The sequence below is a fragment of the Psychrobacter sp. SWN149 genome (assembly GCF_015864565.1).
Classification (GTDB): Bacteria; Pseudomonadota; Gammaproteobacteria; order Pseudomonadales; family Moraxellaceae; genus Psychrobacter.
Map to the genome: position 1 here is coordinate 115,343 of NZ_JADYWX010000007.1, position 48,179 is coordinate 163,521.

Annotated in this window: 32 protein-coding genes and 1 pseudogene (1 of these 33 cut by a window edge); 17 read left to right on the plus strand and 16 right to left on the minus strand. The window is 44.6% G+C overall.

All coding sequences use genetic code 11. The features are described from left to right. Positions 1-229, plus strand: partial view of an alanine/glycine:cation symporter family protein gene (locus tag I6E86_RS12140; RefSeq protein WP_197177664.1) — the final stretch only. It extends 1,319 nt beyond the left edge of the window; only the last 229 of its 1,548 coding nucleotides appear in the window; the start codon falls outside the window, past its left edge; the stop codon is at positions 227-229. A 364-nt stretch (positions 230-593) separates the two neighbouring features. Here the strand turns inward: I6E86_RS12140 and I6E86_RS12145 are convergent, their stop codons facing one another. Together I6E86_RS12145 and I6E86_RS12150 are read right to left on the minus strand one after the other, a co-directional pair. After that, entirely contained in the window at positions 594-1,208 is a 615-nt protein-coding gene (locus I6E86_RS12145; RefSeq protein WP_197177665.1) for a fasciclin domain-containing protein, read from the minus strand. A gap of 511 nt (positions 1,209-1,719) precedes the next feature. Further along, positions 1,720-2,274, minus strand: a complete 555-nt coding sequence (locus I6E86_RS12150) for a fasciclin domain-containing protein (RefSeq protein ID WP_197177666.1) — start codon at positions 2,272-2,274, stop codon at positions 1,720-1,722. Between the two features lie 735 nt (positions 2,275-3,009). On the opposite strand from I6E86_RS12150, the gene metH reads away from it, so the two are divergent. From metH to I6E86_RS12165, 3 genes are all read left to right on the plus strand, one after another. After that, positions 3,010-6,666 (plus strand): methionine synthase, encoded by a 3,657-nt coding sequence (gene metH, locus I6E86_RS12155; protein ID WP_413787006.1) that lies wholly within the window; start codon positions 3,010-3,012, stop codon positions 6,664-6,666. A gap of 208 nt (positions 6,667-6,874) precedes the next feature. Beyond that, on the plus strand, positions 6,875-7,804 hold the full coding sequence (locus tag I6E86_RS12160) for a bile acid:sodium symporter family protein (protein WP_197177668.1): 930 nt from the start codon (positions 6,875-6,877) through the stop codon (positions 7,802-7,804). A 577-nt stretch (positions 7,805-8,381) separates the two neighbouring features. Further along, positions 8,382-9,209, plus strand: coding sequence for a hypothetical protein (locus I6E86_RS12165; RefSeq protein ID WP_197177669.1), 828 nt, complete (start codon positions 8,382-8,384; stop codon positions 9,207-9,209). Positions 9,210-9,450: 241 nt separating this feature from the next. Here the strand turns inward: I6E86_RS12165 and I6E86_RS12170 are convergent, their stop codons facing one another. The 9 genes from I6E86_RS12170 to I6E86_RS12210 form a co-directional block, all read right to left on the minus strand. Then, positions 9,451-9,597, minus strand: a complete 147-nt coding sequence (locus I6E86_RS12170) for a DUF2256 domain-containing protein (RefSeq protein ID WP_197177670.1) — start codon at positions 9,595-9,597, stop codon at positions 9,451-9,453. 45 nt (positions 9,598-9,642) lie between these two features. Beyond that, the gene (locus I6E86_RS12175) at positions 9,643-9,894 is read right to left on the minus strand and encodes a DUF2256 domain-containing protein (protein ID WP_320158538.1); all 252 of its coding nucleotides are present in this window, start codon (positions 9,892-9,894) and stop codon (positions 9,643-9,645) included. Between the two features lie 226 nt (positions 9,895-10,120). Then, positions 10,121-16,297, minus strand: coding sequence for a DNA repair ATPase (locus I6E86_RS12180; RefSeq protein ID WP_197177671.1), 6,177 nt, complete (start codon positions 16,295-16,297; stop codon positions 10,121-10,123). Positions 16,298-16,689: 392 nt separating this feature from the next. After that, complete coding sequence (locus tag I6E86_RS12185) at positions 16,690-18,768, minus strand: flotillin family protein (RefSeq protein ID WP_197177672.1); 2,079 nt, start codon at positions 18,766-18,768, stop codon at positions 16,690-16,692. 460 nt (positions 18,769-19,228) lie between these two features. After that, the gene (locus I6E86_RS12190) at positions 19,229-19,879 is read right to left on the minus strand and encodes a hypothetical protein (protein WP_197177673.1); all 651 of its coding nucleotides are present in this window, start codon (positions 19,877-19,879) and stop codon (positions 19,229-19,231) included. Positions 19,880-19,986: 107 nt separating this feature from the next. Continuing rightward, positions 19,987-20,979 carry a PD40 domain-containing protein gene (locus tag I6E86_RS12195; protein ID WP_197177674.1) on the minus strand — a complete coding sequence of 331 codons (993 nt, stop codon included), beginning with the start codon at positions 20,977-20,979 and terminating at the stop codon, positions 19,987-19,989. A gap of 161 nt (positions 20,980-21,140) precedes the next feature. Further along, positions 21,141-21,629: an META domain-containing protein gene (locus I6E86_RS12200; protein WP_197177675.1), complete on the minus strand. Its 489-nt coding sequence runs from the start codon at positions 21,627-21,629 to the stop codon at positions 21,141-21,143. Between the two features lie 346 nt (positions 21,630-21,975). Then, the gene (locus tag I6E86_RS12205; protein WP_197177676.1) at positions 21,976-23,073 is read right to left on the minus strand and encodes a lipase secretion chaperone; all 1,098 of its coding nucleotides are present in this window, start codon (positions 23,071-23,073) and stop codon (positions 21,976-21,978) included. A gap of 106 nt (positions 23,074-23,179) precedes the next feature. Then, positions 23,180-24,256, minus strand: a complete 1,077-nt coding sequence (locus I6E86_RS12210; RefSeq protein WP_197177677.1) for an esterase/lipase family protein — start codon at positions 24,254-24,256, stop codon at positions 23,180-23,182. Between the two features lie 298 nt (positions 24,257-24,554). Here I6E86_RS12210 and map point away from each other — a divergent pair, with 298 nt between their 5' ends. Both map and glnD read left to right on the plus strand, forming a co-directional pair. Beyond that, the gene (map, locus tag I6E86_RS12215) at positions 24,555-25,346 is read left to right on the plus strand and encodes a type I methionyl aminopeptidase (RefSeq protein ID WP_197177678.1); all 792 of its coding nucleotides are present in this window, start codon (positions 24,555-24,557) and stop codon (positions 25,344-25,346) included. Between the two features lie 293 nt (positions 25,347-25,639). Then, positions 25,640-28,396, plus strand: coding sequence for a [protein-PII] uridylyltransferase (gene glnD, locus I6E86_RS12220; RefSeq protein WP_197177679.1), 2,757 nt, complete (start codon positions 25,640-25,642; stop codon positions 28,394-28,396). Between the two features lie 21 nt (positions 28,397-28,417). On the opposite strand, the gene I6E86_RS12225 is transcribed toward glnD, so the two are convergent. Continuing rightward, a complete protein-coding gene (locus I6E86_RS12225) occupies positions 28,418-29,089 on the minus strand; it encodes a hypothetical protein (RefSeq protein ID WP_197177680.1) in 672 nt (223 codons plus the stop codon). Between the two features lie 250 nt (positions 29,090-29,339). Here I6E86_RS12225 and dapC point away from each other — a divergent pair, with 250 nt between their 5' ends. The 8 genes from dapC to I6E86_RS12265 all read left to right on the plus strand — a co-directional run bounded on the left by dapC (position 29,340) and on the right by I6E86_RS12265 (position 38,495). After that, positions 29,340-30,617: a succinyldiaminopimelate transaminase gene (gene dapC / locus I6E86_RS12230; protein WP_197177681.1), complete on the plus strand. Its 1,278-nt coding sequence runs from the start codon at positions 29,340-29,342 to the stop codon at positions 30,615-30,617. Between the two features lie 170 nt (positions 30,618-30,787). Continuing rightward, a complete protein-coding gene (locus tag I6E86_RS12235) occupies positions 30,788-32,737 on the plus strand; it encodes a DUF294 nucleotidyltransferase-like domain-containing protein (protein WP_197177682.1) in 1,950 nt (649 codons plus the stop codon). Positions 32,738-32,839: 102 nt separating this feature from the next. Beyond that, entirely contained in the window at positions 32,840-33,445 is a 606-nt protein-coding gene (locus tag I6E86_RS12240; protein ID WP_197177683.1) for a 3'-5' exonuclease, read from the plus strand. Positions 33,446-33,625: 180 nt separating this feature from the next. After that, entirely contained in the window at positions 33,626-35,686 is a 2,061-nt protein-coding gene (locus I6E86_RS12245) for a D-alanyl-D-alanine carboxypeptidase/D-alanyl-D-alanine-endopeptidase (protein ID WP_197177684.1), read from the plus strand. Positions 35,687-35,796: 110 nt separating this feature from the next. Continuing rightward, on the plus strand, positions 35,797-36,282 hold the full coding sequence (locus I6E86_RS12250; RefSeq protein WP_197177685.1) for an ABZJ_00895 family protein: 486 nt from the start codon (positions 35,797-35,799) through the stop codon (positions 36,280-36,282). Positions 36,283-36,407: 125 nt separating this feature from the next. Then, a complete protein-coding gene (locus tag I6E86_RS12255; RefSeq protein WP_197177686.1) occupies positions 36,408-36,944 on the plus strand; it encodes a DUF421 domain-containing protein in 537 nt (178 codons plus the stop codon). Between the two features lie 74 nt (positions 36,945-37,018). Then, positions 37,019-37,507 carry a 23S rRNA (pseudouridine(1915)-N(3))-methyltransferase RlmH gene (gene rlmH, locus I6E86_RS12260; RefSeq protein ID WP_197177687.1) on the plus strand — a complete coding sequence of 163 codons (489 nt, stop codon included), beginning with the start codon at positions 37,019-37,021 and terminating at the stop codon, positions 37,505-37,507. An 82-nt stretch (positions 37,508-37,589) separates the two neighbouring features. Continuing rightward, entirely contained in the window at positions 37,590-38,495 is a 906-nt protein-coding gene (locus I6E86_RS12265; RefSeq protein ID WP_197177688.1) for a DODA-type extradiol aromatic ring-opening family dioxygenase, read from the plus strand. A gap of 259 nt (positions 38,496-38,754) precedes the next feature. Here I6E86_RS12265 and I6E86_RS12270 read toward each other — a convergent pair whose 3' ends face one another. Continuing rightward, complete coding sequence (locus I6E86_RS12270) at positions 38,755-40,242, minus strand: amidase (protein ID WP_197177689.1); 1,488 nt, start codon at positions 40,240-40,242, stop codon at positions 38,755-38,757. A gap of 234 nt (positions 40,243-40,476) precedes the next feature. Next, entirely contained in the window at positions 40,477-43,917 is a 3,441-nt protein-coding gene (locus tag I6E86_RS13855; protein ID WP_197177690.1) for a DNA translocase FtsK, read from the minus strand. Positions 43,918-45,001: 1,084 nt separating this feature from the next. Between I6E86_RS13855 and trxB the strand changes: the two genes are divergently transcribed. The 3 genes from trxB to I6E86_RS12290 are packed head-to-tail and all read left to right on the plus strand — an operon-like array spanning position 45,002 to position 47,314. After that, positions 45,002-46,024, plus strand: a complete 1,023-nt coding sequence (gene trxB / locus I6E86_RS12280; protein ID WP_197177691.1) for a thioredoxin-disulfide reductase — start codon at positions 45,002-45,004, stop codon at positions 46,022-46,024. Then, complete coding sequence (gene aat, locus I6E86_RS12285; protein ID WP_197177692.1) at positions 46,025-46,831, plus strand: leucyl/phenylalanyl-tRNA--protein transferase; 807 nt, start codon at positions 46,025-46,027, stop codon at positions 46,829-46,831. A gap of 24 nt (positions 46,832-46,855) precedes the next feature. After that, the gene (locus I6E86_RS12290; protein ID WP_197177693.1) at positions 46,856-47,314 is read left to right on the plus strand and encodes a MerR family transcriptional regulator; all 459 of its coding nucleotides are present in this window, start codon (positions 46,856-46,858) and stop codon (positions 47,312-47,314) included. A gap of 98 nt (positions 47,315-47,412) precedes the next feature. On the opposite strand, the gene rimI is transcribed toward I6E86_RS12290, so the two are convergent. Next, entirely contained in the window at positions 47,413-47,910 is a 498-nt protein-coding gene (rimI, locus tag I6E86_RS12295) for a ribosomal protein S18-alanine N-acetyltransferase (RefSeq protein WP_197177694.1), read from the minus strand. Between the two features lie 154 nt (positions 47,911-48,064). After that, positions 48,065-48,179 (minus strand): annotated as a pseudogene (locus I6E86_RS12300) (elongation factor Tu); the annotation flags it as partial.

Genomic DNA, 48,179 nt, shown 5'->3' on the forward strand with positions numbered 1-48,179 from the left:
TGGCCTGATGGCTTGGTTGAACATCGTTGGTATCCTCATCATCTTTGTCGTGGCACGTCCAACGCTTACTATGCTTAAAGACTATGAAGCACAGCGTAAAGCTGGTGTGACACGCTACAGTTTTGATCCTGCCAAGTTTGGTATCAAAAACGCTCCTTATTGGGAAGAGCGTCACTTAGAAGAGCAAAGAAGAATGAATGCAGATCCACTACGTAAAGACAATGTGTAATACTCTTTAATGTAGTACTGCTAAAGTACTAACCACTAAGTAAAAAAAGCCCGAGACCATAGTCTCGGGCTTTTTTATTTATATATTTTTAATAAGTTAGATCCAAACGAAAACAGCCAAAATATAATAAAGTAAATCATCCGCTCAGATAGATACCTACTCTTCTATTTATATAGTCGATTCAATATAATTTGGACATAAGGAAGTCAAGTGATAGTACTACAGACAGTAGACTAAGCAGGACTGACACTATATCGAATTTATAGAGGATTGACGACAAATAGTATTTAGGCACAAAAAAGCCCAGCTAAAAGCTAGGCCTTTTCGATATCATTGATAAAGTATAAACAAATAAGTTAAAAACTTACTCAGGCATTAATACCGCATCGATAGTGTGAACCACACCATTGGTTGCCATGATATCAGTACCTGTGATGTTGGCTGTATTACCAGTTGCATCAGTAATGACATTGGCATCGCTAATGTTGATTGTTTTACCATTAGCTGTTTCGATATCAGTACCATAAGGGATATCAGCTGCTTTCACTTCCATTGGCACGACATGATAAGGAAGTACTTTTTTCAGCAAATCAGTATTTGCTAATAGCTCTTCTTTGGTCACGCCCAATTTTTCTAATACAGGAGCAAATGCATCATCTGTTGGTGCAAAAACAGTGTACTTAGTATCTTCCATTAACATGGTATCTAAACCAGCTGCTTTTAATGCTGCAGTCAGAATGGTTAAGTTTTCGTTGCCTGCAGCAATTTCAGCGATCGTTTGCGTGGCTTCCATGTTCATGTCGTCAGCCATAGGTTCAGCTTCAGTCATCGGCTCTGCTTCAGCTGCTGGTTCTACAGCCATCTCTTCAGTGGTTACTTCAGGCTCAGCGGTCTCTGTAGCTGCTTCTTTGTCACTACAGGCTGCCAATGACATCGCTGCAGTTACTACGGCGATAGATAACAAGTTTTTCTTTAACATAGGTACTTCCTTATGGATAATGAATTAAATTCTGTGATTAACGAACGTTTATCTTTCATTAATGTCTGTTGATAAAGATAACAGTGACTGATATCTCGTAGATATTATCGACTACTGATTATCTAGTCCTGAGATCAAATTCGTCATGTCGATACATACAATACTAACGGTTTAATTTTCAATTGGTATTTACTTAGGTAGCAACACTGTATCAATCACGTATATGCTGTTGTTTACTTTTATTTGCTATATTGTCTATTCAGCAAATAACTGCTGTGCAAATTACAACATTCTCTAACGTTGTCTGATATGGTCTGGCATACCAAAAATAAGTACTACTGGCCTGATATTTATTCTGTGATACAGAACCAAAACAACCACTATCTGCCTATTTATTTATTACAGATAGTGGCTGCTCTATTCAAAACTTTATCTTGTCGTACTTACACTTTCAAAAATTTAAGAAATCAAATCATTGCGTGTAAGACCATTGTGTCTAATATTATTACATTTACTTAGGCATCAATACTTTATCGATGACATGTACCACACCGTTGTTCGCAGCGATGTCAGTCTTTAAGATATTGGCTGTACGGCCGTTCTCATCCATCAATTTACCGTCTTTGGTAACTGTTAATGTATCTTTACTGGCGGTCATCACATTGCCTGGCTTCACATCTTTTGCATACATAGCCATATCGCCAGCTACTACGTGTGAGCCTAGAATTTTGGTCAATAATGGCTTGTTTGCAAATAACTGTGCTTTGGTCATGCCGGTTTCTTTCAATGCTTGCATGAATGCATCATTTGTCGGTGCAAACACAGTATAGTGAGCGTTTGGATCAGACAACATACCTGCTAGACCGGCTGCTTGTACTGCCTCCACCAATACTGAGAACTCAGGATTGCTTTGCGCCACTTGTACCACATTCATTTTTGCCATAGATTGGCTATGCATTGGCGCTTTCATATCTGCGCTTTTGCTTGGCATCATGTTATTACAAGCGCTTAGGCCTGCGATTGACAGAGCAAGTGTACCGATAGTAGCGATTTTGGTAAGTTTCATAACATTTTCCTTAATGATTGATTATTTTTCACTGTACTATTCAATTTAGATTACTCAATTGATCACAGTTTAGAGTGTCTTTCTTTATAAGTGGTTTATGATAAGCAGCTCATCATAATTAGCACGCGGTATAGACATTCATCATATGAAAAACCCATATGACTGAATGACTGAAACATGCATTTATAAGCAGTGCTTACGAAAAACCTATCTTTCTGAAATCAAATTAACATGTCTGAAAACTTTATCAATCTGCCTTTACGCAACTTTTTGTAGTAGCGATGTAAGCTGTGTTTGACTTCTAAGCACAACCGTTTGTCTTAGATTACAGAATCAACACTTTGTGTAATAGTCAAACTAAATGAGAGTCATTTAGCTTTGTTTGTAAGGGGTTTACATTGCCTACTCTTGTCTAAAAGCATTACCGTATTAAGTAAATCTTTTACTTGTCTACTGCCAAAGTAGAATATGCAGTATCCTAATACGACAGATGTTTCATGCTAGAATAATGCGACTTTTACGACGACTTTTATAGACATTTTCACCCTATTTGTTACTCCCTCCTTTTATAATATTGACGATATAAGCAGCGCTCCTATGACCCAAACAATGACTTCAAACACTGATGCCACTTCTCACTCATCACAATCCGCTGATGACTTTATACTGACGCCACCTGCCGTGTTTCCGTACAAAGAGCAGCAGCTAACAGCACGTGCCCGTATCACTGAGCAAATGGCCTCAAGAATTTTGATGTTAGACGGGGCGATGGGTACGCAGATTCAAACCTATAAATTAAAAGAAGCAGATTATCGCGGTGAGCGCTTTGCAGATATAGACCAAGACGTGCGCGGTAATAATGATTTGCTCGTACTCTCGCAACCACAAATGATTATAGACATTCATAACGATCATTTGACTGCTGGCGCGGATATCATCGAGACCAATAGCTTCAACGGTACGCGTCTATCCATGGCCGACTACGATATGCAGTATTTGGTACCTGAGTTAAATAAAACGGCAGCTCAACTTGCCCGCAGTGCAGCAGATGCGTTCACTGCCAAGACACCTGATAAGCCTCGTTTCGTCGCTGGTGTCGTAGGCCCTACCTCACGCACGTGCTCGCTATCACCTGATGTCAATGACCCTGCGTTTCGTAATATCACCTTTGATGAATTGGTACTCAACTACCGTGAAGCGACCTTATGCCTGATAGAAGGTGGTGTTGACCTTATCCTAATCGAAACTATTTTCGATACGCTCAATGCCAAAGCGGCGATATTTGCCATTACTGGCGTGTTTGATGATATTGGTTTTGAATTACCGATTATGATTTCGGGTACGATTACTGATGCGTCAGGTCGTACGTTATCAGGTCAAACGGCTGAAGCATTTTATAACTCAATTCGCCACGCCAAACCATTATCGGTTGGCTTCAACTGTGCGCTTGGTGCCGATGCGCTGCGCCCACACATTCAAACGCTATCTAATATCGCCAATACTTATGTGTCAGCGCATCCAAACGCGGGTCTGCCCAATGAGTTTGGTGAATATGATGAAACGGCTGATGAAACCACTGCACTGCTAGAAGGCTTTGCGAAAGCAGGCATCTTGAATATCGTGGGCGGCTGTTGTGGTACGACACCAGAACATATTCGTCAAATCGCGAATATGGTGAAAAACTATGCACCGCGTGTGATTCCTGAAATCGCCCCTGCCTGCCGCTTGTCTGGACTTGAGCCATTTACCATCACAGCAGACAGCTTGTTCGTCAACGTGGGTGAACGTACCAACGTGACAGGCTCCAAAAAGTTCTTACGTTTGATCAAAACTGAAGCCTACACCGAAGCCCTCGATGTCGCTCGCGATCAGGTAGAAGGCGGCGCGCAAATCGTCGATATCAATATGGATGAGGGCATGCTCGACTCCAAGCAGGCGATGATTCATTTCATCAACTTGGTATCAGGCGAGCCAGACATTAGCCGAGTACCACTCATGATTGACTCCTCTAAATGGGACATCATCGAAGAAGGTCTAAAACGCACGCAAGGCAAATCTGTCGTCAACTCTATCTCCTTAAAAGAAGGTCATGCTGAATTCGTCGAGCGCGCCAAACTGTGTATGCGTTATGGTGCCGCCGTTATCGTCATGGCATTTGATGAAGATGGTCAAGCCGATACTTACGAGCGTAAAATCCAAATCTGTCAGCGCAGCTATGATGTGTTGGTTAATGAAGTCGGTTTCCCTTCTGAAGATATTATCTTTGATCCGAACATTTTTGCCGTTGCCACTGGTATCACTGAGCATAACAACTACGGTGCGGATTTTATCAACGCCACTAAGTGGATTACGGATAACTTACCCAATGCTATGGTGTCGGGCGGCGTGTCTAACGTGTCGTTTAGTTTCCGTGGTAACCCGATTCGTGAAGCCATTAACTCGGTATTCTTATATCACGCGATTACAAACGGCCTGACTATGGGTATCGTCAACCCAGCCATGCTTGAGTTATATGATGATATTCCAAAGGAAGCCCGTGACGCGATCGAAGATGTCATGCTCAACCGCAATCAAGGCGAAACAGGTCAGGACGCAACTGAACGCCTAATGACAGCGGCTGAAAACTATCAAGACGGTGGCAAGAAAAAAGAAAGCACAGTTGACATGAGCTGGCGTGAAGGCACCGTCGAAGCCCGTATTGCCCATGCACTGGTCAAAGGTATTACCACTTTTATCGAAGCCGATACCAAAGAAGCGTGGGAAAAGTATCCCAAACCGCTAGAAGTCATCGAAGGCCCACTCATGGACGGTATGAATATCGTCGGTGATTTATTTGGTGCCGGTAAAATGTTCCTACCGCAAGTCGTCAAATCTGCCCGCGTGATGAAGCAGTCAGTCGCTTGGCTAAACCCGTACATCGAAGCCGAAAAAGTCGAAGGCGAAGTCAAAGGTAAAATCCTGATGGCAACCGTCAAAGGCGACGTGCATGATATCGGCAAAAATATCGTCGGCGTGGTGCTCGGCTGTAATGGTTATGACATTGTCGATTTGGGTGTGATGGTCCCTTGTGAAAAAATCCTCGATACCGCTATCGCCGAAAAAGTCGATATCATCGGTTTGTCTGGCTTGATTACCCCAAGCCTCGATGAAATGGTCTATGTCGCCAAGCAAATGCAAGAGCGCGGCATGACGCTACCACTCATGATTGGCGGTGCAACGACGTCTAAAGCGCATACTGCCGTTAAGGTTGAGCCGCAATATCAAAATGATGGTGTCATCTACGTCACTGATGCCTCACGCTCCGTCGGTGTGGTCACAAAGCTGCTATCAAAAGAGCATCGTCAAGCGCTGATCGATGAGACACGTGAAGAGTACGTTAAAGTACGTGACCGTCTGGCCAAGCGTCAGCCAAAAGCGGCCAAGATCTCTTATGCGAACTCGGTCAAGATTGGCTTTCAGTACGATTGGGAAAACTATGTGCCACCAGTGCCTAATAAGTTAGGACAAGTGATATTGGATGATTACCCTATCACCAACCTACTGCCATATATTGATTGGACGCCGTTCTTTATCTCTTGGGGACTGGTCGGTAAGTATCCGAAAATACTGCAAGACGATGTGGTCGGCGAAGCGGCACGAGATTTATTTGAAAATGCTAATGAACTGATGCAAAAAATGATCGATGAGAAATCACTCGTGGCCAAAGGTGTCTTTAAACTCATGCCAGCGCGCCGTACTGGTGCCGATACCGTCACAGTTTATGACAATGCACCTGCTGATGGCGGCAAACCGACCTATCAGTTTGAACACTTACGTCAACAAAGCGACAAAGCAAGCGGCAAGCCGAACTTTAGCTTGGCGGACTTTATCTCGCCATCAGAGACGCACACTGACCACTTGGGCGGATTTACCGTCTCTATCGTTGGTACAGAAACACTCGCTGAGCAATATAAAGCGGCAGGTGATGACTATAATGCCATCATGGTACAGGCACTGTCTGACCGTTTAGCTGAAGCATTCGCTGAACATCTGCACGAGCTCATCCGTAAAAAGCATTGGGGCTATCAACCGACCGAGTCACTCACCAATGATGAGATGATCAAAGAGAAATACGTCGGTATCCGCCCTGCACCTGGCTACCCTGCTTGCCCTGAGCATACGGAAAAAGGCAAATTGTTTGATTGGCTCGGTACGGTAGATGCGATCGGTACGACTTTGACCGAGAGCTATGCGATGTGGCCTGCGTCATCAGTGAGCGGATTCTATTACTCGCATCCTGATAGTGAATACTTCAACGTCGGCAAAATCAGCCGTGACCAGTTAGAGAGTTATGCTGAGCGTAAAGGCTGGGATATGAAAACTGCTGAGAAGTGGTTAAATCCGAATTTGTAGTCGATTAGCTAATGCAATTATAGAAACCTAATAGTTCTTTTTTGGCTTACTTATTTAATATAAGTAAGCCATTTTTTATGGCATTCTATTCTGCCTGCCATCTGCAAACTTATCGCTACGTTCATAGCAAAATACTTTCATCATTTGCTAACAAGAACCATGCTAGATTATTGTCTATTCTATTATTTTTATCTTTGTGAGATAGGCTATGAATCAGATTGCATTACTTTCTAGTTGGATTGGCAAAACCTTTGCAATCTGGGCATTGGTCAGTGCTGTTTTGGGATTTATTTTTCCTGAATTTTTTGCCTCGTTGGCTTTTTTGATCGTTCCCATACTTGGCATCATTATGTTTGGGATGGGCATGACGCTCAAAACAGAAGATTTCCTAGAAATTGTCAAACGCCCCAAACCTGTACTGGTTGGACTATTGGCACAGTTCACGCTAATGCCTCTCATTGCTTACCTGTTAACGGTAATTTTCAACCTCGATCCTTTGATAGCAGTCGGTGTTATTTTGGTTGGCTGTTGCCCTGGCGGTACGTCTAGTAACGTGATTACGTTCTTGGCCAAAGGTGATGTGGCATTGAGTGTGGCGATTACTTCTATCTCTACCCTACTTGCACCTTTTCTGACCCCTATTCTGCTCAGTGTTTTTGCAGGTCAACTAATTGATATCGATTTGGCCAGTATGATGATAACCATTACGAAAATCGTAATTTTGCCCATATTACTGGGTGTTATCTTTCATAAATTTTTGGGTAAAAAGATCGCGTTCGTCACCGAGGTATTACCGATGGTATCGGTATTGGGTATTTCCATCATTATAGCGGCGGTGGTAGCCGTGTCTAAAGCGACCATCTTAGATAGCGGTGCTATCGTATTTATCGTGGTTGCCTTACACAATATGACGGGTTATACCTTGGGATATGTAATCGCCCGTTTGTCCGGCTTTACGGAGAAACAACGCCGCGCGATTATGATAGAAGTGGGTATGCAAAACTCTGGTTTAGGCGCTGCCCTTGCGGCAACTTATTTCAACCCTGTCGCTGCCTTACCGAGTGCAATATTTAGTGTGTGGCATAACTTTAGTGGTGCGTTGGTTGCGAATATTTTTGCGAAAAGAGATGCTAGGTAGGTGGTGCCTTCTATGACTCGCATCTGAATGGTAAATACTTTAACGTCAGTAAGATCAGTCGTGATCAGTTAAAGAACTATAAAAAATATAAATTATGATGCGTCAAGAGAATACTACTGAGTAATTCTTTCATTTGCAGTAATTGAGTGCTTTATCATGCGGTCAATCACTGCAAATCTATATGTAGCTATACCGTCTGCTCTACTTCATTTAGTAAAAATGCAGTAGAGCAGACGGTATTTCGTTATGTATATCTTCTTATTTTTAAAATAGACACTGTTATTGTTCAATCTCCTCCATCAAAAGTATCCGCAATGAAAAAATCTTCAATAATGTGATTATTTTGCTAATAAACTTACCTTCAATAGACCTCTTCCATTTTCACACTCTTTTATCTGATAACCAACCTTTTCATTTTACTGATTTAGAAAATACTTTTTGGATTGGATTAACTGAAAAATGTTTGATATATTCGTTAATACGTATATATTTTCTTTAATTATTGTATTAAGGAGGTACAAGGTAGTTATCTTTAGCTGAGTAAGATTTTATATTTTTAAATCAAGGAGCGATAAAAATGAAATCATTTAAACTAACACTATTAGCCATTACAACTGCTCTCATTTTACAAGGATGTGGGGACGACTCCGATTCTGATGACTCACCAACATCGCAACCTGATCAACCAGATATCACACAACCTGATCAGCCTAATATAGATACCGAAATCATTGGGATGTGGAGTAGCGATGATACCCCTAATGGAGAACTATCAACAATTATATTCATGGATGATGGGACCTATATACAGACTCAAGTCGATGGTAGCCAGTCAACCAGTGAAGCTGGAAATGGTATGGAATTAGGCAGTTATAGCGTCAGTAGTACAGAAGGCAAACTAACCGCTACGCCTATCTTTGATAAAAACGGTACCTCTGGATTATCAGATTCTGTCATGCGTTATGCTCAAGTATCTAACGGTAAGCTTATCCTGAAAGTAGATGAGAACGAAAATGGCATCATTGATAGTAATGAAAGTTATCGCTTCTCAGAAACTAAGTCTGAAGGTATCTTAGGACCTTGGGATTTTGATGATGCTGATGACAACGAGCTGCTTGGCTTGGCATTCTTAGAAAATGGCACTTATATCCAAGTGCAAGTTGATGAGGATGGTTCAGTCAATAACTCCGAAAACGGTATGGAATGGGGGAACTACACTATTGATGCTGTTACTGGTCAACTATCTACTACAATAATTTATGATGATAACGCGGGTACTGGATTATCAGAACCACGCACGCGTTACGCTCGAGTGATAGGTAATACTACCCTTACTATTGAAGTGGATGATAACCAAGACGATGTCATAGACGATGAAGAGATGTTTAAATTCTCAAGACCTTAATCTAGTAATGTAACAGCCACTGACAGCCAATAAAAACGTTAGAGTTATATTTTAGTGATAACGACTTTAGTATTTTTAGGCAAAAACACTTATACGTAAATGACCTATATCCCATCTTCTATAAATTAGACGATGGTGTCGCATGGAAGAAGTACTCATGAAAGAACATTACTAATAATGAGCCATCAACTTAATAAAGCTTCAGCCAATCTATGATCGGCTGAAGCTTTATTAAGTTGGTCTATTCATCTTTTGCTTTTCCCCGCCGACACCGCTCAGAACAATAAATCACCTGCTCCCAATCCTTCTCCCACTTCTTGCGCCACGTAAACGGACGCTGGCAGACGGGGCAGGTTTTTTGCGGTAAGTTTACCTTTTTATGTGCCATCGTCTGCTCCTTTGTTCCTATATAACTCTACTTCACTACTAAAGACTACTTATCTTCTTTTTGATGATCCAGCCCTTCGTACTTTTTCACCCGTCGGCATTGGTCTGAGCAATAAACCATGCTCTCCCAGTTTTTATCTAACTTTTTAGTCCAACTGAATTCACGCTCGCAGACAGGACAAAGTTTTTTGCGGACGTTCTTCTTTTTGTGCGCCATAATTTTCTCATTGGTTTGATATAGTCGATTCACTACCATCAGATACGGTGTCAGTCTTGCTTGACCTGCTGTTTGTAGCACGCTTACTCGCTGTGATTGTATCCAAAGTAGCTGTTGCCGACTATATTACCACTGTCTCTTAATCATAAGCCCTATTTATACGTGCTATTCATGAGTGATGTTCATAAGTGCAAGTCATCAGCATTGCTCATAAGCGTTAATAATTAAGCATTAACGCTTAATCGTTAGCCATCAATCATAGCTGTTAACCAGTGGTGACTAATCGTCAGCTATTAATCAGTAGTGATTAATCATAATCATAATCATCAAAGATTTTATTAAGTCGATTTAGACTATTAACGATTAACTTACCAGATTGATCAGTACTGGTATCAATCGCCAGCTTCTCATCCATCCGCATCGTCAATGGCTCTAACGCTTGCTTGAGGGCAGTTGCCATCAATGCGGTCTGCTGATGAATATCAGGGATATCACTATCGGCTGTTTGATTATCATTATTGCTAACCAAGCTATCTGCCATTTTTTGCGCCAGTTGTTCCACGGCATTGACCAGCTGCACCATCAGTGCTTTTTGTACGTCTTGGTTTTGCTTGAGATACTCACCTTCCGCCTTTCCAGCATTGTGATCGTGCTTATATATTTGCACCAACTGACTCATGCTTTTCTCAAAGCCATTATCAATACTGTCGCTGACGACTTTGGCGTTATTGATCACGCTATCGGCAAGTATTTTCTGTGCTTCTAATTGGGCGTTTAGCTGGGCATCGAGTTGCGCTTGCTGTCCTGCTTCTCGTAAGCGAGCGATTTGCTCTGGGTCGTTTTTCGTTAAGTATGTCTCAAACTGGCTACTGATGGCATTGAAGCCACTGGCCAAATCGACCAACTGGGCGACGATACGTGCGCCAGTATCACCATCTTCACCGCCCATGGCTTTGTTACGTAAGAAGTCGGCTTTGATTTGCGCCCAACGCTCTGTTTCTGCTTCGGTCAAGACACCACGCATCTCACCAAGCTTGAGCAAGTTGCTCTCTGCGCCTTGGGTCAATAGCTGCGACTCGCCCAGATAGTGATCATCTATCAGCTGGTTCAACTCTTCTTCATTCATGACTGCCGACAGCTTTTCGGTCATCTTATTCATATTGCGATAACTGCCCTGTAGCTTAAATATCGGCTCAACACGATACTTATCGTCTTGCGAGGCGGAGGCAATATAGGCTTGGTTGACGTCCAGAATGACTTCTTGCACCCTAAACATATGGCGCAAGATGGCGATAATTTCGTTAACTTCTGAGGTGCTATACGGATACGTCAGATCGCTGCTTTGTGCTTGGGCAAGATTCGCATTGTCCGTTTTTGCCATTTTAATCAAACGATGCACATCGCTTAAGTCACGGTTGGCCATTGGTGCGAGGACGGTATTAGAGGTCAGCGAGTTTTCGATATAACTGAGTGCAAACACCTCTTCCATGCCGCTCATGATATCGCCTAGGTTATAGATATCGGCACGGTTGGCGAGCATGTCCGGCACTTTGAAGGCCTCGCCGCTTTCGGTGTATGGGTTACCTGCCATGACCACGCAGAACTTTTTGCCACGCATGTCATAGGTCTTGATTTTGCCTTGCCAGACACCATCGATACGGCGTGTGCCATCACCCAATGAGATAAACTTCTGCAAAAACTCTGCGTGCGTATGCTGAATATCATCGAGATAAAGCATGACGTTATTGCCCATCTCAAAGGCTAAGTTGATTTTATTCAGCTCTTCTCGGGCGGTAGCATTGGGGGCTTTTTCAGGATCTAAGGACGTGACGTCATGACCGAGTGACGGACAGTTAATCTTCATAAAGATAAGGCCAAGACGATTTGCCACGTATTCCATCAAGGTGGTTTTACCATACCCTGGTGGCGATATCATCATGAGGATACCCATCAAATCGGTACGCTTATCCTCGCCGACCGTGCCCATCTGTTTGGCGAGGTTGTCACCGATAAGTGGCAGATAGCTCTCGTTAATCAGACGGTTACGCACGAATGAAGACAATGGACGCGGCATAAATTCGTCCAGTCGTAATGTCTCTTTTGAGTCATGCAATATCTCTGAGCGCATGGCCAGATAACGTCTGTAGGCAGGGATGACTTGGGTATCATGATGATGCAAACGATTTAAAAAATCATCGACGGCAAAAGTTAAGGTCTGCTGATGAATACGTATATGTTCACCCAGCAGGTTATTGACTTGTATCTCAAGCGATACCTGACCCGTGCTACGTTCAAAGCTTTGCACTTGATTAAGCGGGTTATTAATACTGGTCAATGATGTAGTCGATGAAACTGGCGACGAGGTGATTGAAGAAAATGACAAGGCCGATGGCGTGGTACTTGCGCCTTGATTGCCTACTCCTTTAGCACTTAGCCCTTTATTAAAAGCCCCTTTATTAAAAGTAGCACCTGAATCAATCAATCGTTGCACCAAAGCTTCACGCTGGGCATCATTTAATTGGGTAAGCAAGACGGCAATGGCTTCAGGCACATAATGACGGCCACTTTCTAATTGCTGCTTGCGTAGCGCGTTTTGTGTTTCAATCTCGGCAAGCTGCTCTTCACTGAGTGCCTCGCCTGCCTCATCCGTGCCATTAGCTGCGACATTAGCCGAATCAGTACCACCATAAGTCTTATCAAGTAGTGCATGAAACCATGTGGCTAATAGCTCATAGGCTGACTTGGGTTGGAAGCCAAGCTTACTGATAGAAGATTGTAGTTGGTCAAAACTGGCCGTATTTTGCGTGCTGCCTGAGGCACTATTTAGCGTTTGGCTTAGTTGCTCACACAACTGCTGCGCTTGTTGACTGGTTTGCCAGTTTATTGTGTTATGTGCGCCTGCATTCGATTCCGCTGACTGCCCCATGACGCTCACCAAATATTCACAGGCAAGCTGAACATAGCTTGATTTGAAGATGTTGGCGTTATGAACATCACTGGTATTTGAATCTGACTCTGGTTTTGATGTTAACTGCTTGCCAGCGCCACTATTAATGCCAATACTGTCATCATTATGAGCCATAACAAAATGACGCATCACTTGGCTCATGTCCTCGACCAGTAAAGATTTAGCCGTATCACTGCCCAATGCACGGCGCAGTTGCTCGGCGGTCGCGGCTCTATCTATCCAGTTATTTGCGCGCGTCAGCACTGATTCATTTAACCAAGCGTCATAACCAAATTGACGCAAGCTATCTAAACCAAGCGCTTGCACGATATTTAGCTGCCAATAGAATAATTGCGCCAACGCACGTACTTGCGGGGTATAAATCAGCAACCCTGCCTCACGCAGTGTCGGCAATATTTGCATCAATAATAGCGTAGCATCATGGTCATGAATGCCTTTGTCATAGCCAAGCTGATAGCGAGGGGTGGCGTAAGCTTTGACCAACTTGGACAATGGACTGTCATTATCAATATCACCATTAACATCTAGGGTAATGATGGTCGCGTCGTATGCTTGATATAAACGTTCTTCGGTTAGTCCGTCTTGACTGTTCTTGGCACTTTCGATAATGCTATAGGCCAAGTACTCGGCGCGGTACACCTTGTCAGACTCGGAGGCGATATTCATGTCCCAATACGGGCGCAAGGCGTTTAGCTCAGCATTATTAAGCACTTCATAATAGTCTGTACCCGTTAGATGCAAGTTCAGCACACGCTTGCCATCTGACTGCTGACGGCTCAATAAGGTCAAATCTAATGGCTGAGTATTAACCGAAAAACGGTGCTTACCCAGTTTGATGATTTGACCACCATCTTCAAACAAGTCCGACTTGTCTTTTAGACTCTTATAGCTCTCGATTTGGATGGCTTTTAGACGTGCATCGATGTCATCGGCTTTTACGCTAAAGCCCATCGCTTGCAGCTCTTTTGCGATGTTGCGGACTTTTTGCACCAGACCATCAGCCGCAAAGTACGTATTCAGCGCTTCTTCTTCTGTAAATCCCGTGACGCCAGTGCTTTGCGTACGCTTTTTTATACTCTCAAGCATCCGCAGCGCGCCATCACCTAAGTTTTGCGCTTTGCGATTGCGAGCATCGAGCAGTTGCTGCTTATGATTTTCAAAAGTCTCGTAAATCTCTTCACGCTTGCTGATGATGTCGGCTAAAAACTGATCGCCACTGTTGGTCTCTGGATCAGCGAATTGGCTTTCCAACTCTTCTAACTGTACCAATAGTTTTGCCATTTGCTCATCTGATTTCTCAGGGGTATCGGCAATGGATAAGGCATTAGCAATGGACTGACCGAACAGCTTAAACTGCGCGCCAAATTGCGCCACGGCCTCAGCAGATCCTAGGTTTTTACGCTTATGGTTGAGCTTGGCTTTACTTTGGTTCAGGCTGGCATAAATGGTCGATATGTCATCGATGATTTGCGTACGCACCGTGGCATCGGCCACATCTAATGTGCCTAGCAACTCCGTTAATAAATCTAACCCTTGCGCTGTCTCATCAATTTTTTCTAGTACGGGTTTTAGCTCGGCATGGGTTTCTGCCGTATTTAAGCGCTCACTGACATCGACCAATATGCCTTCGTAGCTTGATAGCGCCTCTTCACCACTTAAAAACAGCACCGTTTTTTCGGCAAGCTCGCTTTCGGCTTCCTCTAACTGCGTCTGCAATGCTTGTAACTTATCGGCATCTAGATAGCGCAAATCTTCCAAGCTGACCAAACGGCCTTTTTGACGTCTTAACGCTGACAACTGATCGACATAATCACTGGCAGACTCAAAGCTAGTGACACGTATCTGCCGCAAAATCTCACTTTGCTGCGTATCAGCATCGCTCAAAGCCGTTTGGGTTTGCTTTTGAATACTTTGTACTTTAGCGAACTCATCAATGACCAGCTCAGCCGTTGCCGTCACTTCCTTGATACTACTGGCGACTTCGTCAAGCTCAGGTTCAGACAGCCAATAATAGCTGTCAAAGAGTCGGCTGGTATTATTGGTAAGCTCTTCATAGAGTTTTTGTGACACGCTTTGATTATCAATCAGGCGAGTAATGCTATAAAGATCTGAGATACCGCGCACCAGCTCTTTATTGCCAATCTTGCCATAAAAGCTCGTGCTCTCTGGCAGCTCACTCACATACTCATGTGAAGCATAAGGCGTATGCCATATCTGCATCGGATGAATACGAGACGGCTCACTTTGGTCACTGAACAGCACCAAACGGCCATTCTCAGCCAAAGCCATACCGTTACAATAGATAGGATTTGCCAATTGCTTTTTAATCAAGTTATAAGGAAACAGCCCTGTGACGCCCAAGTCTCGGTCGTAAAATAAGAATAAAACATCTTCCCCATTCGGCGATACAATTTTACGCTTAAACCGTAAGTCAGTAGCGCCAACGTTATTGGCCTCAAACAGCTTATACTCACCCGTCTGTAGATAGTAACCACCCGGAAACATGATGCCGTGGTCTTCTGGTAGCTGAACACACGACTGACCAATCGCATCCAATCGCAGCACCGCTTCGGTCAAGGTGTTATAAACAAAATAACGGTAGTCTTCTTCACGATAGGGCAATATTTTGAGCAGTATTAGACTGCCAACTTTGGCATAAGCAATCTCAGCGTCCGTCAGCGACTGGGTGCGGTCATTGACCGGTTCGCTATAAATACCCTGACCGGACTGCGTATTATCCTCAATCTTAATGGTCAAATCACCACCGACCGTTTCTACAAATATCGTGTCTAAGATATTCATATGGGGATATTTACCATTCACCATTTGATCGCGCGTGGTCTCAATCCAGTCAAAATCATAAGCAGGCGGCAGTTCAATGTCACGCTCGCCTCGATTGTCCACATAAGCGACTTGCGCCGACTCTGGTGTCCCTTGGCTAAAATCTAACGCAAAACGGAATACTCGAATATCAGTGATGCGTTCGCCAATCTGAAACGCTAACAGCAACTTGCTGTCTTTCACCGTTATTTGAATCAGGCGCGTTTGCTTGTAATATCGATACAACTCATTAAAGTCTTGGACAAAGGCATCTTGAGCCAAAAAAGTGCCTTTTAGGTCAACCTCTTCGAGCTGATACTCTTCTTCATTACCAGCTGGCTCGTTCAGACGATATAACGACAATACATCCTTAATATTGCTCGCGCGTTTGAGCCCCATAAAAACGTTGTAGCCAAATAGCAAATAATCGCCGACCTGCACCATGTCTTGTGCCACACAGTTGTACTCGGTACGAATACGGGTACGGGCGATGACTTGCATTTGGGTGCTGCCAAACTCTTCGAGACGCGCATTATTTAGCGTCTGCGTCTGCTGCTCTAAACGACCGCCTTGTTCCGTCAGACGTTTTTTGATGAGCTCATAAGCATTGCCCGAGGCAACTGCCTGATCGGTTTGGTTGGCTTGATTAGCCTTGTCGTTGCTGTCTGAATTTGTTGAGTTTTGCGTGTCCGCCATCGTTGCTCGTCCGTTTCTGTTTTTACGTAATATAGTCAATCCTTTATAAAAGAGCTACAGCGTTAACCTCGCTTGAAGTATCACATATACATCTGCACTCGGTTGCCTTGTATCTCTTTTAAACTGAATCCACTATAAGAGAATTTTGGGCAATAAAGAATCATTGAAAGTAAAGAAGCACTTGGCTAATCTAAAAAAACGAGTCGTCACTGCTATTTTTTTAGATTAGCCAACTCATCATGATTCGTCATTCTGAATCACTCTGAGTTAGCCAAAAAAATCTGCCGCCTACACGACAGATTTTTTATTTCAGAGAATATTACTTATTCATACTGTTAGATAAAAACTTGCTCACTAATACTTACCCATTAAGGCTAGGTATTTGGACCCTATTAATAAGTCGTTTTATCATCATTTTTCTGGTTTGATTTCATGGCTTGACTGGCCATCACACCATTGATGATACCGCTCAATGTGTCTGACTTGCCCGCTAGGCCATCGATGGCTTTACCGATAGACAGTGACTTGGCAAAGTTATCAAAGAAATGCGCTTCGCCGCCAACAATATCAATTTTGGCTTTCTGTAACGCGACTGCCAATACTTCAGCATTTTCTTTCGCAATCTCTTTACCAGCGTCAATCGATGCCAATGCTTCTTGTAATGCTGTCTCAAGGCTCATGCGGAACTCTTCGTGCTCACGTGCTTCTTTGCTCATGCTACCCATGGCATTGAATTTCTCGACCAGACCATCTGCTTCGGCTTGGAAGTGTGCGCGAGTAACTTCGGCTTTTGCCAATCCAACTTCGCGTTCTGCTTTGGCATTTGACTCACCGCGAGCCGCGATGACTTGAGCATCTGCCATGCCTTTTTCACGCTCAGCTCTGGCAGTAGATTCACCGCGAGCGGCGATGATTTCTGCATCGACCATACCGATATCACGCTCAGCTTTTGCCTTAGATTCCCCACGAGCAGCGATAACCTCAGCATCTGCCATACCTTTTTCACGATCTGATTGCGCTTCAGCTTGTCCAGTCGCTTTGATAACATTGGCTTTCGCAATGCCTTCTTTTTCCAAAGACGCCGCTTTGACTTCTTGGATAGCCGCTTCAGCGAAGCCATGTGCTGACTCTTCTGCTTTGGTACCTTCGGCCATTTTAATTTTGGCTTCTGAATCTTTAGCAGATGCTTCAAGATTAGCAGCAGCCAATGTGGTGATTTCGACGGCTTTATGCTTAGCAGATAGCTCTTCTGCTTCGGCTTTTTTCACCTGACGTACTTTGATTTCTTCCGCATCGGCTTCTGCTGCTAGGACGCGTGTCTGCTTAGAACGCTCCGCCTCGCTAATCTCGCGGACTTCTTTAATACGCTCTTCTTCTTGCGCAACTGTTTTATCTACCGCGATACGCTCACGGATGACGTTGGCGATTTCTTTTTTCTCAAGCTCAATCGCACGTTCAGCTTCGATACGTTGCAAGTCAACTTCACGCTCACGAGAGACAATTTCTAAATCACGAGCACGCGTCACTTTTTCTTCTTCGATGACGACTGCACGCAGACGATTTTGACCTGCCACTTCGATTTCACGCTGCTGATTCTCACGTTGAATCGCTAAATCCTGCTCAACCGAGATAACGGCTGTTTCAGACTTTTTACGCTCTTCTTCTTCAATCTTGCGAGTTTCAGCCGTTTCGCGGGCAATCACTGACGAGATTTCACGTTGCTGTTTGGCTTCGGCATCGGCTTGCTGACGCTCTAGCTCTAACATCGCCTCTCTAGTTTCGACATTCTTTTTCTTAACGGCCAGCTCTTCATCACGCTCAAGCTCGTTGGTGATGACGTTCTGAAAGGCCGTTAATTGAGTAATCTTTTTGATGCCTTCAGCATCTAAGATATTACTTGAATCTAATGACGCTTTTGGGGTTTGCTCTAAATAATCAATCGCCACATCTTCTAAGACATAGCCATTCAGATCGTTGCCAATTTCTTGAACGATACTGTCACGAAATTCGCTGCGGTTTTCAAACAGTTTGACGAAATCAATCTGCTTACCAACTGTTTTTAAGGCTTCCGAGAACTTGGCATTAAACAGCTCGTTGACAGCGACTTTATCTGAGGCTCTTTCAACCCCAACCGATTTGGCAACTTTTAATACATCCTCTTCGGTTTCATTAACGCGTAAATAAAATGCCACGGTGATATCAGCACGCATGTTGTCTGCGCAAATCAAACCTTCTTTACCGCGTCTGTCCACTTCTAACGTGATAAGCGAGATTCTCATCAACTCTTTTTTGTTGATGACTGGCCAAACAAAACCACCATCAAAACGTACGGCAATTTTACTCACACCGTTGATAATGAGTGCTTTGCCCTGCTCGACCTTAAAGTAAAAGGCCTTGAGCATCAGTAGTGCGACCATCATAAAAACAAACGCCAGCACTACAACCACGCCGACGATAATGAGTGTGTCCATATCCATTCCTTTAATTAAAACATTCCATAATCAATTCTATATAAATCAGATACGCTATCAGGTTTGTTAAATTTACTGTTTATAACACCTTTTATAGCACGTGTGCTTTATAGCCCTGTCACGCACCATTCTTATATCTGCATTATTCTGAACCGACTATAACCAAATTTAAAACCGTTTAAATCATTGCTAAAAATATTATTCATAAACCAGAGATGCTTCTAAAATCTCTGGCTAAATCCTTGTTCATTCTGTGAGCTTGTTCTGTGCTAAAAGCGATAATGATATGCTGAAAATAATGATGGAGAATCATCGTGACTAAATTACTTACTAGTGGCTAAATTATTTATATAGTCGATTCAATTTAAAAGTAGTACAAGGCAACCGAGTGTAGATGTATATCAAATACTTCAAGCGAGGTTAACGCAGTAACACTTTTATAGTGGAGTGACTATAGTGGTTATTTATCTTTTACAGGGGCGACGCGATAGGTATTGGCTGCCTCTAAATACTCCACCAACATCACTTGATCGCCTTGTTTCAGCGAGCCATCATTGATGTCTGAGCGAATTTTGAGTATCAATCCTGCACCGCCATCATTCAGTTCCACTTCGCCGTGTTTGTCCGTGACACTAAGGGTACGCACAACCGCGATTTTGCCGATATTGTTAGCAGCATTGCGTCTAGGTATTTTGGCTATTTTGTTGCGGATGGGAGAAATAATAATGCCTGTCAGCCACATGGAGACGACCAATACAAAGATTAGCGCCCCAGTGCCGAATAGGTAATATAAAATGCCTGAATCAAAATTTTGATGTAAAAAACTGGTATAGAAGTAACTTAACAACCAACCAATTAAGCTGATTAGGCTAAGGATAACGATAAGCGGCACGCCATATAGACCGAACTTAAGTAGCAGACCCGACACAAAACCTGATGAGGTCAAATTGCTACCCTCGCCACTTGCATCGCCAATATCTACTGTATCCATATCTGCCATACCAAGTAGAGAAACCATCCAATACAAGGTCACAAACATCACCAATCCTGTAAAGACTATCGTCGGGTACAAGCTGATTTTGGTGATGAATATCAAAAACGACTCTTGCATTACGTACTTTCTCCTTTTGACGCTCTAAAAATTAGACTTTTAGAATCAACTTATGTTTCTTTATTAATCATATACAGATTTATTGATAGAAGAAATAGATTTCGCGATTAACGCCCCCAAACTGGAGAACGCACCACGCTATTATTCTGACCACTGATGGCATAGCTTGTGTTACCCAAAAGCGAATATATAACCAAACTGCCACTATTTTGGCCGCCCACTTGCGACAATTTTGTCGGATAGACAGCATAGTTACCAGAGGGAGATAAGCGCGCTGGCTCATCGAGTCCCGTCTCTGCCAAATTGGTGACTTGTCCCGTACTCAGGGTCATAACGGCCGCCTTTCGACCATTTAGGTAGGCCATACGCTGACCGTCTGAGCTAAGCTGAGGACTCGCGACATAGCCACTAGTCGGCATAGCCGTCGCATTGCCTGTAGCGAAGTCATAACGATAAATACGTGGACGTCCAGCACGGACTTTATCACTGGTATAAACGAAGCTTTTGCCATCAGATGCATAACTTGGCTGAACCTCCGTACTGGGCAGCGTCGTTAGTTGCCTCGTATCTCCGTCACTCAGACGCATCTCATAGATATCAGCATTGCCACCGACCGTCGAGCTATAGAGCAGACTTTGGCCATTCGGTGAAAATGATGCCGACATATTACTGCCCTCAGCATTTACCACCAGATTGCGCGTATCACTGCTCTTATCATAAAGATAGATTTTGGGATGTTGACGCGCGGATTGTTTGCTATAGGCGAGCCATTTGCCATCAGCTGACCATGCAGGCGCGTAGATATAACCCTTTAACTGATCAATCAACTGACGATCGCTACCGTCAGGACGAATGCTATAAAGTGTCGACACTTTGGCCGCGCCAAACCCTTGCTCCTCGACATAAGCGATGTACCCTTGGCGATCAATCGTAGGCATGCGAGCGGTTAATGGATTGGTATCGACTGTACTTTTTGGCTTTTTTATTGGCGCACTAGATAGGGTCTGACAGCCAGTGAGCACCGTAGCTATGGCTATCGTCATAGCGCCTGTTGCTGTGAGCCTATTCATGGCTAGTTTTGACATAGCTGATTTAAGCATAAAGTGATATCCAATAGAACTTGATGATAAAAGTATTACAGAACCATTACTCTAGTGTAGCGTAAACTGCATCAAACGTTGGATAAAAAAAGACCCCACTTCTTAGTGAGGCCTTGTTAATTGCAACTGCAATGTCTAAATTGTTTTAGTTCATCATCAATTTATTTAGTGACCGCTTTAAAGTAAGCCACTTGGTTATCATTTTTGATGGTCAGAATAGGCACGTTTTTGGCATTTTTACTGAGGCTGTATTTGCCTTGCACGGTTGCCAAAGTGGCTATATCAAAGCTGGCTTGTGGCTCAGGACACGCCATCATAGTGCTGATGCCGTTTTTGATTTGCACATCGCCGTTGACAACGCTATAGCTCGCACTCATATTGTTGCAAGTGTTCATAAATGCCATGTAATCGCCGCCTTTATCACTCATGAAATTAAGCGTCAACGGCTTGGCTGGGTCAAAAAATAGCTGAGTGATCTGCTCTCCGTTACTGCGTTTGGCATCAACCAACTGCCAGTTGTGTGCTTGCAGCACATTTGCAGTGATTGGTTGACTGACAGGCGCAGGTAAATTGGCTGTAGTCTGGCAACCAGCAGCAAGTGCACCAACTGCAAAGGTAGCTGCCATCATTACCGTCGTCATATTTTTCATATCAATTCCTCGCTTTATTAGACCTAAAATTTTCACTAAGTCTGAGAGCTGGATATTAATACCAGACCTCAAGTTTAGTGAAAATTTTGATTTATTATGTTTTGTTTATTGTCTTGTGCATTGTTTTACACAATAGCGATATTGTGGATGACTAACAGTCAGGTGTCATTATGAATTGGGTAATTACTTGGAAAAGGACTCTATGTCACTTTGCAAGGATGTGACCTATACGCTTTTCCAGTCGTGATATTACCTGCTAACACTTTTTTTCTCAGTCAATGTTTGACCAGAAGTTTTGCAGGATAAATGTACCAGTAAGTATAGATGGTCAAGCAAAATGTACTGACTACTTTTGTTGTTGTAGGGCAGCATAACCTTCTAAACGCTTGCGCTCAGTATCATCAAACAACTGCTGCTCAAGCTGCGTGATCTGGATTTGCGCTTGAGCTTGATCTGCACTTTGACTTAATAGGCGCTGTTTTTGGGTTTCATATTGGCTAAAGCGTTGCTCAAAATTGGCATCCTCTCGGTCTACCTGCGCCAGTCTCTCGGCGGCTGGCGCACCCACTAGCTCTCGGCGCATATTATATAGTGCTTCGGGCGTCGCGCCACGGGCTTTCATCTGTTCGGTACGTGTTATCAGCTCACCCAGATTGGCTTGCTGCATGATATTGGTTTTGGTAGTGCTATCTGGTAGGTGGCTGACATAGTCTTGTCTAGCGGCTTGTTTTTGTACATCAGACATTTGAGTGTTTTGGTTGATTCTGACCATCTCTATACTATAGTCATCATAGTCGTCCCCTGCCCCAAAGAATGCAGTGATGGTTGGCTTATCAAAATACTGCTGACGTAGATTGGCCACATCCCTTTTTTGCTGAGCGACTGCATTCAAATCTAGCTCACCGCTTTTGGTCGCTTGTAGTTGCAGATTGCCATAACGTTTTTCTATCTCTGGCAGTGCTTTGAGATAGGCGACATATTGATTAAATATAGCGACCGCTTGGCTGGCGGCAGGCTCTGGCGTGTGATGGCGAATGTAACTTTCCACACGAGCAACTATAACCGCTTCGTTCTCCTCTCCTAATGCTGATAAAAAATAATCGAATAAACGCCGTAGACCTTCAGTAACGACCAACTGTTTGTTTTCATCAATGATGATCTCACCATCGATTTGCGTACCTTTTAATGAACGCGGCAAACGCTCCAATCCAGTGACAAATGGAGACTGGTTCTGGTTAGTAGTGGTTTGCACCATTTGACCATCATCTAACGCGATAGACTGAGAACTGTCAGCCTCACTGGCGAGGGCATTGGATACTGGTTGCGCTGGCGTGATACGCGAACTGTCAGGCTTGAACCACATAATCACCGCCGCAGCGACCGCTATGATAACCACAGCGATGATAGCGATTGGTAGATAGGCTGGGCGGCGATTATTTGACATAAATGAGGGTTCTTTTTACCAGTCCGTTTAAAGGCTTAAGTTCTTAAAAACTTACGTTCTTAAAGGCATATGCGCCTAAAAGCTATTGCTCTTAAAGCTTACATTATTAAAGGTTGGCGTTTTTGAGACGATTGACCTGAGTACGATAGATAGATTTTGGCTCAGACTCACCCCATGCGGTCAGACCCAATACTTGATCAGCTGAGTCTAAATGATTCATTCTATAGTCATCGCGAATCACATAACCCAAACGACTTGAGCAAGCAGATACCAATCCATCATTCGACTCACCGGCGAACGGTACACCAGTTGCTGCCAATAGATAATCACTAGGATCAAGAGCGCTGGTTATTTGTCCAACGCCGCTAAATGAGTAGTATTTAATGCCATTGGCGGCCGTACTGGTTGGTTGACCACAGTAGTTTTTTGGCATGGCAGCAGGGAATTTGGCATTGAACTTAGCTGCGCCGCTGGTCGATAGAGCCACGAGTGCTTGCCAGCCATCTTGCTGTTGTATTTGATTAAAACTGATGCCCGAACCAATATCAGTAAAGCCACCAATTAAATTGAACACACCCGAGACGAGCTGTGTGGTGACGTTTGATGGAGTACCTGTGGTGTTGTTTGGCTCAAGGGTATTTTTGACAAAATCTGCGGTTTTTGACCCTTGTTCTGGGCTTGAGACTGCCGTGACGGAGGCCACGTATTTTGGCGCGACGCCAGCGACATAGCGAATGTCTATACCGCCTTGGCTGTGTCCAAATAAATTGACTTTAGGCTTGCCAGAAACAGCAGAAATGGTTTTGACTTGTTGTAGCAGCTGCTCTCCGCGAACCTCACTATTATTGACGGCTGAGGTTTTGGTGGTATATACCTCTGAGCCGCCTTTCATCAACTCTTGAGGAATACCGTTGAAGTAATCAATGACCCCAAACAGCTTAGTGAAGCCGCCAAGCCCATGAGCCATAACGACCGGATACTGAGTTTTGGTATAACTAGACGTGAAGTACTTACTATCGACTAGCGTACAACCATTGGCATTGGCACAGTTATAGTATTGGCCTGCTGCTTGGGCTGATGCGGTTTGTAGTGTTATCAAAAGAACACCAGTACCGATTGACCCCAGTATTGGCAAAAAAGCGCGTGGCTTGAGCGTGGCACGAACGTACGAAGAAAGTGTCATAACAACATCCTTGTTATCATTAATGTGGGTTATCTTTACCTCACAAAATCGGCAAAGATTGCTGCTAATCCCTTTAGCAGGCAAAATTACATTACTTATATCTTCTGTAACATTCAACCCATTTATCAAAATATGAATATATTGGCGTGACTAGAGGGTCATGCCCCTACTTTTGTGCTGTAAAGCAATTATTATCAATCATAGTGATAGATTTACCATCATTCAATCCAGAACTGTCATCCATCCATTTATGGTATAATCTGCCCATATTAAACCCATAAATATAAGACAGAAAACGATGACTAAAAAATCTCTTATCCAGTCAGCCGACGCCATAGAAAAAATGCGTGTTGCCGGCAAACTTGCTAGCGACTTGCTGGTGATGTTAGACGAGCACGTTAGAGTAGGCGTCAGCACCGAAGCATTGAATCAAATTGCTCATGACTATATTGTCAATGTACAAGGTGCTATCCCAGCGCCACTTAATTACAATGGTTTCCCAAAATCAATCTGCACCTCGGTCAATCATGTGGTTTGTCATGGTATCCCAAGTGAAAAGAAACTGCTAAAAGATGGCGACATCATTAATATCGATGTGACGGTTATCAAAGATGGCTATTATGGCGATACCTCAAAAATGTGGATCGTGGGCAATGGCTCTATTATGGCAAAACGTATCTGTAAAGTGGCACAAGACGCCCTCTATGCTGGCATGAGTGTTGTCAAAGATGGCGCACGTCTAGGCGATGTAGGTGCAGCGATTCAAGAAGTGGTCGAGCCTGAGCGTTTCAGTATCGTTCGTGAGTTCTGTGGACATGGTATCAGTAATGAATTCCATCACGAGCCACAAGTCATGCACTATGGCAAAAAAGGCACAGGGTTCGAGCTAAAAACAGGCATGACCTTTACCATCGAGCCAATGATTAATGAAGGCAAATGGCAGACCAAAATCTTACCTGATGAATGGACGGCGATTACCAAAGACCGTAAACTGTCTGCGCAGTGGGAGCACACCATGGTCGTCACAGACAATGGCTGTGAGGTGTTTACTGCCCGCCCTGAAGAAGATTTAAGTTTTTTGACACAGTAACATCATAAAAGATCGCTTAGGCGGTCTTTTTTTTGGCCAACAATTCAGGCATATTGAGTATTGTGCTGACAGACTTTTTGTCTTTATACTCTAAGACGTGTCCTCAACCTGATTGCCGAGTTACTTGCTAAGTTGTTTACTTAGCTACTTACTGAATTACTTAATAAGCTGCTGACTGATGTCTTTACTGCTGCTTTTGGCAGGCTACCAATCATCATACTGATCGCCACAGGTTTTTCAGCAAATATTTCAGCTGGCCTCCTCTATTTCTAAATTTTAACGGGATAACGCTCATGTTTAATTCTGATGGCGCTTCTATCGATTTAACGCCTTTGCCTCTGTTAGCAGACGAGACAACAAACGATACGTCTTTGTCACCAGCCCAAAATGCGACAGAAAAGATGCTGCTTGGGATTCCTGAATGGCTCGCACAAATCAATGAGGATATCAGCCGATTACTTGAACGCGGCACCAATATTCGTCAACTGGTAAGCGCTCGTGCCTCTGCGATTGATAGCTTATTGATTGCATTGTTTAAATGGTTTGAACTGGATAAGACTGATTTGGCATTTTTTGCCACTGGTGGCTATGGTCGCGGTGAGTTGTCTCTATATTCAGACATCGATATTTTATTGCTCTCTCCTGATGAGATAGGTGCTGACGCCAGTAGTAAGATTGACAAGTTAGTCGCCTTATTATGGGATATTGGTCTCGAGCCTGCCCTCTCTGTGCGTAGCATTGATGATGCGCTAGAGGCGGCGCTTGACCATACTATTGCCAGTGCCCAGTTAGAGGCGCGACTGCTCATCGGTAATGAAGCACTACAAGACATGCCTATTCAAATCGTCAATAAACTGTGGTCGCCGCGCGCGTTTTTTGATGTAAAGATGCAAGAGTCCAAAGCGCGTTATTTACAGCACAATGCCACAGAATATAATCTTGAGCCAAACATAAAGACCGCGCCTGGTGGCCTACGTGATATTCATATCATTGGCTGGGTGACCAAGCGTTACTTTCGAGTGGGTAAACTATATGACTTGGTACAACAGAACTTTTTGACTGAAAAAGAATTTGATGAGCTCAGTTTCTCAGAAGGTTATTTATGGCAAATACGTCATTACTTGCATGTACTGACCGGTCGTAATGAAAACAAGCTGTTGTTTGATTATCAACGTGAGATTGCACAATTAATGGGCTATGAGACCCAGCCAGATGATCAGCCCAATGCTGCGGTTGAGCGTTTTATGCGCGATTACTACCGCTGTGCCATGCAGATATCGACGTTGTCTGAGATGCTGACCAATCACTATTATGAGACCATCATAGAACCGCAACTGCCTGATGATGAACGTCCAAAAAAACAGCCCATCAATGCGCGATTCAATCGAATTGGCAATCAGATTGCCATCGCCCATCATCGAGTGTTTGCGCAGCACCCTGACGCCATTTTAGAGATGTTTTTGTTGATGGGTCAGCACGGCATCGACAAGGTGCGTACCCATACGCTACGTGCACTCAAAATTGCGGCACGAGGTATCGATCAGGTTTATAGAGACAACCCTGCTCATAAGACGTTATTTTTGGCCAATCTAAAAGAGCAAAACTATCTGTTTCATCGATTGCGTACCATGAATCGCTATGGGGTATTGGGCAATTATGTGCCTGCTTTCGCGCAGGTCACGGGCCTCATGCAATATGATTTGTTTCATCGCTATACGGTCGACGCTCATACGTTGTTTTTGATTCGGATTTTACACCGCTTTACTGATCCGATGTTTTGTGATGAGTTCCCATTGGTCAGCTCCATCTTTCAGCGTATCGAGCGCAAAGAAATTTTGGTACTAGCAGCCATGTTTCATGATATCGCCAAAGGTCGGGGCGGCGATCATAGTGAGCTTGGGCAAATAGAATCAATTGAGTTTTGCTTATCGCATGGCATGAGTTTGGCAGATGCCAATTTGGTCGGTTGGCTGACCCGCTATCATCTACTGATGTCCATCACTGCCCAGAAAAAAGACATCTCAGATCCTGAAGTGGTGACTATCTTTGCCGATCTCATCGGTAACGTGACCCACCTAAACCATCTCTATGTACTGACAGTGGCTGATATGAACGCCACCAATCCACAGCTTTGGAATAGCTGGCGGGCGACACTCATGAAACAACTATATTCGCAGACTCGTCGTATCTTGCGCGCTGATATCGATGCGCCGACCAATCGCCAAGATATGATCAGCGCCACCCGCACGCAAGCGCAAGCGATGCTAGACAATGTCAATAACCAACACATGAACCGTGATGAGGTATTGCGGCTGTGGGATGACCTAGGCGATGAGTATTTTTTGCGTGAGATTCCAGAAGACATTTTATGGCACACTGAGGCCATTCTTAATCACCCACCGATTGGTCTGGCCTCTAATGCCGATAGCCCGCCGTTGGTCGTACTACGTGAGCACCGTGAGCTGGCACTAGATGCAGTGCAGGTCTTTGTCTATACCCAAGATCAGATAAATCTATTTGCAGTCACTATGGCAGTGTTTGATCAGATGAATCTCGATGTTTTGGATGCGCGTATCATCACGGCCACTCGCGATTTTGCCTTGGATTCTTATGTACTATTAGACCCTAGTGGTACGTTATTGGTCGATGAAGACAGTCAGCATGAGCTTAAACGGCGATTGATTAATGCTTTCAAAGATCCGACTGTACTCAAACTCACCAACAAACGTATGCCGCGTCAGCTCAGACACTTTGAAGTGACAACGGTGATTAATTTTGAGTTCAATGACGCATCAGATCAGCATATCCTGAGCTTAGAGACACTCGATCAACCCGGCCTATTGGCAAGGGTGGGTCAAGTGTTTTTACAAGAGCAAATCGAGGTGCATGCGGCTCGCATTACCACGCTAGGTGAGCGCGCAGAAGATATGTTTTATATCAGTGATCAAAACGATGAGCCGTTGTCCGCAGACAGACTTGAAGCCTTAAAATCAGCTTTGATGGACAGTCTCACTACAAAGAGAGAAAATAACGTGGTTTATAGCTATTAATTGACTTTATAAGAGCACGTTTTATAGCGTGCTCTTATAAAATATTTCATCAGCGTGTTCATTGAGATCACCATCAGCAAGCTCTGGCGGCAAAACACCCATTTCTAGCGGTTGATCTCCTATTATCAAGCGTCCAGCATCAACTTCCTTTTGTAGCAAACACTGCAAACTCGCCAAATGAAGCTGACCATCGAGATAATCATCTAACTGCTTTAGAGAGATAGGTGATTTGGCATGTACATCCGGATAAAGGCTGTCTTCCGCCAAAATAACCATCTCATTAAGCATCTCTTCGCTCATCAACTCATTGTTGTCTATTTTGCGTTGTAGCTGATTTTCGAGCCGACCTTTCGCTGCGAGCATACCGATAAAAAATACAGTTTGTAAAACAAATAAGGCAACGTATTGCCATAATGGTAGCGATACATTCAAAAAATTATTAAGTAGCATTAACACCATGGCCACAACCACGTAACCCACCAGTTGCCACAATAACCACATAAACAGGCTGTTGTCACCGTACCAGAACATTTTCTTTTCTTGACGCTCGATCAGCTGTTGGCGCGCTTGCCACCAGCATTGTTCACGCTCTTTTAGTAGTTTATATAGGTCTGCACGCTGCAAACCTTCATCGAGATTTTGATTACTGATATCTTTAGCGATGAGACCATCATTGTTTAGCACACTAGACATATCAATTTATCCTTAGAATACTCTACCGATAAGACTGGCAGTCACTCTTTATATTGTTATTAGTTATTAACCACGAAAATTTTTTAAGTGTTGTGCTGCGGGCTGTCATACAATTAATCATTCAAGCCCGACACAGTTTTCATCATGATATAAGAAGAAAAAGACAAAAAATTAGAGAAGTGCTACACTGCTCTAATGTAAATTTTCTTTATAACTTTATTATTAATTGTCTATTATAGTTACCGAACTTATGAATCACAACTTAAAGCATCTACACCCATATCCCTTTGCAAAGATGGCTACTTTACTGGCCGATAGTAAGCCTGCTAATGGCTACAGTGAAATAAAACTGGGTATTGGTGAACCAAAACATGAGCCGCCTGCATTTGTGCTGGACGTACTACATGAAAACTTGGACAAAATAAGTCGTTATCCGACGACCAATGGCTTGTTTGAGCTGCGTCAGACCATCGCACATTGGTTAGAAAAGCGGTTTTTTCTCAATCATGTCGATGCCAACTCCCAAGTAATACCAGTGATGGGCACACGCGAAGCCATTTTTAGCTTGGTGCAAGCCGTCGTCGATCATAGTCCTGCGAGTACCGAAGAGGCAGATACGTCAGCCACATTGTCTGACGTTTCTTCTCAAGACCCTCTAGCTCCTCAAGACCCTCTCATAGTAATGCCGAATCCTTTTTATCAAATATACGAAGGGGCGGCGATATTGGCACAAGCAACGCCTTACTTCGTTCCTTGTACACAGGATAATGAGTTTAAGGGTGATTATCGTGCAGTCCCAAAAGAAGTGTGGGCACGCACGCAGCTGTTGTTTGTCTGTAGCCCGAATAATCCCACGGGCTCGGTCATGACAATGGATGACTGGGAATATCTGATTCGCTTATCAGACCAGTACGGTTTTATCATTGCCAGCGACGAGTGCTATAGCGAGCTGTATTTTGATACAGCACCGATTGGCTTGCTACAGGCCTGCGCGACACTCGGTCGTCGTGACTTTAAAAACTGTATTGTGTTCCATTCTTTGTCCAAACGCTCCAACTTACCAGGTCTACGCTCTGGGTTTGTGGCAGGTGATGCTCAGATTTTGCAGTCCTATTTACAGTATCGTACGTATCAAGGCTGTGCGATGCCGATACCGCATCAGCTCGCCTCTATCGCAGCGTGGCAAGATGAAAAACATGTGGCGCTCAACCGCGCACTGTATAAAGAAAAATTCGCTTTATGGATGTCTGAGCTGGGTCAGTTATTGGATCTGCGTATGCCAGATGCTGGGTTTTACTTTTGGATTAAAGTTCCTGAGCAGTTTGATGGCGATGATGAGACTTTTGTTAAGGCACTGTATGAGCAGGCCAATATTCATGCACTAGCAGGACGCTATTTGTCACGTGAAGTCGATGGTGAAAACCCAGGCAAAGGTTATGTGCGTATTGCTTTGGTCGCAAGCGTTGATGAAAGCCGCGAAGCCATCAGCCGTATTAAAAAACTACTGGGTGCGTCGATAGACGTTTAGCGTTCAAATAAAAGCTTAGTCTTAGTCAATACAGCAACCTCTAATAACTTTATGCAAGCAAAGGTTATTAGAGGTTTTTTGCGTTAATGACTGTTGTCTTATTTAGGGGCTTTTGTCCGAATAGTGCTATAGTGAAAACTCTATTCAGACATGCTATCAAGGATGATGCCATGCCCCATCTTGATTTTACTCAGCCGCCGTTTGATGTATTGAGTCTGGCCGAACGTCAAAGCATCCGAAAACACACACAGATACGCTACCTTGCTAAAGGCGAGTACTTACCTGCTGATGAATTGCAGTATCTCTATGTGGTGATAAAAGGACAAATCGAGCAGTCATTGAAGGGCGAGTTCGTTGCTTCTTATTTAGGGAGCAATCACTCTGATGATCCAAACAACAATGACTGGTTTGATAGTCGCCGCCTGCCTGAATCCCTCATAAAACACAGCATGTCAGCAAGCGAACACGCGCCTTTACAGTCCTATCACTTTTGCGCCAGTGAAGAAACTTTATTGCTTCAGGTCTCAGGAATCGCTGTCGATAAAATCAGCGCGCAAAATCATCTAGTACGCCAAATGCTATCAGACAAACTGCCTGAACGCTTGAAGGCCTTACAGCAGCGCCGTCACAACAAACCATCCAGCACTAATCATTACAACGATCAGCAAGAAGTACAGCAAATCATGCTGCAACCAGTGATAGAGGTTCGGCTGTTGCCAGTACACATCGTCAATGCCAATAGTAGCTTGTACGACGCTACTCGTATCATGACCCAAGCAGGTCTAAAGCATGTGCTGGTGCGACCACTGGATTATTCAAAAGATGGACAAGAGACCGCATCCCAAATTAAGCACCTGCTAGGCATGCTGACGGACACCGATATTTGTCGCGCCATCAGCGAACAGCAAGATCCTGCCACTACCACATGCCAGCGCTATGCAAATTTTAATCTACGTACCATCAAAGCCACAGATGAGATTGGGGACGCACTGCTCACCATGACTCGCTACCGGATTCACAGACTGCCCGTCATTGATGATAAGGGTCATGTCGTTGGGGTGCTGGGGCAAAGCGATATGTTGGCGCACATTGGTCATCACTCACAGCTCATCAGTATTCAAATCGAACAAGCAACAGACTTGCCGCGCTTAGACACAGCAGTCGAACTGATTGGTCGCTATATCCGTGCACAGCATCAGAATGGGGTGAAAATCGGTAATATCAGCCGCATGGTACAGACGCTAAATGCGCAAGTATTTACCAAGCTATGGCAGCTTATTGTGCCTGATGAGGTGATGGCAAATACCTGCCTGATTGTCATGGGCTCAGAAGGACGCGGCGAGCAAATCATGCGTACTGACCAAGACAATGCTTTGATCCTTCGAGATGGCTATAACCATCCTGACTTGGCACAGTTTGCCGATACCTTTAATATCCATCTAGCGACATTAGGCTATCCGCTGTGCGATGGCAATATCATGATGACCAATCCTATGTGGCGACAACCGCTGAAAATGTTCAATGCGCAAATCAGCTTGTGGTTTAGAAACACAGATCCGATGCATGGCATTTATTTATCCGCCATCCTAGATGGCGAATATGTCTGCGGCGATGAATCACTGCTCACCCAAGTACGTCAGCATTTAATACTGGCGCACAGACAGGCAGACCCTATGTTTGTACGCCAGTTCGCTCGAGCAGCGTTGCAATTTGGTGACGTCAATCAGTGGTGGCAAAAGTTCGTTCCCTTACTCAGTGGCAAAACTGCCTCACCAGATATCGATCTAAAAAAAGCCGGTATCTTCCCACTGGTGCATGGCATACGTACTTTAGCATTGGAAAACGATGTGCTGGACGTACCCAGTAGCAAAGATCGCCTAAAAGCCTTGGTACATGCCCGCGCGTTGACCCAAGAGCGTGCGGATACTTTATTAGAAGCGTTAGAGTTTTTTATGGCACAGCGTCTCACCGTCGCGCTCGCGACTGAGGATAAACAGGCACGGCAAGTAAACCCGACGACACTAAGCGCGCTTGAACGTGATTTATTAAAAGAATGCCTGGCCGTGGTCAAAAGCTTTAAGAATCAGCTGCGCCAACATTATCAGCTAGAAATAACGTAAATATAGATCCTTCATAAATACAGAAGCTTTCTAAGTACATAAACCTCCTAAGTACAGAAAGATCCTAAATATAGAAATAATATAGAGGGATGAGCGACTAATATGAGCTGGCTACAGCAATTGGCTAATACTTGGCAAAAGACGCAGCTACAGCGTCCAGAATTGGCAGCGATGTTCACCAAGCCTATGGCTGAGCAGTGGGTGGCGATTGACTGTGAAATGACAGGGCTAAACCCAAGAAAGCATCACTTATTGTCCGTGGCAGCGATACATATCAATGGCAATACAATCGACACAGGGAATGGCATGCATCTGATATGTCGCCCACCTGTTATGCCAGATCGCGACACCATTGTTATTCATGGTTTGCGTACTGCCGATGTCGAGCACGGTTTGAACTATCATGAGATGTTGGCACTGTTATTGCCGTTTATCGGCAATCGACCCATCGTTGGTTTTTGTACACGACTAGACATGGCATTTTTGAATCCTTTGGTCAAAGGCTATATGGGTATAGCGCTGCCGAACGAAATCATCGATGTGCGGCATTTATACAGTCGACGAATCAGTGGGCATACCCAAGGACTATCCGCCCAAGCCCAGCATTTGAGCCGTATTTTAGCGCATTATGACATTCCTGATATGGGTGCTCATGACGCCTACAACGACGCCATGATGACCGCGATGGCTTTTTTGCACGTACGCTGATACTTTGCACGTGCGCCAAGACTGCGCTAACATATCGTTGCCAACCTTGTCTCGCCAATCATAACGCCCTTATCACAAACCAAACGGCCAAAAATTTATAGCATAAAACACAGAGCATCTACGCGAAAATAGCCACTCATGTTACCATAGGCCGTTTTTGCCAACTGATGAAAGATGCTCATGAGACACTCTTCTAAACACCGCCGCGACGCTACTATTGCCACCCAAACCCTTACCCCTCATGATCATCTACGACCGTGTTATTCGATTGGCAAACGTCTGTCTCGCCTGACTCTATTAGTAGCGGCTATGTCATCACCGCTGTATGCACAAGCGGTCTTACCAGAAGCCGTTCAGATGGCATTGTCACGTGCAAATTTGACAGAAGCTGACATCAGCATCATGGTGACACCAGTCGGTGACAAAAACGCCAGCCATTTGCCCTCGCCGATTCAGGTCATCGATAGCGGCAAGGTGAATAACGACCTTGCTCCTATTAAAGCTGACAGCAATGGGCAAAAAACATCACAAAATGCTCATAATGCTATCAGTAACCCCAGCCATCAAAGCACACTGATCACGATTGAAAAACGTACGATTGAGCAGCATGAGCAGACGATACACGCTTATACAGATGACCCTTATACCTATCAGAGCATAGAGGATATCTCTACCGTATTGGCTGATGCGGAAAAATCCGTAGCCTCCCAGAACGATAGTGTCCATGCAGACAGTATTCATACCGACAGTGAGCAAAGCAGCACCGATAAAGCTAAGATAAAGATATCGTTTTCGCCACTGCTTAATCATCAGTCTGACATCCCTCGTACACCCGCCAGCACCATGAAGCTCGTCCCCAGCTTTATTGCTTTGGACACGCTAGGGGCTGACTTTGTTTGGTATACCCGTGTTTATCACACTGGCATTATTATTGGTGATCGATTACAAGGTGACTTGATTATTCAGGGCAGTGGCGATCCAAAAATGACCCACGAGCGCTTAGAACAGCTGCTGTACAAAGTACAAGCGGCAGGGGTTCGTCATATCGATGGCAACATCATCATCGACAGTGCCGTATTTAAAAACATCAGTAAAGACCCTGCGGCATTTGATAATGCGCCCCTACGTCCTTACAACGCCAGTCCTGATGGGTTTTTGGTTAACTTTAGCACCATTGGCATAAAGACCTACCCTCTGGACAACGGTCAAGCACGTTTGACCTATGAGCCGATGCTTGCAAACTATCAGTTGCCAAGCACGATAGCTACCCGTACAGCCTCTTGTGGGTCAGCGAGCTATAGCCTAGCGCCGCAGTGGCAATCACAGCAATTGTCGCTAAATACCAGTCTGCCAGACAGCTGCAGAGAGCATGCTTTTTATGTGGCGTATCCTGATGCCAAGGATTTCGCTGCGCGCGTGGTTGCCTCTAAATGGAAAACCTTAGGCAACACACTGAGCGGACAAGTGGTCTCAAACGAGATTCCTTATGATGTGACAAAAACCCCAACAGCGGCACACGGTCTGACCGCCATTGCTATGTCACCGCTGCCGTTGGTCAGCTACCCATCACTGACGCTAACCCAGCAGATTTATGATATTAATCATTTCTCAAACAACGTCATGGCTGAACAAGTGGCGCTCTCTATAGGCGCTTATGGCAAACCTCACATCATGCCCTCAGTCGCTCCTGACGATAAAACGCATGATGACAAAACCAATACTGTCCAAGCACACAGTGGTGAGGGCGCGCTTTATCAGCAGCCCACTCAAAAAGTGGCAAGTTTATACCAGTTTGGTAAGCCTGCCACGACCGATTATCCTGCAGCCTTGCAGAGCATCAACCAGTGGTGGCAGACCACGCTACAGACGTCGCCGCCTTATCTGACTAACGGTTCTGGACTCTGCCGTGACTGCACAATCACCGCAGCCAATTTGAGTGAGCTGCTGGCTTACGCCTACGATCGTCCAAGCTTTGATGCGTACGTCAACTCGTTGGGTGTTGCTGGTGTCAGTGGCACCATTACCACTCATAGCGAGCGCTTGCCTGAATCAGCAGCCATCGGCCGCGCTTGGATAAAAACGGGCACCCTAAACAATGTTACCTCGATGGCAGGTTATGTCAAAGGCTTGTCCGGTCAAGATTATGTCGTCGTTGGCATCATCAACACAGAAGAGGCATTAAATGCTTATACAGCCAGACCCGTATTAGATGCCCTGCTTGATTGGACGGCCAAGCATTAGGTCTTAATCTTGAATATTTTGATTCAGACATTGAGAGGTTTAATGTCCTATGTATGACATCAGTAGCGTCTGTTTCTTCCCTTATTTTTTATCTTTATACAGGTCAGTTTATGTCACCCAAGACAACCAATCTTAATAAACCTCAGACGCTAGCACCAACGCAGCCGAAACTGGCGCAATATATCGGTTTTTTTGCGATTGGCTATACGCTTGCCAGCGCCATATTTATGATGATTCAAACCCAGTTTGCGCTGAACTCACAATTGGTAATGGCACTCTCTATCGTGATTGGTGCGTACATTGCCGTTCGTAAATTTATCAAACATCAGCAGCGAGCCTTAAATTATAGTGAAATGAATCGGTTGATGTTTGGCGGCGTCGTAGTGGTCTGGGTATTAACCATCATTTATTTCTTGGCCATCTGGTTTTGGTTGTTTGATACTGTCAGCCGTGAAGTCTTGTTTGAGATGGGAATGGCACGTCCTCTACCCTTACTGTCCTCACTGGTCATGATGCTTGTCTTTACATTGGTGAGCGCGCGAATCAGCCTATGGGCCATCAATCGACTGTTGAACCCTGCACGAAAAGCAGTTTGAGTGTAGACTGTTAGATATCAGCGGCAATACCGTGTTGTCCTGTGAAAACACAGAAAACTATTAGAATAACTGCAATCAAGCAGCGCTTGGAGTTAATCGATTTCCCTTGAACATAGGAGAACGTCATGGAAATGTTATTTTTTGACAATATAGACAAACTTGGACGTATCGTCTTAACGACCATTATGATTTACGTATTCATCGTGTTGATTACAAAAATCTCTGGCAAGCGCTCGACGTCACAGCTCAATAACTTTGATTGGGTCGTCACTGTGATGATTGGCTCATTGGGTGCCAGTACTATTTTGCTAAAAGACATTCCTTTTGTCGAAGGGGCTTCATCGATTTTAGTACTTTATATGTTGCAGTTTTTGGTCACCAAATATGCGTCTATTTCAACGCCCTTTAGTAGTTTTATTTTGTCTGAGCCGCGTATCGTCTTTTATCAAGGGCAGTTTTTGCCTGATGCGATGCGCGCTGAGCGTTTGACGCGTCAAGAAATCGAATGCGCCATGCGTACTGAAGGCATCAATAGTTTCGATGATGTCGAAGCCATTGTCTTTGAATCTGATGCCAAACTCAGCGTCATTCCAAAGCCAAGTCCAGAGTCACGCTCAAATAGTGATATTACTGTTCCAGAGACCATTAAACCTTTGATGTAGGCGTCAAATCATAACCCACTCACGATTAATGAAAGAAAATTGATACTTGTTTAATTATTAAGATGGTACGTACTATGAAAGTAAGAATTTTGACGGTTGGCAATAAGATGCCCAGTTGGGTGCAGACAGGGTTTGATGAATACCATAAACGTATTCAGCCCATGCTCAGCACTGAGATTGTAGAAATTGCGGCTGCAAAACGTGCAAAGAACCCATCTGATGCCAATCTAGCCCAGTACCGCGAGCAAGAAGGCCAAGCCATATTGGCCGCTCACAATGCCTCAAGCCGTGAGCAATTATGGGTATTAGATGTCAAAGGAAAAATGATTTCGACAGAAGGACTAGCGGATAAACTGGCTGATGGGATGCAGCAAGGCGATGATATTGCCTTGGTCATCGGCGGTGCGGATGGCGTATCGCCAGAAGTATTGGCAAAAGCCGATGCAAAATTATCACTATCAGCCCTGACATTACCGCATCCACTGGTACGTGTCGTACTGATGGAGCAGCTATATCGCGCGATGAGCATTAACAATAATCATCCTTATCATCGTGGTAATTAAGTTAGATATCCAGTCATGCTTTTGTTCACGATATCTCAAGCAAATAGATTGAAAAACCAGTGCATGCCCTAATAAATGCAGCATGAGATATCCAAAAAACGCCACACCTAGTCGCTCAGTCCACAACACTCAGACTCGTCATCCACAGGATGAGTCTGTCGGTAAAGTGCGAGCACCTATTACTTCTGCTGCTGCATTTGAAAGTACGCCTACGATAGCGGCCAATACTGCCAAACTACCTGCACTATTCATCTCGCACGGCGCACCGACGCTAGCGATTGAACAGTCTGCCACGACCAGTGCGCTGGCACGTATTGGACAGAACTTACCCAAACCGCGTGCCATCGTCATTATGTCCGCGCATTGGCAGTCAGCCAAGCTTGAAATCAGTAGCAATCCTCAGCCAAAAACGTGGCATGACTTTTCAGGATTTTCGCCTGAGCTGTACGAGCTACAGTATCCTACTATCGGTCAGCCCGCCCTGGCTGAATCGCTTGCCCAGCAGCTCACGGCACGCGGTATCAACTGTAGTGTCAATCCGGTACGTGCCTGTGACCATGGTGTTTGGGCACCACTCAGACACCTATATCCCGATGCAGATGTGCCCATCGTACAGATATCATTGCCGCAGCACTACGACAGTATCGCCTGTTATCAGTTAGGGGCGCAGCTTGCGCAGCTGCGTGATGAGCAAATCCTCATCATTGGTTCGGGCAATATCACCCACAACTTGCAAGCATTGCGTTGGCAAGCTGACAGTATCGATCAAACAGCAAGTGCCTTTAAGCAGTGGTTGCTCCAACAGCTAAAGATAGACATTCCCACTGCACTCGACTGGCAACAATATCCTGACTATAAAGACATCCACCCGAGCGATGAGCACTTACTGCCACTGTTTTTTGCATTAGGGACAGGTCAGCGTGTCTCAGTTGTCCATCAAAGCATGGCACATCATAGCTTAGGCATGGATATCTATCGCTTTGATTAGGGGCTGTTTGATATTCAAATATTAGGGCTGCTGATCGCTAAAATTACACTAAACTAGGCGCAAGCCGACGATAATGTCGAGACCTTAGCTAGGCTTGCAACAACGTTTGGGATGATTTTAGCATCAGCCTTTCAGGGCAGTTCTCTTTTTTGCCAATATATGGCGAAATTGTCTAAAAAATAGTGACTGCCAGCACCACATTTGAATATTAAACAGACCCTAAGCATTATTTAGCCAAAAGTAGAATCTTAATCTACTATTAGAAGGCAGGCTTGGTAAACAAACCAGCGCGCTCCATCTCGCCTGCCACGCTAAACAACGTTGCTTCGTCATTCATACGCCCGATCAGTTGCATACCAATTGGCAAGCCTTTTTTGCTCATCGCCACCGGCACTGACATCGCAGGCAACCCTGTGACGTTACCCAATAACGTAAAGCCCATTTTGCCCAATACAGGTGCGCTTAATTTTTCAATCATGCCTGAGCTAAAGGCATATTTACCCATATTAAAGCCTTTATTGAGCACCTCAGTGCTACGCATCATCATCTCGTCCATACGGCTAGGTGGTAGCACGCCATGCTTGACCGCAGGTGTGGGTACCGTAGGGCACAATATCATGTCGTACTCTTCTAGTAAGAGACCCGTCTGATATTGGCTATGGTGCCAACCGTGCTTGGCATGAGCCAAATCCACTGCGGACAATGACCGACCGAGTAGCGCCATGTTATAGGTTTGCGGTTCTAGGTTTTTGATATGCTGCGCACCAAACTCACGCTCGATATTATCGATGGTAAAGGCAGTATGCGTACAGACCACCACCAAATAATCATGCCAAAACTGCTCGATATTAATGTTTGGCTCAGCGGGTACGACTTGATGCCCCATTGCCTCTAGCTGCTTGGCCGTCTGTTCAAGAGCCGCTAGCACTTCTGGGTCCACTTTGGTATTGGTAATCAATGGCTGCTGATGCAAAGCTATCTTTAATTGCCTAGGCGCACGCATTGCTGCTTGCAAAAAAGTGCCCTCTGGCGGCGCAATGATAAATGGCGCACCCGTCTCCGCGCCACTGGTAGCATCCAGCATAGCGGCACTATCACGCACAGAGCGCGTAATAACATGATCCGCTACTGCACCCTCCCAACCTTCACCATAAGCTGGCCCCATTGGATTGCGCCCACGGCTAGGCTTGAGACCAAACGCACCGCACCATGCTGCTGGAAAACGTATCGAGCCGCCACCGTCACCCGCCCCTGCCATCGGTACGATACCGCTGGCCACTGCCGCCGCACTACCACCCGATGAGCCACCAGAGCTATACCCTTTCTTAAAAGGGTTGTGCGTTGCGCCATGTGCTTTCGGTTCTGTGGTGATAATCAAACCAAACTCAGGCGTGTTGGTCTTACCAAAGGTATTGACGCCTGTGGCTCTCATGCGTTTGACGATTTCACTGTCGTTCTCTGAGATGATATTGACGCTACGACTGCCCATTGTGATAGGTTCATCAGCAAAGCTAAATGACAAATCCTTTAGTAGGTAAGGCACCCCGTTAAAGGCACCTTTTGGTAGACCTGCTTGCGCGGCATTATAAGCACGCTCATCAAAGCGATAGATGATGGCATTTAATTTGGGATTGAGTATGTTTGCTTGGTGAATCGCTGCATCGAGTACCTCTTTTGCGCTGACCTCACCTGAATTGACTAACGACGCTAAAGCCAAACCGTCATACTGGGTATATTCTTTAAACATAACTGACCTTCCTTGGAGAGTAACGACCTAAAATTCTTTATAGCAATATGTATTTATCTTATACATATTTCTTAGTTTAGTATAAAAAACTACTACTTATGAGTGATAAACAAACTCATTAGTCATTTGGGCATTCAGGTAATTATTCGTTAAAGTTAACCAGAAAAATTCACAAAAAAAACGAGCCACTATTGTGACTCGTCTTTTCATATCATCATAATTAGGACAACAGATTTACATTAGCAACTCGCGCTTACCGCTTTTACCCATCGAGCTGACCAAGCCCGCTTCTTCCATCGAGTCAACGATACGGGCAGCACGGTTGTAGCCGATACTGAATTTACGCTGGATGCTAGAAGCAGAAACTTTACGCGTCTCCATGATAAAGGCCACCGCGTCATTATATAGGTCATCGTCTTCACCAGACGCATTGGCACTACTGCTACTACTGCCTGGACTGGACAATTCAAAATTTCCGGCCATGTTATCAATATAGTCAGGTGCGCCGCGCTCACGCCACGCATCACAGACACGGTTGACTTCCTCATCACTGACATAAGCACCATGTACACGATCAGGCTCAATCTGCCCTGGCCCTAAGAACAACATATCACCGTTACCGAGCATGTCTTCTGCACCGCCACTGTCTAGAATCGTACGTGAATCGACTTTTGAGTTAACACGCAGTGCCGCACGCACTGGGATGTTGGCTTTAATCAGACCAGTGATGACATCAACCGATGGGCGCTGAGTCGCTAGCATTAAGTGAATACCTGCCGCCCGCGATTTTTGTGCCAAACGGGTGATGAGTTCTTCGGCTTGTTTACCAACTTGCATAATCATATCGGCAAACTCATCCGCGACGATGACAATCATCGGTAAGGTTTTGAGCTTGGGCGCTTGGCTGATACTCACGCTATCATTCGGTCGCCATAACGGATCAAGCATAGGATTGCCTGAGGCCTCGGCAGCGCGCACTTTTTTATTAAATTCATCAAGCTTACGAACTTTTAGCAAGCTCATCAGCTGATAGCGGCGCTCCATCTCGGCCACACACCATGATAATGCACTGGCCGCTTCCGTCATATCTGTCACTACAGGGGTTAGCAAATGCGGAATATCATTATAGTTGGCAAGCTCAAGCTGTTTGGGATCAATCAAAATAAGACGCAACTCATTGGGCGTATATTTGAGTAACATCGATAGTAGCATTGAGTTAACCAAAACCGATTTACCAGAACCTGTCGTACCAGCAACCAGCATATGCGGCGCACGCGCAAGGTCAGTAATGATAGGTTTACCGCCAATATCTTTACCCATTGCCATGCTGATTTGTGCTTTTGGGTCTTTAAATTTTTCAGTATTTAGCAGTTCTATCAAGCGCACCATTTCACGCTTTGGATTGGGTACTTCAATACCAATATAAGGCTTGCCCGGTATCACCTCAACCACACGTAGAGATGCCATAGACAGCGATCGCGCCAAATCACGCGAGATACCAGTGACCTTACTTGCCTTAACCCCTGCCGCCAGCTCGACCTCAAAGCGGGTCACAACCGGTCCCGGAATCGCGTTGACGACCGATGCTTTTACATTGAACTCTTGTAATTTGATTTCTAAGAGCTCTGACAGCTCAACCAGTTTTTCGTCGGTGTAACTCGGTTGGCGGTCAGGATCTGGCTTGTCTAAAATCGACATCTCAGGAATCGGTGTCAGACTACTACGGTAGGCCGCTGTTTGCATTGAGCGTGACTTGGTACTGAACGCTGCATCATCGCTGATATGCGGCATAACAGGAGCAGCATCGTTGCTTGTCTCATCTGGCATCATATCGGCAATATGGTTGCTAGAGTCGCCCTCAGGAATATCAAAACTCACATGAGCTTTAGGGACTGCAACTGTCTCAGTCGCTGATTCAACCACAGCAACTGACTCAGCTGTTAGTGGTAATGTTGGGTTGGCAGGTGGTGTATTGGTCGGCGTCATATCCAAGGTGTTTGATACTGGCGGCGCAACCTCTGACTTGGCTGATACAGCAGTAGCTTCAGATGCGATAAAGGCTTCATCATTATCCGCTAGCACGTCTGCATCATTGGACGGTTGATGTTTAGGCGCCTGTGAGTAGTCAGTAGTGACTTCTACTACCGGTTTTGATACCGGCGTGCTTATTTTTGCCACTGGTTGCTCAATTACTTCTTTTTGCACGCTATCAACTGTTTGGGTCGTAGCCGCCTGAATAGTAGGCGCTTTTGTCTCAACTGCCTGAATAGTTACTGGAGCTGATATGTCAGCATGCTCAGCCAACCATGCTTCTGCTAGCTTATCTACGCTTTTGCTAGTGTCTGATTCAGTGCCTAGTTCAATGTCTGTTTCAGCGCCGAGTTCAGTGGCTGATACAACGATTTCCCCTTCACTATGGTCTGGACTCATCGTGTCAGTATTGATCGCTTCATTGACTGATGGCTGAACGATACTTTCTTTGTCATATGCATCTGATTGGGATGCGGTAGTATCAGCCAATGTCTCTTGAAGCGCTGCATGGGCGCTGGTTTGGGAACTGGCATAATTGGGTATAGGCGAAGCAAAGCTGTCCGTACTGTCTGCGCTATAAGCCATTTGCTCACGAGCCAACAAGTCATCAACCGTATTGACATCATTCCATGCAAAGCTTGGCTCGACTTTACGATTCGGTGTCGCAGCAGGACTTGGCGTCGAGACAGACATAGCATTGGTAGTGTCATCATTGCTACTGTTGTTGCTATTACTACTGTTCGTGGCGGTGGATACTTGCGGCTCTTTTTGATGACTAGAGGTTGCAGCTTCTTTTGCTACTGCTAGAGAGGCTTTTACGCTATCGGCCAATCCTGACGTCGTCAAAAAATCTGATAATGCATGACCAAAACGACCGCCACTGCCAAAGGCTTGGGCATTACTGGCATGCTCTTCCGGTTGCAATTCAAGTGGCAGCTGCTCATGCTCTGCTTTTTGACTGGTCGTGTCATTTAGAATGCTACCGTCTAGAGTGCTGTCATCGTTTAGACCGTTGCTGCGTGACTCATCGCTATGTGAGTTTTGAGCCGTGTCTTTATTTTTGATACCTGATCCAAGCCATGACAGTGCTGTAATCTTTTGATATATCGCAAGCCAATGCACATTGAACGCAAAAGTCGAAGTAATAGCGACAAATACGGCTAAGAAGACCACACTCCCCCACTGCGATAATAATTGCGCCAAACGCTCCTGCAACTCAAGTCCAATGATACCGCCAGCTACGCCCTCTAGACCTGTCGATGCAGGGTTGGTCACGTGCTGAACCAGTGCAACCAGTTGGGCAAATAACGCACTGGCACTTAATAATAAAAACACATAGGCGACCAATCGCATGAGCCAAAACGTCGGTTTATTATTCCACCAAATAAGAATGGACTCATAGACCACAAACGCAAAAAACCACCATGCACCAAAACCGAAAAAGCTGTATAGCAAATCCGATAACCAAGCACCCATCTGGCCACCCATATTATTGATCGTAGTCATATCACTACTGATATGCGACCAACTCGGGTCATTACCGGTATAGGTCATCAAGATGACAAATAAGTAGACTGCCAGTATTAACCCAAGAAGGGTAAATATTCCCTTTTTTAAATACTCAATAAGCGGTGCTGATATCACGTAAGATCTGCCTTGTTATTAATACTAAATGGTCGCCAATGCATGACTAAATCTAATCATGCTGACATAAAGTGCTGACATAAAGTGCTGACATAAAGTGCTGACATAAAGTGCTGACATAAAGTGCTGACATAGAGTGCTGGCAAAGTGTCGGGAGGACGTACCTATCATAAGACCCTGATATAACCGGTATCGCTTCGGCTTTATCACACTTGGCATAACTTCTTATAATAACAAATACATAGGTATAGTGGCGACACTCTTATCAAGAAAGCGTATAAGAAAGTAAATCAATGGCTGATTTGCGCAAAAAGCAACCCGATAGCAAAACACGGCTAATAGAGCATGGCTAATAATCTTGCGTAAATCCTATAAACGACCTACTGTTTTTGGTACATGTGTCTTAAGGCTTTTATCGTTGATGCCATGCACGAATGCTACGAGTATAAATGCTACAAGGCCGCTAAGCGCAAACGCTGATGAGAGGCTTTAAGCAAATCAGTACTGTCGCTCCTTTCTAGCGGATTGACTATAATCAGTTCAATATAATTTCGATACAAGGAAACCGAGTGCAAGTTATACATTAGGGTCTGTTTGATATTCAAATATTAGGACTGCTGATCGCTAAAATTGCACAAAACTAGGCGCAAACCGACGATAATGTCGAGACCTTGGCTAGGTTTGTAACAACGTTTGGGGTGATTTTAGCATCAGCCTTTCATGGCAGTACTCTTTTTTGCCAATATTATGGCGAAATTGTTTCACCTAGAATGACTAGGCATCAAAAATTTCACTGCATATTGTCTAAAAAATAGTGACTGCCAGCACCACATTTGAATATCAAACAGACCCTAGTATGCTTAGCGAGGATAACGATGTAGCGGATTTATATAGACTTGACTATATATGCTTTGATTCTAATGATACCTGTATTTGTTTTAGCAAACTTGCACTTTGTGTGATATGCCCTTATGTTATTATCCCATAGCAATCAGAAAAACCTTATTCGTTGTAATTTTTGATTTTTTTATCACTCATTTTATCCCTGATACTTTTAATCAGTCTATTTAGCAAGGAACAACTCATGGCAACTGACACCACTGCTCCACGTCACGAAAAACTCATTATTTTAGGCTCAGGCCCTGCTGGATACTCTGCTGCTGTTTATGCTGCACGTGCCAACCTCAAGCCTGTTATGGTCACCGGTATGGAAGTGGGCGGACAATTAACGACCACCACGGAAGTGGATAACTGGCCAGGTGATGCCCATGATTTGACCGGTCCTGCCTTGATGGAACGTATGAAAGCCCATGCTGAGCGTTTTGGTACAGAATTGGTTTATGACCATATCAATGACGTAAATCTCAACGAACGTCCTTTTCAACTAACGGGTAACAATGGCACTTATACTTGTGATGCGTTGATTATCTCAACGGGTGCATCTGCTCAGTATTTAGGACTAGAGTCAGAAACCAAGTTCAAAGGCTTAGGCGTGTCAGCTTGTGCCACTTGCGATGGTTTTTTCTATAAAAACCAAAAAGTCGCGGTGATTGGCGGTGGTAATACAGCGGTCGAAGAAGCCTTGTATTTATCCAATATTGCTGCTGAAGTCACGCTAGTACATCGCCGTGATGGCCTACGCTCTGAAAAAATCCTACAAGACAAACTGTTTGAAAAAGTAAAAAATGGTAATGTCAAAATCGAGTGGAATCACAGTGTTGAAGAAGTGGTTGGTGACGATATGGGCGTCAATGGCGTTGTCATCAAATCAACCATAGATGGCAGCACCAAGCAATTAGATGTATTTGGCATGTTTGTGGCGATTGGTCATAAGCCCAATACGGACCTGTTCAAAGATCAGCTAGACATGAAAGATGGCTATCTGGTCGTCAACAGTGGTCTCCATGGTAATGCCACGCAAACCAGTATCGAAGGTGTGTTTGCCGCAGGGGATGTGGCCGATCATATCTACCGTCAAGCTATTACCTCTGCTGGTACGGGCTGTATGGCAGCACTGGATGCTGAAAAGTACTTGGATTCTATTGGTGAAGCCCATGCTGCCGATCATACCTATGCGTCAACATTGACCGCTGATCAAGACGCCTAAATGGTCACGCTCTCTGAATTTAATAATAAAAACATCACGCCTGAGACCTTAAAAAGTCTTGGGCGTTATGACTTCCCAAGTCCTATCTCTGTCGATCCTGAGGGTGTTGGTATCGTTGCAATGGGCGGCGACCTTGCACCCGAAACACTAATATCAGCCTACGCTCAAGGGTTGTTCCCTTGGTTCAATGAAGATGAACCGATCGCTTGGTGGTGCCCAGAACCGCGCTGCGTGATTGTACCAACTGCTTACCAACCTAGTAAGTCATTGCGCAAACAAGCAAGTCGCACGCGTTGGCAGCTGACTCTCAACCAGGCGTTTGATGAGGTTATACACGCTTGTAGTCTGCCCCGTAGTGATGGTATCAATACTGAACTGCCCGAAGGTGAGCACACCTGGATTCATGGCGAGATGATTGAGGCTTATACCGAACTACACGCGCAAGGATTTGCCCATAGTATCGAGGTTTGGGATGAGACAGGGTCACTTGTTGGTGGATTATATGGGTTAAAAATAGGTAATATCTATTTTGGTGAATCGATGTTTCACCGTGCGTCCAACGCCTCAAAGCTCGCCTTTTGGGGCTTAATGCGATTGTGTGAACAAACCCACGTGGCACTCGTCGACTGTCAATTGCCAAACGATCATCTGATGAGCTTGGGTGCCACCACTTTACCGCGTGCTGATTTTTTGACTCAATTAGACACGCAGATAGCGGGTCACTGGAGCAAATGGCATAGCAATTCTCATAAACCCTTGTCAGTGTCGCATCTCGGTGCGGCACAACCTTGGCAAGAGCAATTATAATGGCTAAAGCGTTACGAGGCGATTATGGCTACTGACACATTGTTTTTACTGATCGGAGAGCTGGCAAAAAGTGCCAACACGACCAAAGACACCGTTCGCCACTATGATCAGCTGGGGCTGCTAAAATCACGAAAGCGCCAAGCAGGATCGCGTCTGTATACAGAGTTTGATTCAGAGTGTATAGAACGGATTGATTTGATTAAAAGCGCACAAGCCATCGGTTTTACGCTCACGGAAATCAAAGACAGCCTAAACGACTATTACGATGGGCAACTGGATGTCGATCTGCAACTGATGCTAACGCAGCAAAAACTGGCACAAGTCAAAAAGCAGCAAGCCAATATCAGCGTCATGATAGAACTGCTGAGCGAGCGCATAGATATCTTGGGACATATGAAAGCGGATAAAGCCTATCAGTTGGACATTGAAGTATGCAAAAAGAAGATACCTGACAGTATCGACTATGCATTTAATATTAATTGAGATACTTTTTCTCTGCTAAAACCTTTGACTTACTTACTCAACCAGACTTTAGAACGTCAAGCACCTCATCAAACATATCAGCTCAGTCCGTAAGTTAGTTAATCAGTATAGACACGCTGCATAATAAGCGCGTCGATTGCTGGCTGATGCGGCTGTTGGTAATAGCCTTTACGTCTATGAATAATGGTAAAACCCTGCTGCTCATACAATGCGATTGCAGCAGTGTTGTCTGCACGTACTTCTAATAGAAGACTCTCTACTTGACTCTCTGCCAGCCATTTATGCAGCTTGCTAAAAACCTGTGAAGCGATGCCTTGTCGCTGATAGTCAGGATAGGTACCAATACGTAAGATTTCTGCTTGCTCAAAAACCACTTGATATAAACAGTAGCCAACCACTGTATTTTCTTCAGCTCGCTCAGTTTTCTCTGGCCCATAGACTATTAGCATATCGATACTGTCTTGCATGAGTAATTCAGATAGAGCCTGATCATTCCAAGCATCTTGCGACTGAATTTCAGCTTCGATATCTGATACAGCATGAATCAACTGCTTACGCATGACTACATCAGTCGGTAGCGCCTCTATCAAAAACATAACGATCCCTTATTATTATTGCTTAGACTTGCCTAAATAACATAACTGAAGCTTATAGAAAATTGGCTCAAGACTCTACACCCACAAAAAAGCCACCCAAAACAGGGTGGCTTTTTTATGACTAACTTAAAAGCTCATTACTGAGACTGATAGATTAGTTTAGTACGTTAGCAACAACACCAGCGCCTACAGTACGGCCGCCTTCACGAATAGCGAAGCGAAGACCTTTGTCCATAGCGATTGGGTGGATAAGCTCTACGCCCATCTCA

Coding starts and splice junctions, on each gene's coding strand:
- I6E86_RS12250 (WP_197177685.1), top strand. CDS start 35,797: ATGTCACCCAAGACAACCAATCTTAATAAACCTCAGACGCTAGCACCA.
- rlmH (WP_197177687.1), top strand. CDS start 37,019: ATGAAAGTAAGAATTTTGACGGTTGGCAATAAGATGCCCAGTTGGGTG.
- rimI (WP_197177694.1), bottom strand. CDS start 47,910: ATGTTTTTGATAGAGGCGCTACCGACTGATGTAGTCATGCGTAAGCAG.
- I6E86_RS12180 (WP_197177671.1), bottom strand. CDS start 16,297: ATGGCGGACACGCAAAACTCAACAAATTCAGACAGCAACGACAAGGCT.
- glnD (WP_197177679.1), top strand. CDS start 25,640: ATGTTTAATTCTGATGGCGCTTCTATCGATTTAACGCCTTTGCCTCTG.
- metH (WP_413787006.1), top strand. CDS start 3,010: ATGGCCTCAAGAATTTTGATGTTAGACGGGGCGATGGGTACGCAGATT.
- I6E86_RS12240 (WP_197177683.1), top strand. CDS start 32,840: ATGAGCTGGCTACAGCAATTGGCTAATACTTGGCAAAAGACGCAGCTA.
- I6E86_RS12270 (WP_197177689.1), bottom strand. CDS start 40,242: ATGTTTAAAGAATATACCCAGTATGACGGTTTGGCTTTAGCGTCGTTA.
- I6E86_RS12235 (WP_197177682.1), top strand. CDS start 30,788: ATGCCCCATCTTGATTTTACTCAGCCGCCGTTTGATGTATTGAGTCTG.
- I6E86_RS12165 (WP_197177669.1), top strand. CDS start 8,382: ATGAAATCATTTAAACTAACACTATTAGCCATTACAACTGCTCTCATT.
- I6E86_RS12170 (WP_197177670.1), bottom strand. CDS start 9,597: ATGGCACATAAAAAGGTAAACTTACCGCAAAAAACCTGCCCCGTCTGC.
- map (WP_197177678.1), top strand. CDS start 24,555: ATGACTAAAAAATCTCTTATCCAGTCAGCCGACGCCATAGAAAAAATG.
- aat (WP_197177692.1), top strand. CDS start 46,025: ATGGTCACGCTCTCTGAATTTAATAATAAAAACATCACGCCTGAGACC.
- trxB (WP_197177691.1), top strand. CDS start 45,002: ATGGCAACTGACACCACTGCTCCACGTCACGAAAAACTCATTATTTTA.
- I6E86_RS12195 (WP_197177674.1), bottom strand. CDS start 20,979: ATGCTTAAATCAGCTATGTCAAAACTAGCCATGAATAGGCTCACAGCA.
- I6E86_RS12190 (WP_197177673.1), bottom strand. CDS start 19,879: ATGCAAGAGTCGTTTTTGATATTCATCACCAAAATCAGCTTGTACCCG.
- I6E86_RS12205 (WP_197177676.1), bottom strand. CDS start 23,073: ATGTCAAATAATCGCCGCCCAGCCTATCTACCAATCGCTATCATCGCT.
- I6E86_RS12210 (WP_197177677.1), bottom strand. CDS start 24,256: ATGACACTTTCTTCGTACGTTCGTGCCACGCTCAAGCCACGCGCTTTT.
- I6E86_RS12185 (WP_197177672.1), bottom strand. CDS start 18,768: ATGGACACACTCATTATCGTCGGCGTGGTTGTAGTGCTGGCGTTTGTT.
- I6E86_RS12245 (WP_197177684.1), top strand. CDS start 33,626: ATGAGACACTCTTCTAAACACCGCCGCGACGCTACTATTGCCACCCAA.
- I6E86_RS12225 (WP_197177680.1), bottom strand. CDS start 29,089: ATGTCTAGTGTGCTAAACAATGATGGTCTCATCGCTAAAGATATCAGT.
- I6E86_RS12290 (WP_197177693.1), top strand. CDS start 46,856: ATGGCTACTGACACATTGTTTTTACTGATCGGAGAGCTGGCAAAAAGT.
- dapC (WP_197177681.1), top strand. CDS start 29,340: ATGAATCACAACTTAAAGCATCTACACCCATATCCCTTTGCAAAGATG.
- I6E86_RS12255 (WP_197177686.1), top strand. CDS start 36,408: ATGGAAATGTTATTTTTTGACAATATAGACAAACTTGGACGTATCGTC.
- I6E86_RS12200 (WP_197177675.1), bottom strand. CDS start 21,629: ATGAAAAATATGACGACGGTAATGATGGCAGCTACCTTTGCAGTTGGT.
- I6E86_RS12265 (WP_197177688.1), top strand. CDS start 37,590: ATGAGATATCCAAAAAACGCCACACCTAGTCGCTCAGTCCACAACACT.
- I6E86_RS12160 (WP_197177668.1), top strand. CDS start 6,875: ATGAATCAGATTGCATTACTTTCTAGTTGGATTGGCAAAACCTTTGCA.
- I6E86_RS12150 (WP_197177666.1), bottom strand. CDS start 2,274: ATGAAACTTACCAAAATCGCTACTATCGGTACACTTGCTCTGTCAATC.
- I6E86_RS12145 (WP_197177665.1), bottom strand. CDS start 1,208: ATGTTAAAGAAAAACTTGTTATCTATCGCCGTAGTAACTGCAGCGATG.